General features: G+C 41.1%; 54 protein-coding genes, 1 tRNA gene and 2 pseudogenes (1 of these 57 running past the window's edge). 23 read left to right on the top strand and 34 right to left on the bottom strand.

Annotation, left to right across the window (positions count from 1 at the left end; genetic code table 11):
• The 3 genes from LC608_RS17655 to LC608_RS17645 all read right to left on the bottom strand — a co-directional run.
• Window positions 1-56, bottom strand: the 5' portion of a protein-coding gene (locus LC608_RS17655) for a polyphosphate kinase 2 family protein (RefSeq protein ID WP_229554765.1). 814 nt of this gene lie to the left of the window's left edge; 56 of the gene's 870 nt are visible here — the first part of the coding sequence; it begins with the start codon at window positions 54-56; its stop codon lies off the left edge, out of view.
• A 182-nt stretch (window positions 57-238) separates the two neighbouring features.
• Window positions 239-721 carry a hypothetical protein gene (locus tag LC608_RS17650; protein ID WP_229554764.1) on the bottom strand — a complete coding sequence of 161 codons (483 nt, stop codon included), beginning with the start codon at window positions 719-721 and terminating at the stop codon, window positions 239-241.
• 140 nt (window positions 722-861) lie between these two features.
• Window positions 862-2148, bottom strand: coding sequence for a proton extrusion protein PcxA (locus LC608_RS17645; protein ID WP_229554763.1), 1287 nt, complete (start codon window positions 2146-2148; stop codon window positions 862-864).
• Window positions 2149-2867: 719 nt separating this feature from the next.
• On the opposite strand from LC608_RS17645, the gene LC608_RS17640 reads away from it, so the two are divergent.
• From LC608_RS17640 to LC608_RS17625, 4 genes are all read left to right on the top strand, one after another.
• Window positions 2868-4055, top strand: a complete 1188-nt coding sequence (locus LC608_RS17640) for a glycosyltransferase family 2 protein (RefSeq protein ID WP_229554902.1) — start codon at window positions 2868-2870, stop codon at window positions 4053-4055.
• Between the two features lie 83 nt (window positions 4056-4138).
• Window positions 4139-4705, top strand: coding sequence for a Uma2 family endonuclease (locus LC608_RS17635; RefSeq protein WP_229554762.1), 567 nt, complete (start codon window positions 4139-4141; stop codon window positions 4703-4705).
• Window positions 4706-5144: 439 nt separating this feature from the next.
• Entirely contained in the window at window positions 5145-5819 is a 675-nt protein-coding gene (locus tag LC608_RS17630) for a tetratricopeptide repeat protein (protein ID WP_229554761.1), read from the top strand.
• Window positions 5820-5877: 58 nt separating this feature from the next.
• Window positions 5878-6231, top strand: a complete 354-nt coding sequence (locus tag LC608_RS17625; protein WP_229554760.1) for a type II toxin-antitoxin system HigB family toxin — start codon at window positions 5878-5880, stop codon at window positions 6229-6231.
• 56 nt (window positions 6232-6287) lie between these two features.
• Here LC608_RS17625 and LC608_RS17620 read toward each other — a convergent pair whose 3' ends face one another.
• The 5 genes from LC608_RS17620 to LC608_RS17600 all read right to left on the bottom strand — a co-directional run bounded on the left by LC608_RS17620 (window position 6288) and on the right by LC608_RS17600 (window position 10529).
• Window positions 6288-7454 (bottom strand): pyridoxal phosphate-dependent aminotransferase, encoded by a 1167-nt coding sequence (locus LC608_RS17620; RefSeq protein WP_229554759.1) that lies wholly within the window; start codon window positions 7452-7454, stop codon window positions 6288-6290.
• A 69-nt stretch (window positions 7455-7523) separates the two neighbouring features.
• On the bottom strand, window positions 7524-8168 hold the full coding sequence (locus tag LC608_RS17615; protein WP_229554758.1) for a methyltransferase domain-containing protein: 645 nt from the start codon (window positions 8166-8168) through the stop codon (window positions 7524-7526).
• Between the two features lie 501 nt (window positions 8169-8669).
• Window positions 8670-9752 (bottom strand): class I fructose-bisphosphate aldolase, encoded by a 1083-nt coding sequence (locus LC608_RS17610; protein WP_229554757.1) that lies wholly within the window; start codon window positions 9750-9752, stop codon window positions 8670-8672.
• Between the two features lie 251 nt (window positions 9753-10003).
• Entirely contained in the window at window positions 10004-10177 is a 174-nt protein-coding gene (locus LC608_RS17605; RefSeq protein WP_229554756.1) for a hypothetical protein, read from the bottom strand.
• Window positions 10164-10529, bottom strand: a complete 366-nt coding sequence (locus tag LC608_RS17600) for a DUF1622 domain-containing protein (protein WP_229554755.1) — start codon at window positions 10527-10529, stop codon at window positions 10164-10166. The genes LC608_RS17605 and LC608_RS17600 overlap by 14 nt, the downstream gene beginning before the upstream one ends.
• 210 nt (window positions 10530-10739) lie before the next feature.
• Between LC608_RS17600 and LC608_RS17595 the strand changes: the two genes are divergently transcribed.
• Window positions 10740-11054, top strand: coding sequence for a hypothetical protein (locus LC608_RS17595; protein WP_229554754.1), 315 nt, complete (start codon window positions 10740-10742; stop codon window positions 11052-11054).
• A 469-nt stretch (window positions 11055-11523) separates the two neighbouring features.
• Here the strand turns inward: LC608_RS17595 and LC608_RS17590 are convergent, their stop codons facing one another.
• The 4 genes from LC608_RS17590 to LC608_RS17575 all read right to left on the bottom strand — a co-directional run bounded on the left by LC608_RS17590 (window position 11524) and on the right by LC608_RS17575 (window position 15451).
• A complete protein-coding gene (locus tag LC608_RS17590; protein WP_229554753.1) occupies window positions 11524-13617 on the bottom strand; it encodes an AAA family ATPase in 2094 nt (697 codons plus the stop codon).
• A 114-nt stretch (window positions 13618-13731) separates the two neighbouring features.
• The gene (locus LC608_RS17585) at window positions 13732-14124 is read right to left on the bottom strand and encodes a type II toxin-antitoxin system VapC family toxin (protein WP_229554752.1); all 393 of its coding nucleotides are present in this window, start codon (window positions 14122-14124) and stop codon (window positions 13732-13734) included.
• A complete protein-coding gene (locus LC608_RS17580) occupies window positions 14121-14339 on the bottom strand; it encodes a hypothetical protein (RefSeq protein ID WP_229554751.1) in 219 nt (72 codons plus the stop codon). The genes LC608_RS17585 and LC608_RS17580 overlap by 4 nt, the downstream gene beginning before the upstream one ends.
• A 2-nt stretch (window positions 14340-14341) precedes the next feature.
• Entirely contained in the window at window positions 14342-15451 is a 1110-nt protein-coding gene (locus LC608_RS17575; protein ID WP_229554750.1) for an ATP-binding protein, read from the bottom strand.
• 214 nt (window positions 15452-15665) lie between these two features.
• Here LC608_RS17575 and LC608_RS17570 point away from each other — a divergent pair, with 214 nt between their 5' ends.
• The gene (locus LC608_RS17570) at window positions 15666-15908 is read left to right on the top strand and encodes a hypothetical protein (protein WP_229554749.1); all 243 of its coding nucleotides are present in this window, start codon (window positions 15666-15668) and stop codon (window positions 15906-15908) included.
• Between the two features lie 40 nt (window positions 15909-15948).
• On the top strand, window positions 15949-16284 hold the full coding sequence (locus LC608_RS17565) for a hypothetical protein (protein ID WP_229554748.1): 336 nt from the start codon (window positions 15949-15951) through the stop codon (window positions 16282-16284).
• Between the two features lie 149 nt (window positions 16285-16433).
• Here LC608_RS17565 and LC608_RS17560 read toward each other — a convergent pair whose 3' ends face one another.
• Window positions 16434-18077 (bottom strand): acetolactate synthase large subunit, encoded by a 1644-nt coding sequence (locus LC608_RS17560; protein WP_229554747.1) that lies wholly within the window; start codon window positions 18075-18077, stop codon window positions 16434-16436.
• A 123-nt stretch (window positions 18078-18200) separates the two neighbouring features.
• Window positions 18201-19568, bottom strand: coding sequence for an NAD-dependent succinate-semialdehyde dehydrogenase (locus LC608_RS17555; protein ID WP_229554901.1), 1368 nt, complete (start codon window positions 19566-19568; stop codon window positions 18201-18203).
• Window positions 19569-19794: 226 nt separating this feature from the next.
• Here LC608_RS17555 and LC608_RS17550 point away from each other — a divergent pair, with 226 nt between their 5' ends.
• Entirely contained in the window at window positions 19795-20418 is a 624-nt protein-coding gene (locus tag LC608_RS17550; RefSeq protein ID WP_229554746.1) for a Uma2 family endonuclease, read from the top strand.
• A 20-nt stretch (window positions 20419-20438) separates the two neighbouring features.
• On the opposite strand, the gene LC608_RS17545 is transcribed toward LC608_RS17550, so the two are convergent.
• Window positions 20439-22091 (bottom strand): adenylate/guanylate cyclase domain-containing protein, encoded by a 1653-nt coding sequence (locus LC608_RS17545; RefSeq protein WP_229554745.1) that lies wholly within the window; start codon window positions 22089-22091, stop codon window positions 20439-20441.
• 695 nt (window positions 22092-22786) lie between these two features.
• Between LC608_RS17545 and LC608_RS17540 the strand changes: the two genes are divergently transcribed.
• A complete protein-coding gene (locus LC608_RS17540; RefSeq protein WP_229554744.1) occupies window positions 22787-24271 on the top strand; it encodes a VanZ family protein in 1485 nt (494 codons plus the stop codon).
• 27 nt (window positions 24272-24298) lie between these two features.
• Here the strand turns inward: LC608_RS17540 and ylqF are convergent, their stop codons facing one another.
• Both ylqF and LC608_RS17530 read right to left on the bottom strand, forming a co-directional pair.
• Window positions 24299-25180, bottom strand: a complete 882-nt coding sequence (gene ylqF / locus LC608_RS17535) for a ribosome biogenesis GTPase YlqF (protein WP_229473036.1) — start codon at window positions 25178-25180, stop codon at window positions 24299-24301.
• Window positions 25181-25211: 31 nt separating this feature from the next.
• On the bottom strand, window positions 25212-25595 hold the full coding sequence (locus LC608_RS17530; protein WP_229554743.1) for a VOC family protein: 384 nt from the start codon (window positions 25593-25595) through the stop codon (window positions 25212-25214).
• A gap of 178 nt (window positions 25596-25773) precedes the next feature.
• Between LC608_RS17530 and LC608_RS17525 the strand changes: the two genes are divergently transcribed.
• Window positions 25774-29643 carry an NACHT domain-containing NTPase gene (locus LC608_RS17525; RefSeq protein ID WP_229554742.1) on the top strand — a complete coding sequence of 1290 codons (3870 nt, stop codon included), beginning with the start codon at window positions 25774-25776 and terminating at the stop codon, window positions 29641-29643.
• A 479-nt stretch (window positions 29644-30122) separates the two neighbouring features.
• Here LC608_RS17525 and LC608_RS17520 read toward each other — a convergent pair.
• Together LC608_RS17520 and LC608_RS17515 are read right to left on the bottom strand one after the other, a co-directional pair.
• Window positions 30123-30195: transfer RNA gene (locus LC608_RS17520), tRNA-Arg, on the bottom strand.
• Window positions 30196-30262: 67 nt separating this feature from the next.
• A complete protein-coding gene (locus LC608_RS17515) occupies window positions 30263-31468 on the bottom strand; it encodes a murein hydrolase activator EnvC (RefSeq protein ID WP_229554900.1) in 1206 nt (401 codons plus the stop codon).
• Between the two features lie 239 nt (window positions 31469-31707).
• Here LC608_RS17515 and LC608_RS17510 point away from each other — a divergent pair, with 239 nt between their 5' ends.
• Together LC608_RS17510 and LC608_RS17505 are read left to right on the top strand one after the other, a co-directional pair.
• Window positions 31708-33297, top strand: a complete 1590-nt coding sequence (locus tag LC608_RS17510) for an NAD(P)H-hydrate dehydratase (protein ID WP_229554741.1) — start codon at window positions 31708-31710, stop codon at window positions 33295-33297.
• A gap of 13 nt (window positions 33298-33310) precedes the next feature.
• Window positions 33311-33475, top strand: coding sequence for a hypothetical protein (locus LC608_RS17505; RefSeq protein ID WP_229554740.1), 165 nt, complete (start codon window positions 33311-33313; stop codon window positions 33473-33475).
• Between the two features lie 287 nt (window positions 33476-33762).
• Here LC608_RS17505 and larC read toward each other — a convergent pair whose 3' ends face one another.
• Window positions 33763-35055, bottom strand: a complete 1293-nt coding sequence (gene larC, locus LC608_RS17500; RefSeq protein ID WP_229554739.1) for a nickel pincer cofactor biosynthesis protein LarC — start codon at window positions 35053-35055, stop codon at window positions 33763-33765.
• Between the two features lie 104 nt (window positions 35056-35159).
• On the opposite strand from larC, the gene LC608_RS17495 reads away from it, so the two are divergent.
• The 5 genes from LC608_RS17495 (at window position 35160) to LC608_RS17475 (ending at window position 40343) form a co-directional block, all read left to right on the top strand.
• Window positions 35160-35819: an L-threonylcarbamoyladenylate synthase gene (locus LC608_RS17495; protein WP_229554738.1), complete on the top strand. Its 660-nt coding sequence runs from the start codon at window positions 35160-35162 to the stop codon at window positions 35817-35819.
• Between the two features lie 504 nt (window positions 35820-36323).
• Window positions 36324-37544, top strand: coding sequence for a HetZ-related protein (locus tag LC608_RS17490; RefSeq protein WP_229554737.1), 1221 nt, complete (start codon window positions 36324-36326; stop codon window positions 37542-37544).
• Between the two features lie 194 nt (window positions 37545-37738).
• Complete coding sequence (locus LC608_RS17485) at window positions 37739-37882, top strand: addiction module protein (RefSeq protein ID WP_229554899.1); 144 nt, start codon at window positions 37739-37741, stop codon at window positions 37880-37882.
• 332 nt (window positions 37883-38214) lie between these two features.
• Window positions 38215-39120 (top strand): NmrA family NAD(P)-binding protein, encoded by a 906-nt coding sequence (locus tag LC608_RS17480; RefSeq protein ID WP_229554736.1) that lies wholly within the window; start codon window positions 38215-38217, stop codon window positions 39118-39120.
• A gap of 746 nt (window positions 39121-39866) precedes the next feature.
• The gene (locus LC608_RS17475; RefSeq protein ID WP_229554735.1) at window positions 39867-40343 is read left to right on the top strand and encodes a PD-(D/E)XK nuclease superfamily protein; all 477 of its coding nucleotides are present in this window, start codon (window positions 39867-39869) and stop codon (window positions 40341-40343) included.
• Here LC608_RS17475 and LC608_RS17470 read toward each other — a convergent pair.
• Window positions 40315-41172 (bottom strand): DNA adenine methylase, encoded by an 858-nt coding sequence (locus tag LC608_RS17470; RefSeq protein WP_229554734.1) that lies wholly within the window; start codon window positions 41170-41172, stop codon window positions 40315-40317. The two genes, LC608_RS17475 and LC608_RS17470, sit on opposite strands and share 29 nt — an antisense overlap.
• 164 nt (window positions 41173-41336) lie before the next feature.
• Here LC608_RS17470 and LC608_RS17465 point away from each other — a divergent pair, with 164 nt between their 5' ends.
• The 3 genes from LC608_RS17465 (at window position 41337) to LC608_RS17455 (ending at window position 43189) form a co-directional block, all read left to right on the top strand.
• The gene (locus LC608_RS17465) at window positions 41337-41543 is read left to right on the top strand and encodes a DUF751 family protein (RefSeq protein WP_100901538.1); all 207 of its coding nucleotides are present in this window, start codon (window positions 41337-41339) and stop codon (window positions 41541-41543) included.
• 123 nt (window positions 41544-41666) lie between these two features.
• Window positions 41667-42086 carry a 30S ribosome-binding factor RbfA gene (rbfA, locus tag LC608_RS17460; RefSeq protein WP_229554733.1) on the top strand — a complete coding sequence of 140 codons (420 nt, stop codon included), beginning with the start codon at window positions 41667-41669 and terminating at the stop codon, window positions 42084-42086.
• Window positions 42087-42952: 866 nt separating this feature from the next.
• On the top strand, window positions 42953-43189 hold the full coding sequence (locus tag LC608_RS17455; protein WP_229488075.1) for a DUF4327 family protein: 237 nt from the start codon (window positions 42953-42955) through the stop codon (window positions 43187-43189).
• A 663-nt stretch (window positions 43190-43852) separates the two neighbouring features.
• Here the strand turns inward: LC608_RS17455 and LC608_RS17450 are convergent.
• The gene (locus LC608_RS17450) at window positions 43853-44206 is read right to left on the bottom strand and encodes a hypothetical protein (protein ID WP_229554732.1); all 354 of its coding nucleotides are present in this window, start codon (window positions 44204-44206) and stop codon (window positions 43853-43855) included.
• Between the two features lie 711 nt (window positions 44207-44917).
• Here LC608_RS17450 and LC608_RS17445 point away from each other — a divergent pair.
• Entirely contained in the window at window positions 44918-45823 is a 906-nt protein-coding gene (locus LC608_RS17445; RefSeq protein ID WP_229554731.1) for a cation diffusion facilitator family transporter, read from the top strand.
• A gap of 62 nt (window positions 45824-45885) precedes the next feature.
• On the opposite strand, the gene LC608_RS17440 is transcribed toward LC608_RS17445, so the two are convergent.
• The 11 genes from LC608_RS17440 to LC608_RS17390 all read right to left on the bottom strand — a co-directional run bounded on the left by LC608_RS17440 (window position 45886) and on the right by LC608_RS17390 (window position 54417).
• On the bottom strand, window positions 45886-46290 hold the full coding sequence (locus LC608_RS17440; protein WP_229554730.1) for a response regulator: 405 nt from the start codon (window positions 46288-46290) through the stop codon (window positions 45886-45888).
• Window positions 46291-46931: 641 nt separating this feature from the next.
• Window positions 46932-48551, bottom strand: a complete 1620-nt coding sequence (gene guaA, locus LC608_RS17435; protein ID WP_229554729.1) for a glutamine-hydrolyzing GMP synthase — start codon at window positions 48549-48551, stop codon at window positions 46932-46934.
• Window positions 48552-48775: 224 nt separating this feature from the next.
• Window positions 48776-49891 (bottom strand): cobalt-precorrin-5B (C(1))-methyltransferase CbiD, encoded by a 1116-nt coding sequence (gene cbiD, locus LC608_RS17430; protein WP_229554728.1) that lies wholly within the window; start codon window positions 49889-49891, stop codon window positions 48776-48778.
• A 142-nt stretch (window positions 49892-50033) separates the two neighbouring features.
• Complete coding sequence (locus LC608_RS17425; RefSeq protein ID WP_229554727.1) at window positions 50034-50411, bottom strand: clan AA aspartic protease; 378 nt, start codon at window positions 50409-50411, stop codon at window positions 50034-50036.
• Complete coding sequence (locus LC608_RS17420) at window positions 50408-50680, bottom strand: hypothetical protein (protein ID WP_229554726.1); 273 nt, start codon at window positions 50678-50680, stop codon at window positions 50408-50410. Before LC608_RS17420 ends, LC608_RS17425 begins: the two co-directional genes overlap by 4 nt.
• 126 nt (window positions 50681-50806) lie before the next feature.
• Window positions 50807-51097 (bottom strand): hypothetical protein, encoded by a 291-nt coding sequence (locus tag LC608_RS17415; RefSeq protein WP_229554725.1) that lies wholly within the window; start codon window positions 51095-51097, stop codon window positions 50807-50809.
• A gap of 75 nt (window positions 51098-51172) precedes the next feature.
• A complete protein-coding gene (locus LC608_RS17410; protein ID WP_229554724.1) occupies window positions 51173-51370 on the bottom strand; it encodes a DUF433 domain-containing protein in 198 nt (65 codons plus the stop codon).
• A 117-nt stretch (window positions 51371-51487) separates the two neighbouring features.
• Entirely contained in the window at window positions 51488-52141 is a 654-nt protein-coding gene (locus LC608_RS17405; RefSeq protein WP_229554723.1) for a hypothetical protein, read from the bottom strand.
• A 422-nt stretch (window positions 52142-52563) separates the two neighbouring features.
• Entirely contained in the window at window positions 52564-52860 is a 297-nt protein-coding gene (locus LC608_RS17400; protein WP_229554722.1) for a hypothetical protein, read from the bottom strand.
• Window positions 52861-52896: 36 nt separating this feature from the next.
• A complete protein-coding gene (locus LC608_RS17395) occupies window positions 52897-53493 on the bottom strand; it encodes a DUF3177 family protein (RefSeq protein ID WP_229554721.1) in 597 nt (198 codons plus the stop codon).
• 678 nt (window positions 53494-54171) lie between these two features.
• A complete protein-coding gene (locus LC608_RS17390; protein WP_190894217.1) occupies window positions 54172-54417 on the bottom strand; it encodes a Calvin cycle protein CP12 in 246 nt (81 codons plus the stop codon).
• Between the two features lie 370 nt (window positions 54418-54787).
• On the opposite strand from LC608_RS17390, the gene LC608_RS17385 reads away from it, so the two are divergent.
• Window positions 54788-56023 (top strand): FIST N-terminal domain-containing protein, encoded by a 1236-nt coding sequence (locus LC608_RS17385; RefSeq protein ID WP_229554898.1) that lies wholly within the window; start codon window positions 54788-54790, stop codon window positions 56021-56023.
• A gap of 458 nt (window positions 56024-56481) precedes the next feature.
• Window positions 56482-57537: pseudogene (gene kdpA / locus LC608_RS17380) on the top strand (potassium-transporting ATPase subunit KdpA); the annotation flags it as partial.
• Window positions 57538-57543: 6 nt separating this feature from the next.
• On the opposite strand, the pseudogene LC608_RS17375 reads toward kdpA, so the two are convergent.
• Window positions 57544-57671, bottom strand: a pseudogene (locus LC608_RS17375) (transposase); the annotation flags it as partial.

Here is a 57671-nt window from a genome sequence, read left to right as displayed (position 1 = left end):
TTTTTTTTCAGAGAAATCTTGGAACCTGGTGGAACAATGAAAGCATCGTGATTCATAACTTTTAACCAATTCTGAGAGTTTAAGTCCCTTTTCAATCATCGGCAAGCTTTGTGGTTCTTTCTAAATTTCTGTTATAAAACTTAATGACGTAGGCGTACCTCTACTCTTAAGCAAAGTAGGTGCAGTGTCTGTCTGCAACCCGCTACGCGAAACCGTAAGGTGTTACGAATTACACTTGCTATTTTGATTTCCGTCGCCTTGGCATAGGACGCATCGCTTCACGTCCCAACATAAACATCCCTGCAACACCCAAGCTTACAAACCAAATATATTGATACCAGTATTGCCGAATTTGCTCACCTGCACTGAGTTCTGGACGCAACGTGTTTAAGTACAGCAGCAGTACTAATATCATCAGCGCCCCAAAACCAACAAAGCTTAAGCCAACACCAATTCGTGCATGTCGCAGTTCAAAATCACTAATAGTGTCTAGGTCAATTTCTGCCAATTCCTTAAAAGAATCATCTGCCAAAGATGACGTTGCTTGGAATTTATTGCTCAGTTTTGGTGGCAAAATCGACGACAGTGTTGCTACGGTTGGGCGGCGTAGCAAAGCCTCAGTATCTCGCAGCAATTCTAATGGCTTACGGCTAGTAGTTGGTTGAGCAAACTCTATGTTGTCTGTAGGAGTTGGGGCATTAGCTTTGCTTTCAAAATCCATAGTACACTTCAGAAGAACCAGGATATACATAGCCTAGCGAATCAGGAGACAAATACGCCAAAATAATTATGAATTACGTTAGCGCAACGTTCGGGTTCCCGCAGCATCTCGTAGAGAGGAACGAGCGTCATTGCGAATTATCAATTATCCTCGTCCATCTCTTTTAATGTAGCTAATGCCGACGGAGATAAGCGACTCAGATAACGGAATATCCAGTATTTAAAGATAGTGTTTAAAATCACCGGAAATGTAGCAATAAAGAAAAATACTATGGTTTTATTGCCTGGTAGCCCTAAATGTTCTGCCAACCCTTCAAGAATAACCTCCCATCCTTCTGGGGAGTGAAATCCTACAAATATATCTGTAAAGAGAATAATTAAAAAAGCCTTAGCACTATCGCTTAGTCCATAAGCAATATTATCTATAAAAGATTTTATAATCACAATTTCTTTTTTGCTTATAATGACAACTATACCAAAAGAAATTAGTGAGATTAAATCAGCGAATACATTACTAATAGCACTATTATGTTTTATGTGAAATTCCTCAGCTATCTCAATAGCTTTGTCTTTTATCTTTTCTTTTATTACTTCTGAGGAAATTTGTGGTGCTTGATTTAGGAAATATTCAAACCTCAGGCTTTGTTGATAGTTATGCAATTCATGGAGAGCTTCTTTTTCCATATCAGAATTGATAAAAATTTGGTTTATATTGTTTTCTCTATTTCTTTCTAATATGGGATATACTAAAAAGTTTTTAGATAATTGCTGGGTTAAAAAGGGTACAATAATTAACGTTAGTATAAATCTAATAGAAATTTTTGTCCTATTTTTAGAAATTCGGTGATTTCTGACAAACTCTTCTTCCGTCTGCGGTACAAGATCTACTTTGATTCTATTCAGTCTTTGACCCATAGACATCGATAGTAATCTAGCTTGTTGAGATGGAGGTTGAGGTCGGACCTGATTAAGATTAGATGATAACTGTTTGTTGATTTTGCTCTGGTTAACTTGTAGTGTTTGAGAAGTTGAGATTGACGCATTGTTACTAATTAATTCATCTTTTAGAGCGTACCTCTCTACAACTTCCTCAATAACTTTCAGATTTTCTAACAATACAGAGTTAGAGATATTTAAAATTTTTCGACTAAGGCGAAACTCTATAAGTCTTATTTTGATAGTAGTTAAATTCTTCTCGAGGTATCCTTGCCAATAAGACATCACATTTTCAGTATAATTTACTGATTGTGAAGATATTTTCTTGCCGTCAAAATGTTCTATCTCAATGTTTTTAATTCTCTGAGCTGCTTGTTGAGCTTCCAAGAGTGCCCTTTCTGGTGTATCTAAAAACCAAACGTTAAGCGATCGCAAATAATCTTTAAGATTTTGGCGAAATAAATTTGCTGTTCTGGCGAAGGCGTTTTTCATTATATATGATTCTCTATATAATGCGTATAATAGTTATATAAACATTAAAAATGGGTAATATCTATAGGACTCATATTTGATTTTTGAACAAAACTCAGTACACCTTTATTCCTTCTTCCCAGTCCCCAGTCCCTTACCTCTACGAGTGATTCAGAAATCAAATCGGATTGCTATAGTTTAAAATATTATTAATCATTACCCATATATATATTAGATAATTTTATTATTTTGAGTGTAGACGTATTAGAGGATTAGGTAAGGAGAAGGGGCGATTTTCTATAATTTTAAATCGACTCGAATCGCCATTGTCGGTAAAGACTAGTGTGACATGAATATAAAATTACACTTTACAGCTTAATATAGCAAGCTTTGTAGACACTTAGCCTGTTAAGATTTTTTAGCCTTATTTAGAAATTTTGTCAAAAAACCAAAATAGATATATCTTGAGTTAGTTTCAGTCAGCTTGTCTAACAAGTAAAACTTGAGGATTCTTGATTAAGTAGTCATTGGTCATTGGTGCATACCCTATCTCTTGCGATGCTATGAGCAAGTTTTTGGGATAAGGCAGTTCTAGTCGATAGGGGCAGAGTAACTCTTGACAAATGACAAATGACTGTCCTTTGTTAAAAACTCGCCTTATGATGGTCTGATGCTATATCGGCACAAAATAAAAGTTGGTTACTACAAGCAAAAAATTTGAACCAGAATTTATTGGCAATATGAAACTCAGTCTGTGCATGATTGTGAAAAATGAAGCAGCAACACTGCCTAAATGTCTGAGCAGTGTCCGAAAAGTGGTGGATGAAATGGTAGTCTTGGATACAGGCTCAATTGATCGCACTCCTAATATTGCCCAACAACTCGGTGCAAAAGTCTATCATTTTAAATGGTGTAATGACTTCAGTGCTGCCCGCAATGCAGCTCTAAAATATGTCACTGGTGATTGGATTCTGGTATTAGATGCTGATGAAACTCTCACACCAGCAATTGTACCGCAGTTGCGAGAGGCGATCGCAAGAGATGAATACCTGCTCATCAACCTCGTCCGCCACGAAATTGGTGCAGAACAATCTCCCTATTCTCTGGTTTCCAGGCTGTTCCGCAATCATCCAGATATTCGCTTTGACCGTCCTTATCATGCCTTAGTCGATGATAGTGTGTCAGCAATTATAGCCAAAGAACCTCATTGGCAAGTAGGTTATTTACCAGGAGTGGCACTTTTACACGTAGGATATCAAAAAAGTGCGATCGCTCAAAATAACAAATATGCCAAAGCAGCTACAGCAATGGAAGGATTTCTCGCTACTCATCCTGATGATCCCTATGTTTGCAGTAAATTAGGGGCATTGTATGTGGAAACTGGAAAAATTACCAAAGGTATGGAGTTGCTTAGACGAGGAATTACTACTGCTGAAGAAAACTACGATATTTTATATGAACTCCACTATCATTTAGGCATTGCTTACAGTCGGTTGCAAAAATCCCCACAGGCTATTTCTCATTATCAAGCTGCTATCAAATTGCCAATTTACCCCATGCTCAAATTAGGAGCATACATTAACTTGGGTAACTTACTCAAAGCAGCAGGAGATTTAAACGGTGCAAAAACTGCTTACGCCACAACTTTGAAGATTGACCCTAATTTTGTTTTTGGACATTATAATTTGGCGATGATATTTAAAGCTTTGGGTTTATTTACAGATGCGATCGTATATTATCAACATGCAATCACCTTAAATCCCAACTATGCCGAAGCCTATCAAAATTTAGGAGTAGTGTTGCTGAAAGTTGGCAATCATCAAGATAGTTTAACAGCTTTTAAAAAAGCGATCGCCCTTCATGAAAGGTATAATCCCGAAGAAGCGAAGAGACTACGCCAGGGGTTGCGAGAGATGGAGTTGATGTAGATGTGCTGTGGCATTGGGCATGGAGGAGAATGAGAAATGACAAATAACATTAGGATATTAGTATCAATATTTTAGAGGTTCCTATGAGCCAAACCATTGATGAACGGATACGTTGGACAATCACAGACTTAGAGTTATTGCCAGATAATGGTAATCGCTACGAAATTATCGATGGGGAATTATTTGTGACTAGGGCACCGCATTGGGGGCATCAAAAAGCTACTGGTAATATTTATGCAGAATTAAGAACTTGGTCACTCTCAACAGGTCTTGGTGAGGCTGTCCCAACACCAGGAATTATTTTTACTGATGCAGATAATGTTATTCCCGATGTGGTTTGGGTAAGTAAAGAACGCCTCGCCCTTTTACTTGACAATGAAGGACATTTAACAGGAGCGCCAGAACTGGTTGTAGAAGTACTTTCCCCTGGAGTACAAAACGAACGACGCGATAGGGAAGTTAAGTTAAAATTATATGCTTCTAGAGGAGTTCAAGAATATTGGATTTTGAACTGGCAATTACAACAAGTTGAAGTGTATCGCCGAGAAAAAGCAGTTCTGAAATTAGTGGCAACATTATTTGCAACAGATGACTTATTTTCACCTTTGTTACCAAATTTTGTTTGTATTGTAGCGCAGTTGTTTGTGTGAATGTGCGGAACTTCAAGAAAACATAAGGCTGAGAACCCTGAACATCAGGTTAAAAGACTTGCAATTAAAAAAATGTTTAGTAGTGTAATGAACTATTTTACATATTTTGATGCTTAGAGGTTGTTTGAAAAGTCTAATTTATTACTCACCGGGCAACTGGAAATCGCGGCTACACAGTCAAAACCCACCTCCGTGCGTTAAAATTATTGATTTTCTCTTAGTCCACGGAGGTGGACTAAGTTTGTGTAGTAGCGAATTCTATTCGCCTAAAACTTTTCAAACAACCGCTTAGAGATAAATTGCCGTAAAGTTCCTTAGTAAGCCTGTAGTATTTTCTATAATCACTCAACAATAACATTTATTGTTTATGTTATTTATAAGACAATTATTGTTTTCTCAATTGTCGATAGGGGTTGCAAAAACCTTAGCCATAGCAACCTTGACTACATTTACCACTACTGCCAGCATTAATCAGCCCAGTTATCCTAGCGACATAAATTTCTTGGTAATTCGTCTAACTGATGCTGCCAAAGTTGCAACACTCACAGCTGAAGATTTCTTTAATCAGGGTTTGGATAAGCAAAAGAAAGGAGATTTGCAAGGAGCGATCGCAACTTATACTGAAGCAATTCGCCTCAATCCTAACTTTGCCAAAGCTTACAGCCACCGGGGTATTGTCCGCGATGATTTGGGAGATAACAAGGGGGCAATCGAAGATTACAACCAAGCTTTGCGGATTAATCCCAACTTACCTGAAGTCTACTACAACCGGGGTATTACCCGCGCCCAATTGGGAGATCAAAAGGGGGCAATCGAAGATTACAACCAAGCTTTGCGGATTAATCCCAACGATGCCGAAGCTTACGGTAGCCGGGGTATTGCCCGCGCCGAATTGGGAGATAAAAAGGGGGCAATCGAAGATTTCAACCAAGTTTTGCGGATTAATCCCAACTATGCACAAGCTTACGGTAATCGGGGTATTGTCCGCATCCAATTGGGAGATAACAAGGGGGCAATTACTGACTTCCAGCAAGCCGCAGATATCTTTAAACAACAAGGAAAAATAGAGGATTACCAAAAAACACTGGAAATCATCAACCAACTTCACAAGTAGATACTTGAGACGTTGCATCTGTGTGGGATGATTTTGATGGTTTTCTTGCACCAAGCGAGTGGAAGTCGCACGCCAGTTGCTTCTCGCCTTGGGAGACGCTGCGCGAACAAATCTCTTAACCCGACGCCAGTCGCTCATGGGGGAAACCCCCAGACGCTCAACGGTGACGTTCAGTCATGGTAAAATCCGCAGTTATGATATTGAAATTATTTTTATTCGTTTTATTGGAACGCATCAAGAATACGATAACGTAACTTCAAGCTTGGAACTCGAAACTTCAAGCTTGGAACTCGAAACTTTAGCCTTGGAACTCGAAACTTTAGCCTTGGAACTCGAAACTTCAGCCTTGGTACTCGAAACTTCCGGTTTAAAAATGAACTCCACCCGTTCTAAGTCGAAAAGGTGGAGTTAAAAGTTGGAGAGTCGCTAAATTCTCCTCACAAATGACAAATGACAAATGACAAACAACTAAATACGCGACTTGACAAATTTCTCTAATCTATCCATTCCCTTTTCAATCGTCGCCATATCTGTGGCGTAGGAAAGGCGAATGTTGTCATCAGCGCCAAAAGCAATTCCGGGAATGACTGCAACTTGATGTTTTTCCAGCAAGGCGTCACAAAATTCTAAGGATTTTAGACCGGTTTTGCTGATATCAGGAAACAGATAAAAAGCGCCATCTGGTTTTGCGGTACTCAATCCGGGAATGGCGTTGAGTCTGTCTAGCATCACCTGTCGGCGTTTAGCGAAGGCTTGGCGCATCTCTTCGACACAATCTTGAGAACTTTGTAGCGCTGCGATCGCACCATATTGGGCAAAGGTACACACGTTAGATGTACTATGCCCTTGGATGGTACTCGCGGCTTTAATGATTTCCACAGGCCCCGCTAAATAGCCGAGACGCCACCCAGTCATGGAATAAGCCTTCGCAAACCCATTACTAATCAAAGTGCGGTTAAAAATTTCCTTCCCAAGAGAACCGATGGTGATATGTTCTGCACCGTCGTAGAGAATCTTTTCGTAAATCTCATCGGAGACGACAAAGATATCTGCATCAACTACTACTTTTGCCAGTGCTTTGATTTCATCTGGCGTGTAAACCATCCCTGTGGGATTAGATGGAGAGTTGAGGATAAATAACTTTGTCTTCGGCGTGATTGCTTTACGGAGTTGTTCGGGAGTAATTTTATAACCCGTCGTTGCATCTGTAGGGACAATTACCGGGACTCCACCAACCAAAGTCACCATTTCGGGATAACTTAACCAGTAGGGTGCAGGAATAATTACCTCATCACCTGGATCGATCAGCGCCACGATTAAGTTGTACAGAGAATGCTTACCGCCATTGGTGACGATGACATTCTCAGACTTGTAATCAAGACCGTTATCAATTTTAAGCTTATGGGCGATCGCTTCCCTTAACTTTGGTTCTCCGGCTACTGCACCATATTTGGTTTTGCCTTCTTCCAAAGCTTTTACTGCTGCGGCTTTAATATGCGCTGGGGTATCAAAATCTGGTTCTCCAGCGCTAAAACTACAAACATCTATTCCTTCTGCCTTCAGTGCCTTAGCCTTGGCTGCGATCGCTAAGGTTAATGAAGGTGTTACCTGACTTACTCTTGCTGCCAGCTTCATTCTTACTATTTTTGGCAAATCTTTCACTTATATAAGGATATCCCAGAATCCCTACCGATCTTTGCCTTTTTATAATTCCTTAGTCGGTTCGGCTTTGAGGCTAGCTGTAGCTATCATCAGCCCCCAAAATACACCAAAACGAACTTTAGTTGCCTGAGAAACTGTAAAGTTGGCAGAGGTAAGTAAGTGGTGAAATTCTTTTTGGGTGTAACACTGCTGATGCGCTGAGTCAAAAATCTTCAGTGTTATGTCGAGAATCTTGCAAAATAAATAATCTTTACACCAATCCAGAATCACAACTTTGCCATCAGGCTTCAGAACACGCCTCATCTCTATTAACGCTGCTAATGGATCGTCAAAGAAATGAAATGAACTGGCAGATACAATGACATCAAAACTGTTGCTAGGGAAAGGTAACGCTGACGCGCTAGCGATATGAAATGAGACTTGAGGAAAAGCGCTACATTTCTGTTGAGCAATTGCCAGCATTTTATCTGAAATATCTACACCTACAATGCTTTGCGTTGAATTTTCAGTCAGCAGCAGCTTTTCAAATTCACCTGTTCCGCAAGCAACATCGAGTACAGTGTCTATTGGTGAGATTTGTGCCCAAGTTTTCAGAAAAGAGAGCGTATCGGCAATGTACCTTTTCCAGCGTCGATCATACACAGATGCTAGATGGCCGTACTGTTTGCGAACTGCGCTTTCGATCATGGTGGTTCTGGTAATTATCAAAATTGGGCATAGGGAATAGGGGATGAATGAGTCTTTGAACTCCATTAAAGAGTCTTTGAACTCCATTAATGAGTCTTTGAACTCCATTAATGAGTCTTTGAACTCCATTAATGAGTCTTTGAACTCCATTAATGAGTCTTTGAACTCCATTAAAGAGTCTTTGAACTCCATTAATGAGTCTTTGAACTCCATTAATGAGTCTTTGAACTCCATTAAAGAGTCTTTAATACTCGCCGACGAGTATTTGAACTCCACTCCTCTGCTACCCTAAGCTATGGTGTACACACAAGTTGGAAATAGTAGTCTGTCAAGGAATAATTGACGAGTACATTCTCTGTAGAAACGGCGATTTATCGCGTCTCTTTAACGTACCAGTTATTTAAACGCGATAAATCGCGTCTCTACGTGAGGGCTTTCTGGCTGATCCCAAGCGGATTTGGGTAAAACTGGATCTGACTTGTGTGTACACCGTAGGCTCCCCTAAGCTATAGTCACATCTGGCGACAAATAAACATCTTGAATGGCGTGAAACAGTTTTACACCTTCCTCAAAGGGGCGTTGGAAGGTCTTTCGCCCAGAAATTAATCCTGAACCACCAGCCCGTTTATTAATTACAGCCGTGCGTACTGCTTCTGCGAAGTCATTTTTACCAGTTGCGCCACCAGAATTAATCAGTCCCACGCGCCCAGAATAGCAATTCAGCACCTGGTAACGAGTTAAATCAATTGGGTGATCAGTTGTTAATTCTGTGTAAACCCGCTCATCGGTTTTGCCGTAACTCTTACCAGTGGCTTTGGCAATTGCACCGTAACCATTGTTATTTTCGGGTAACTTTTGTTTGATAATGTCGGCTTCAATCGTCACACCCAAATGATTTGCCTGTCCGGTGAGGTCAGCCGCAACGTGGTAATCTTTATCTTGTTTAAAAGCATTGTTCCGCAGATAACACCAGAGAATTGTCACCATCCCCAGTTCATGGGCGCGTTTAAAAGCTTTGCTGATTTCCTGAATTTGTCTGGTAGAATGCTCTGAACCAAAGTAAATTGTCGCACCTACGGCGGCCGCCCCTAAATTCCAAGCTTGTTCTACATCAGCAAACAATACCTGGTCAAATTGATTGGGGAAAGTCAGCAATTCGTTGTGATTGATTTTGGCAATGAAGGGGATTTTGTGGGCATACTTGCGCGAAACAATACCTAATGTCCCCAAAGTGGTAGCAACCGCATTGCAACCTGCGGCGATCGCTAGCCTGACAATATTTTCTGGGTCAAAGTAAATCGGATTGGGCGCAAAAGACGCACCTGCTGAGTGTTCAATCCCTTGGTCTACCGGGAGAATAGACAGATACCCAGTATATGCAAGACGACCAGTAGAATAAAGTAACTGAAGATTACGTATTACTTGTGGGTTGCGATCGCTGTTGAGCCAGATGCGATCTACAAAGTCTGGCCCCGGCAAATGTAGTAAATCAGTAGGAACTTTTGCTTTGTAGGTAAGCAGGTCTTCAGCCTCTTTACCTAGTAATGACTCGATAGAATTAGCCTCTATAAGCGTTGTAGTCATAGCGTTTTCCCCAAAAATTGAGCAAATGACCTTTGCCTTTAAGATAGCATTTTTAATATTGCCAACCTGGTTATGGAGGTATTAACTATATGTAAAATCCTTCTGATTAGCAATCTGAAATTATTTGTAAAAACTTGTTTTAATGATTCAACGTGAGATTTAATTGTTAGAATTTGCGTTTTCTCCCAAATAAATACCTTCTTAAGAAAGATGCAAAGTGATAGGATAACGCTAAAGACCAGAATTTGTCTTCAAGTTTGCAAGTTAATGGTCTTTAACAGACTTGCTGCAACCATAAGTTTTGCCTGGTAAATATTACACCTGAGAATTAGAGAAAAGATTGCAGCAATGACATAACCAGCGATCGCTAAAGAACCTAACGATTGGATGATTGCTGTCCCTAATGAGTAATTAAAAAGATTCATCCTTGATATTGTTCTTTTTATTCTTTGCTTGCTCAATTTCTTTTGCCAAAAAGAAATTCAGAATTGTTCGTAGGCCAATGATGGCAGCTAGTTTACCAATTTCATCCCAAGTTGGAGCGATCGTGCTACGTAAAATGTCAGCGGCCAATGCAAACTCAAGGCAAAGAGCCAGCCACATACCCAACTCTAGCCGAATTTCCTCTTTAGCCTGGTTCAGCTTTTTACGGCGACTGAAGAAAAAAACCAGGATCTTGACTACGGCTTCCAAAACAGCGATCGCAATGATAATGCCAGTGAAAATATCAACTACTGTAGCAAGTACAGTCGTCAAATTCGTGACGAAAGCTTCCATATAGTTTATTTCATAGGTTCAAGCAGGCAAACGCCCAGGCGCAAAGCATTGGTGATATTTGTCAGTGTTGGGTTAACAGATCCAATAGAACCTGCCATCTACTAGCTGCTCGATCATGCTATCTTTGTATGCTATCTAGAATTGACAGGAAAGTAAAATCTATCTTCCCCCTATAGTAGTAATAATCGTTAAAAGAACAAACACAATTCTATGAGTAAGTTTCAAATCGATATCGACTTTAGCAATATAGATTTAGCTTCCCTTGAGACAGAAGAAGATTTTCAAAGAGAGGCAAGAACATTACTACCAAAGGTACTGGCCAAACTAGGCGAAAGTGTGGGTGAAAAGACTTGGGAAGAATTACAGCAAAAGCTGCAAGGCACTGGAGGTATCAAATCTTCTCCAAGCGAGAAACGCAAGTTTATGCAAGAAACAGCAAGAACTTATCAACGAAATGCCAGTAAGAGAGAAAGGCAAGAACTGGAAGACTATATAGTAGAGCAATTACGCCAGCACAAGCGGTAAAGATCCACCTAAGCCTGATGTACGTGTATTTTAACTTCTATTTTTAGGAGGATGCGTTAGCCTTTGCCGTAACGCACCACTGTACTAACTTCTAATATTTAGAACCATTGTAGGGGCACAATATTATATTGTACTTAACGAGTCATTGAACTCCGTAAACGAGCCTTTGATACTCGTGAATGAGCCTTTGATACTCGTGAATGAGCCTTTGATACTCGTGAATGAGCCTTTGATACTCGTGAACGAGTCTTTGAACTCCGTGAATGAGTCTTTGATATTATGTCTGGCTCAATACTTGTCATTACGAGCGCAGCCTCTCGTAGAGAAGAGAAGCAATCTCAACCCTTGCGATTGCTACCCTTCTTTTGACAGAGACGCTACGCGAGCAGGGAAGGCTTCGCCTACATTCCGCTTCTCTACGAGACGCTACCGCGAACGCTCCATTCACAATGACACTGTGTAACTAATTCTATTTAGAAACAAACCATCGGCGAATCAACTCTACTTGGAAGCCATAGCCGTCGTTAACTTCCTCAATTAACTCACGTTGTAACAGCAAGTTGAAAGTAATATCAGCATCAGGGAACTGTTGCAACAGAGTTTGGCGGCTAACTATAACCCCTTCCCCTTGAGCAGCGATAAAACATAAAATATCTTTTCCAGTCGCGTCTACTTGGTTGTTTTGAATGTCAGCAAAGAAAAAGCCCCCACTTTGCAAAGCTTCTGGTATCGCGGCTTCCACATCTGCTAAAGTTGCCAATCGCCGGATAGAGGGGTCTTGTTCGTTCTTAAGGACAATCATTTCTGCACAGAGTAGTTGTACTAAGAATGGGTGACAACGGGTGAGTTGCAGCACTCGCTCAACGGCATTAGGTTCATAGCGGAGAGTAAAATCTTTGACGGGACGTTCAATTAATTGTCGTGCTTCCGCTTCTTTAAGGTACGAAATATGCACTACTTGGACATTAATTAGATAACTAGCCCAGCGCTGATATTCTTCGATAGTATGAGAGCCAGCCAGTAAAACCTTGAACCGGGGACGATGTTGGATGAGGTGACGCAGCATCCCCAAAACATCCTGTTCATTAAAGCGACCTTTGGCTATGGCGTTGTCTAGCACCTCGAATTCATCTAGCGCTAGTAAGGCGGTATTTTGTTCTAGAGCCTGTTCTACTTTATCTAGCCACTCATCGAAATAGGTGAAGGGGTCAGATTCTAACACTTCGCGGGCTAGGGACGGTAGAGTTACACCTTGCTTTTTCGCTGACTTCTCCATCTCTCTAGCCAGATTGTAGAGAAAACCTGCATGGTCACTCGCTGATGAAGGTGCGCCTTGTAAGTCTACAAATATGGGAATGATGTTATTAGGTAGTAACTTTCCGATGTTGTTGAGGAGAGAAGTTTTACCCATACGTCGCTGACCGTATAGTAGCAGAGGTGGGCGACGGTGGTCTAAGAGTAACTGCTCAATGCGTAAGCCGATATCATCGCGCCCCGTGAAAATTTCTTGCTCTAGTGTAATGGGATTCCCAGTAATATAAGGCGAGTCAATTTGTTGGCGGAGTTCAGTAATCTTAGCCAGTTCATCTATATAATTAGTTACTATCTCACGCCAACTTTTGATAATGGGATAGAAACGGGCTGTATATTTGTCGCTGCTACGAGCGAAGTTCTGCAACTGTAGATTTAATTTATCTGCAACATCTCTGAGGAGTAAGCGCTGGTTATAAGTGCTAGCTTGATTGAGTGCAGCATCAACATCCTCACTGATACGGCTAAAAATTTGTAGTAGATGGCTAACTTCACTCTCTAGTTCGCCAGTTACCAAACTACGATGAGCTTTACCGATAGCTTTTACATCAGTACAGCCTTGTAAACTGCGTGCATCCAATTCAATTTGTGCAGCTTGTGCTGCCCAGCGCTGGGGGCTGGTATTGAGATATTCTAAAGCAGCTTCGCCTTCAACTGGGTTATTTTCGATTATAAAAAGGAGATGTTTATCCAAACCAGGCAGATGTAAATGCTGCCACTCATCCCAAAAGGCGGAGTGAAAGCGCAATAAACAAGAGCTTCTACCATTACGCCCTTTGTCTAATCTATAGAGCAGAGAATTCCAAAGAATGAGAAATGGAAAGGATAAAACAGGCCGCCATGAATTGATAGTAACTCCCACGCCTACCGCCACGCCTACCGCCACGCCTACCGCCACGCCTACCGCCACGCCTACCGCCACGCCTACCGCCACGCGAAAAGCTATATTTGCGATTGGTTCACCCAATGTCCACAGCACCAAGCCCAATAATAAGTTAACCAGGATAGGTAAGATAAAGTATCCCTGGATGAACAGCCGCCACAGAGCAAGGTTCCGCCATCGCCCTTGTCTCAATAAGATAATTGGAGAAGAGTCAGAGTCTAAAGCAGGGTCAATACGCTCAAGGTGGTTACGCCATGCTGAAGGGCGAAAGACAAGCCAGAAAAGTAGTTGCAAGCTACCGAGGATTAAGTTGGGGTGCTGTTGGGGTGCATCGGTGTAGGCGTTGGGGGGTAGTTGTGGTGAAGTCAACGTTTTTGCACTCCTATTTAATACTCGGCTTTGCTGAATCAGGATATTAAAGAGCTTCGCGCAAAGACGCAAAGAAAAATTCATAGCTTAATTCAGCAACGCAAACTTTATCTTTCACTTTTTGAGAGTTTGCACCCCAGGATATGCCAGAATTTTGGCGTCAACAGTTAGTAAAGGAGAGTTGTAAATTCTGGCAGTGGCTACAATAATTTGGTCAGATGGATCTCGGTGAAAATCTGTGAGTTTGGTTGATTCAACAATAATTGGAATTGTTAGTTCGAGTAGCTGCACTCCTGGATAAGCTAAAGCTGCTGCTAACCAATCCTCAACTGAAATTGAAAAAGCAAGTTTGCGATTCTCAACCAGTTTGGCGACTTCCCAACAAGAAATAATGCTGACTCCTAGTCCTTGAGATTGATATTCTTCAATGCAATCTCTATATTTCTGGTTTAGTCGTTCATTATTATCTACCCACCAAATCCAAATATGGGTATCTAAAATTATCATTGCAAGACTTCCCAATCCCCAATAGGTACAGCAGGCTCAAAAGGATCATCATAGTGAATAACTGTTCCCCGTAAAGGATAAGGATTAGATTCTGAAGGTTGGGGAAAACGTTCTAAAACAATGATTTCTACTGCTTCGCCTGCTTGAAACGGTAAATCCTCAAGAATCAAGGTTCCGTTTTTAGTTAACTTTGTTTCAATTCGGTGTGCTTTCATAGTTACTCCGCTAGTTCTGAATCTAATAAATGAGTAAATGATTTAATTTGTCGTAAACCTTCCTCACGCCAATTATCATTATTCTCTCCTTCTTCTAAGTTAAATAATCTTTCTCTACACAGAATTTGTAACAACAGTGGCCAGCAGCAACTTTGTGTCAAAATCCACTCTACATCTTCGTCAGTGAAGGGAATGGGCGAACTCGCAATCAATCCTCGCGCTTCTATCTCAGTCAATACTCCCGGATATGCGGTGTAGCCGAAAATATTGAAAAAGGGTGAACTGTGTCCTGTGTTTCGCGCCATTTCAATCGGTGATTCGGGGGTAGCCAAGACAAATGCTAGATTCCCCCCTGTATGGTTAGTCGCCAAAGACCGCAAACTTTCCCAAAAGCCATCATCTAATTCTGGACAGCGTTGCAATCCAACGCCAATCTCATCCAATAAGATAACTGTGGGAGAATGCAAATTATCGCTGACTACATTCATGAAACGATCTAAATCGCAAGGTGTCGGCACTTGCATCTTCAGTGATTCTAGGATGTACTTTAGCAGTCCTTCTCGGCTTTGCATTCGTGCGTCTTGCAAGTCTACAAAAATCCAACAGTAATTTTCTGCATGCGCTAGCCAGTCAGTTTTTTGAGCAGGACGCAACTGTTCTACTGGGGTGGTGGTGATATTTTTTAAGTAGTGCAGCAGGGATGTTTTACCGCTACGCTTTTTGCCGATAATGGCGGAGTTTTGCAGGGGATGGCGTTTGAGTAAGTTGAAGAGGCGTTTTAATTCTTTCTCGCGTCCAAAAAAATAACGAGGTTGGGTGATGGGTGCGCCAGTGATGAAGGGTGATGCTTCCCCGTTAGTTGGCTGAGGTTTCGGTGGTTGAGTTTCTGGTTCTTTGTATGCAATGTCTTGCCACTCTAACCCCAGTTTTTTGCTAAGTTCTAGAAAATTTAGATAATCAACAGGTTTACCAGTGAGAAAGCTTTTGACTGTCGAGAGAGAAAATCCTATATCAGTAGCCAAGGACTGCTGGCTGCGATAGCCGTTAAGCTGAGGTGCTGACTTTACTTTTTCAATATACTCTGGGGCTACTCGGAGCGATCGCGCCATCATTCCTCATCGAGAAACTGCTGTGAGTATACCAGGTTTTTCTACTAGCTAAACAGCTTTGCTATTTAGCGATAACGTCTTGCACCCTAGAATTTATAGTCATCCTGAACTTAACCAATAATCAACTAAAACTTGTCTAATCGGTAACTATTTCTCAACTCCGTTCTCAACCAGCACCAAGTTGTAATGGGAATGTAAGAAATTAAAGGCTTTAAAAATGAAACGAGAACTGGGAATTCTGGAAATTATCTTATCACTTTGCGGAGTAATGATGTTTGGTACAGTAACCTACGCTGCTATTAATATGGTGAATGGTCAATACCAAGTTGAAATATCGCTTAATACTAAGGGACTTATTATTAAGTCAGATATTGACAAAAGGCAATGCAAAGCAGTAGAGGACATTGCCCAAAAGCAAGAAAGCACAAATTTAGTCCAGAAGACAATTAATTATGAGTAAAAATCAGTAATGAGCTAGAAGTTATTAATTCTAACTCATTGTGAATGAACCTCTGAGCTTCGGCGATGAACCTCTGAGCTTCGGCGATGAACCTCTGAGCTTTGTCGATGAACCTCTGAGCTTTGTCGATGAACCTCTGAGCTTTGTCGATGAACCTTTGAGCTTTGTCGATGAACCTCTGAGCTTTGTCGATGAACCTCTGAGCTTTGTCGATGAACCTCTGAGCTTTGTCGATGAACCTCTGAGCTTGGTGAATGAGTCTTTGATACTCGTGAATGAACCTTTGAGCTTCGTGGTTTTTTTTTACGAACCGCATTCGCGCAGCGTCTCGTTAGAGAAGGACGCAAAGAAAGAGGAGAAACATATCTATAAATGAAGTGAAGTAAAGCGGTGCGTTAGTCCTTGGTGTAACGCACCCTACCAAAACACTAAAGGAGTAGAAATTAATAAGGAGTTAGGAATAAATAACTCCTAACTCCTAACTCCTAACTCTTGTACAGACGCAATTAATCGCGTCTCTGCTTTTTACAACGCACAACTCAACCCGTCGGCTTTTTGGCTAAAGCGGTGATTTTCCCGATAATCTACGGGACAATCTATCACGGCGGGTACATCTTGAGCGAGGGCTTCTTTGAGTACTGGAATCAAATCTAAAGCCGATTCAACTCGGTAGCCTTTCAAACCCATACTTTCGGCATATTTGACAAAATCAGGATTACTGAAATGTACAAAAGATGAGTTTCCTTTGCCAAAGTGATTTTCTTGCTTCCACTCAATTAAGCCATAGCCACCATCATTGAAAATTATGGTGACAAAGGGTGTACCAACACGCAAGGCTGTTTCTAATTCTTGAGAATTCATCATAAAGCCGCCATCGCCTGTTACAGCCACGACTTTGCGGTTGGGATAAACGAGTTTTGCTGCTAAAGCGCCAGGAATGGCAATACCCATAGCCGCGAAGCCATTAGAAATAATGCAAGTATTGGGGCTATGGCAATGATAATGACGCGCCATCCACATCTTATGTGCGCCAACATCTGAGATAACGATATCATCTGGGCCCATCACTTGCCGTAAGTCATAAATTAACTTTTGTGGCTTAATCGGAAATCCATCATCATGGGCGTACTGTTCGTAATCAGCCCGAATCTCTGATCTTAAGCTAATGGCAAAAGGATCGGGTTTACCTTGTCGGTCTGCTAATTTTAAAATTTCATAAAGGGAATCTGAAATATCTCCCACGACTTCGGCGTTAGGAATATAACTACTATCAATTTCCGCCGGACTTACCCCAATATGCACAATGGGAATTTCACCGTTACGATTCCATTTCTTGGGGGAAAACTCAATCAAATCATAGCCGATCGCAATTACTAAATCTGTGTTATCAAAGCCACAAGTAATATAATCTCTTTGCTGTAATCCCACTGACCACAAAGCTAATTGATGTGTATAAGGAATAACGCCCTTACCCATAAAGGTATTGGCAACAGGTATATTCAGCAAGGTTGCAAATTGCGTTACTGAATCACTTGCCTGAGCGCGAATTGCCCCATTTCCTACTAAAATTAATGGGTTAACTGCTTGGGAAATTGCGGCGGCGGCTGCCCGAATGCTAGCAAAAGATGCGTATGTCTTTTCGCTATTATCCTTACGCAAAGGTTTGCCTTCGACGGGCATAGCAGCAATATTTTCTGGCAAATCTATGTGAACTGCACCGGGTTTTTCAGATTGCGATCGCTTAAAGGCTTTCCGCACTACTTCTGGTGTAATACTCGGTCGCACAATCTGCTTATTCCACTTGGTAACAGGCGCAAACATTGCCACCAAATCTAAATATTGATGGGATTCAATATGCATTCTATCTGTTCCCACTTGACCGGTAATCGCCACTAAGGGCGCACCATCGAGGTTAGCATCTGCTACCCCAGTCATCAAATTGGTTGCCCCAGGCCCAAGAGTAGAAAGACACACTCCGGCTTTTCCTGTCAGGCGCCCGTAGACATCGGCCATGAATGCTGCACCCTGTTCATGACGAGTCGTAATAAATTTAATCGAAGAATGTTTTAACGCTTCTAAAACGTGCAGGTTTTCTTCGCCGGGGAGTCCAAAAATATATTGCACTCCTTCATTTTCTAGGCACTGCACCAATAATTCTGCTGTATTCATTTTATTTCCTAACTATTTATTTTGTCATTTGTCCTACCCTGCGGGAAGCCGCAGAAGCGTCTACGTCATTAGTCATTTGTCATTTTTTTGGCTAATGACCAATGACCAATGACTAATGACTAATCATTTAACCCACACGGTTTTAAGATTGACAAACTCATGTATACCCTGAATACTCAATTCTCTGCCATATCCAGAACGCTTGATGCCACCAAAGGGCAACCTGGGATCAGATTTGACCATACTGTTGATAAATACGGCACCTGCTTCGATTTCCTCAACCAGGCGATCGCTCTCTTGGTTGTTGGTTGTCCAAGCACTTGCACCTAAGCCAAAGGGGCTATCATTAGCGAGTTTAATGGCAGCATCGATATCTGGAACCCTGAATAACAAAGCTACCGGGCCAAAGAATTCTTCTTTGGCAATTGATGCTTCAGGCGGGATACCTATGATAATCGTTGGTGGATAAAAGTTTCCAGGACGATCTGATAAAGGATGTCCACCGGTGAGGACTTTACCACCACTGCTAATGGCATTTTGCACTTGTTGATCTAAATCCTGGAGAATACCAGGAGTAGCCAGTGGGCCTAAATCGGTATCTGGTTGCATGGGATCGCCAACTTTGAGCGCCTCAAATTTTTCTAAAAGTAATTTTTCAAATTTGTCTGCGATCGCTTCTGCAACAATAAAACGTTTCGCTGCAATACATGATTGCCCGTTATTCAACATCCGCGCTGTAGTAGCTGTGACAACTGCTGTCTCTAAGTCAGCACTTTCTAACACAATAAACGGGTCACTTCCTCCTAATTCCAAAACTGTTTTTTTGATTTGTTTCCCGGCGGCGACGGCGAGGGATGCACCTGCTGGTTCGCTTCCTGTCAATGTGGCAGCTTTTACGCGGTCATCAGCCATTAAATCGGCAACTTTCGCAGCGCCTATTAATAGAGTTTGAAACGCACCTTCAGGAAAACCTGCTCGTTGGATAATATCTTCAATTGCCAAGGCGCACTGCGGCACATTGGAAGCATGTTTGAGTAAGCCGACATTTCCCGCCATTAGCGCTGGTGCAGCAAAGCGGAACACTTGCCAGAAGGGGAAGTTCCACGGCATCACCGCGAGAATTGCACCCATTGGATGATAGCGAACAAAACTATGGCTGGCATCCGTTTTTACCGAAACATCAGCCAAAAAACCAGGGGCATGTTCGGCATAGTAGCGACAAACGACGGCACATTTTTCTACTTCTGCGATCGCAGCTTTAAATGGCTTACCCATTTCTAGAGTCATCAACTTCGCAAATTCTGCTTTGTCTTGCTCTAAAATATCAGCAGCCTTTTGCAGCCAATGCGATCGCTCAGAAAAACTAGTCTGACGATACTTTTCAAAAGTCTGATTAGCCAAATCGAGTTTAGCGGCAATTTCTGCATCATTGAGTGGCTCAAAGGTTTTGAGCGTCTCCCCAGTGGCGGGATTAATGGTGGCGATCGCCATTACCTGACCTCCCGTTAAAAAATAGCTTGAAGTTGGCTTCCTAATGTTATACATATAAATTGAGGAAGCTACTATCCAAATTCTAGTCTTTTAGCTAAGAATTAGCTGGACAATATTACAATTTTGCAATTTTTTTGAATTAAAGTATACCAATCAACAAGTATTAATGTTGATGAATTAAAGACAATTAAAGTTGTTATAATTTGCAAAATTGAGGAATCAAGCTATGACTCAAGTCTTACGCAAAGTAGTTACATTCGATGAATTCGTTGCTAAATATCCAGATAACACTCTTAAACGTTACGAACTATATGATGGAGTAGTAGTAGAAATGCCCCAACCCATAGGCGACCATGAAGAAGTGATTGGATTTTTAGCTACACAAATTACTTTAGAATATAGTCGCTTAAATCTTCGTTATTTCATCCCCAAAACAGTATTCGTCAAACCAGTTGAAAACGAATCTGCTTATTCCCCAGATGTCCTGATACTAAATCAGCCTAATTTAGTTAATGAACCTCGGTGGAAAAAAGAATCAACTGTTACTCAAGCAGCATCAATTCCTTTAGTAATTGAGGTGGTAAGTACAAACTGGCGTGATGATTATCTGAAAAAATACGCTGATTATGAAGAAATGGGAATTCCTGAATATTGGATTGTAGATTATGGTGCATTGGGTGGTAGAGAATTTATTGGCAAACCCAAACAACCTACTATTTTGGTTTGTTCTTTAGAAGAAGAAGAGTATCGCGTTAGTAAATTTCGAGGAGATGACCGGATCGAGTCATCAATTTTTCCAGAGTTGAATTTGACAGCAGAGCAAATTTTTAGTGCTGGCACAGTCAGGTAATTCGTAATTCGTTCCTCAAACTAAAGATTAATAAATGGAGTAATAATTGTTGGCATTGGCTGCAATTTTGTCTGATAAACCTTAACTAATCGCTCAATACCTTTGAAACGATAATCTCCCATTTCCTCAAAGTCTGAAGGCAGTGCAAGCATTTTATGAGTGGCTTCACTAATCACGCATTCACTAGGGGGACAAACTGCTTCCATACGAGCAGCAAGATTGATCGTCGCGCCTAATGCGGTATAATCCACCCTTTGAGAACTACCAACATCTCCCACAACAGCCTTACCGCTATTAATCGCAATACGTAATTGAAGCGGTTCGTGCCAAAAACCGTTGGCATTAAGATGTTCGAGACGAGTGAGCATTCCCTTGGCAGCATTAACAGCGCGATTGGCGTGATCTGATTGCGGTTCTGGAGCGCCAAAAAATGCCATAATACAATCGCCAATATACTTATCTAAAGTGCCACCCCAAGTAAACACTTCTTTTAGCATTTCTTCAAATAAATTATTTAATAATTGAGCGATCGCAGTTGGTGTTAACTGTTCAGAAATTGCCGTAAAGCCAACCAAATCTGCAAACAAAATACTGATTTCGCTCTCGGTGGGAGCTAAACGACCACCCGGTAATGCACCTAAAGATATCAACTGCTGTACGACTGCGGGAGAATGATAGCGTTCTAGTCGGTGACGAATCATTTCTTCAGTTTTGAGTTTCTCTACGAGTAGCCAACGCTGGACGCTAGAAGCCACAAGGTTTGCTAAAGCTGAAAAAAAGCTGAGTTCTTCTTCGCCTTCATTTGCCCAATGGTAAGAAGAAAGATTGGCATCGGCATACAATACGCCTACAACTTTATTCTCATCCCATAAAGGCACTGCCATCGCGCTGCGAATGCCTTTGACCAAAATACTCTGTTCACTAGCAAACCGTTCATCCTGCTGGGTATCGGCTGTTTGAATAACAACTTTTTCGTCAAATACCTTTTGACAGATACTACGACTAATCCAACTTCCATCAGAGGGGAGATGTTTTTGTTGGGAAATATTTCTAGTAGCAGCATTGACTAATTCTAATTGACCGCAACCATTAACATCAATTAATAATGCCAAACGCTCGATACTATCAAGGTAACGAAAAACCACTTGCTGCACCTGAGAAAAAATCTCTTCTATCGACGCTGCTGCACAGAGATTTTTGGCTATGTCCACTAAGTCTTTGAGACGGGCAATAGTTTTGTCTTTATTATTGATGTTGCCATCTTTGCTATCAGCTGCGATCCATTGCTGTTGTAATTGTTCAACACTGTGAAGAATTGTTCTTTGCTCATTAATGTCCGAAATTCCAGGATACCCAGGTGTCGGTTGGGAAACAGGGCTTGTGAGCAGCACTACCAGGCTAACATTGCCCAGCCAAATGATATCGCCGTGATGTAGCTCTTGGGGAAAGTTAACAAGATATTTATTTACTTGCGTCCCGTTTTTGCTGCCCAGATCCTCAATAGTCCACACACCGTCAGCTGTTTTCGCCAAGCGGGCATGGTTGCGAGATACTCCAGCAAAAGGTAAGTACAGGCTACATTCCGGCAAACGGCCAATTGTGAATATATCTTGATCAACTGCGATCGTTGTCTCGGTATCTCCCTCTTGTAGGCGTAGCGTGAGTTCAGTCATGAGTGTGATCCATCAAAGCTAGAGGTGCAAGCAACTCTAAGGTAAGTTATACACTACAGGTTAACCTTCACCTTTTCTTTATGACACTGTTAACTGATTCCGACAAATGCATGTGACAGATGTTACATTGAAGGAGGTAACTTTGCTGGAGATTCAGTTTAGAGTGGGTTTGAATCTCGTTGTGAAGGGAAACCAGCAAATTTTCAATTTTTTGGGCTAGTACGGTAAGTTCAAACTGCGGCTGTTTACCCTGCGAAGATCCCCCCCCAACCCCCGATAAATTACGAGGCTAATTTCCTCCTTTACTCCCTTTTTAAAGAAGTCGCCACAGGCGGGGGGATCTTCTTATCCAAACCGCACCGCCTCACCTGCTGCCTTTCTTAATAAAACCCTCAATCGGAGCGTATATCTGCCATTAGTGTCAACTTAAGCCCAAACCCAACTATATGTAGTTTTCATAATATCTTGATGATTTTTTCATAATTTTTTGATCATAATTATCTACTAGTAAATAATATTAAAGCAGCGTTGAGATCGCCTGTAATTCAAAAGTAGCTTTAAGCATGTATTATTGGTAATTAATAATTCATCCTTAGCACGGAAAAGTAAGAAAGTACCTGAGTTACTTACTCTCAAAAATCATTGATGTATTGAAACTAACTTTATTGTTAGTCGTAATAATAACATAAATTTTTATGAATCAACGCCCGAGTTTTTCTCAAGTATTTAATTTAGTGATTGTGATTGGCAGCATTTTATTAGTACTATTAGCTACACTTTATCCATTTAATTTTTTCATCCCAGACAGTTTTTCCCTGCCAGAGTTTTTTGCCAATTTTAACAATGCTAGTAATTTTCAAGACCAGGTAAATAATTTTTTGCTATTTATGCCTTTAGGGTTTGGCTTCACTAGACTCTTGCAGAAAAGAAGAATAAAAACAGGAGTGCAAGTTTTCATAGTTACTTTGGTGAGTGCTGGCTTATCGTTTACAGTTGAAGTATTGCAAATATTTCTACCTTCAAGAATGCCTACTCCATCGGATATTATTAACAATAGTATTGGTGGATTTATTGGTTTAATTTGCTTTTATCTATGGAATAGTCAAAGCTTTAAAAATACTGTTGCACAAATAGAAAACAGTAGAGCTAGCCGCTCAATTAAACAGATAGTAGTATTTTTTATTGGATATATACTTTTGACATTCTTGATTTCGCTGTTGTGGCAAAATACGATAAATTTGAGTAATTGGGATGCAAATTATCCCCTACTGATTGGTAACGAACAGACGAGGGATAGACCTTGGCAAGGATATATGTCTGAAATTTATATTGCTGATCGAGCCATCTCAAGAAATGAGGTAGCACAAGGATTAGCTGATTCCAGTTACTTTAATAATCTTGGTAATTCACTAATAGCTAATTATCAATTTAAAGGAAAATGTTGCTATAAAGAACAGACTGGACAATTGCCAGAACTATTGTGGCAAGGACAGCCTTTAGATGCACAGGAAGGTAAAGGTGTTTTTTTGAGTTCTAGTCATTGGCTACAAACAGCTACTCCTGTCACAACTCTCAGCAAAAGAATTAGTAAAACATCTGAATTTACACTCAGCACTACCCTGGCTACTACTAACTTAGAGCAGTTTGGCCCTGCCCGCGTTATTTCGATTTCCGGCACTTCCCTACGTCGCAATTTGACACTAGGACAGCAGGGAAATGGCTTAGATTTTCGATTACGAACGCCGATAACTGGAGAAAATGGAGCAGATTTAAGACTGAATATACCTAATATTTTTACAGACACTAAACCTCACCATATAATCATCACTTATTCCAGAGCAACTATTCAAGTATATGTAGATAACTTACAGAATTTTTACTCTTTGAATTTATTGGAATTAATACCTAAAAATCAGAGAATTTTTTACTATGCACTAAGTTTTATTCCTCTAGGGTTTGGCTTAACGATATTAACTCTACTAGCAAAAAGAAGATTGATCCTTTCTAATTTATTGATTTATGGGGGAATATTAATACCTTCTCTAATATTGGAAGGTATTTTAGTAAGTGAGAGCGGGAAAAGCCTTAGCCTAAAAACCCTGTTACTCGGTATGTTATTTACAGGAGGAACTATGTTAATTTTGAGAGTGCGGGCTGCTCAATTAAAAATCAGAAGTTAGAAGTTTTTCCTTTTCTGTCACTCTTATTTAATTAGGCGGTAATTCTAAACTCATTTCACCTAACGAACCTTTGCGAAAATCTGTTAAAAGTTGCCTTGCAGCTCGCTCTATATCACCTTTGTAACGATGCTCCGCCAAGGCGTGCAAATAGGTGTCTCCGGTGTCTGATGTCGAATCGAGTTGGTAACGGGACTGTAATGGTTTCTTTGGTAATAAATCTGCGGCTACAGCTTCTAAATAGTTGAGTAAATCCACTAGAGCCGCTGCTACTAGCTGGTTATCATAAGATGCTTCACCGATATCATCACAAATGGCTAATTTCAATGCTGCATCTTGGTCTTCTAATCTTAAAGGGATGACACCAGGAGCATCTAGCAATTCCAAATGTTCGGAAATTCGCACCCAGCGCAGTTGGCGCGTCACCCCAGGACGGGCTGCACTTTCTACAACTCGCCGTCCTAACAGGCGGTTAATCAAAGCTGATTTACCGACATTGGGAAAACCAATCACCACAGCCCGCACTGGACGGGGTAACATTCCGCGATCGCTTCTTCTTTTATTAAGTTCTACTCCAGCAGCTTGTGCTGCCCGCGCCACTTCTGCTATACCTTTACCATGTTGAGCATTGGTAAAATAAGGGACTTCTCCTTGACGTTTAAACCAATCTATCCACAGCGATCGCATTTGCGGCGTAATCATATCTACTCGGTTAAGTATCAACACCCGTGTCTTACCCTCCACCCACTCACCTATTTGCGGATGATGAGTTGCTAAGGGAATCCGCGCGTCTCGTACCTCAAACACCACATCTACGCGCTTCAGCTGTTCTTTGAGCTTCCTTTCAGCTTTCGCAATGTGACCTGGATACCATTGAATCAGGTTTAATCTATAGTTTTGAGTTATAGCCATAATCAATTACCAAATAAATTATTATCACTTATTAATTATCATTCACTGGGGCTTGATGTAAAATTATCCGATTACCATCAGGATCATAGGCATAAATTTCTCTGCCGTGAGAAGCAATGGAAATGTCTCCTGGTGGGGGATAGCCCAAAGTTGTTAGGTGAGCGATCGCATCTTCTAAGTTACTCACCTCTAAGCACAGACTTATCTTACTTTTGGCAATCGCTTCAAATTCTGATTCGTTTGTGTTCTTTGGTTTAAAAATACCTAAACGCATACCAACCAAATTAAACTCAGCATAGACATTCGTAATCAAAATAACTGGCTTTTGCTCCAAAATTTTAGTATAAAAAATAACTAGAGTCTCGCAATTAACCGATGCTATGGTGACAAATGCGTTAGTATATCGTAAAACCATATTTGCATATCGCCCCTTGAACTTTTGTCCAACTTACAGAAATTTTATTTTACAGATATTTTCAGGTAGATAAAACACAGGTTTAATAAAGCAATATTAGTGTATATATTGTTATTTTAACAGTTATTAAAAATATCTTTTAGCTCTTGCTATAACAAGATCAACTCAGGAAAACAGTATGGATTACCCCTTTGAGAATCTAGAACCAGAAAGCTTTCAACAATTTTGCCAAGCCCTACTTACGAAAGAGTTTCCTAATGTCCAATGTTTTCCAGTTGCACAACCTGATGGTGGCAGAGATGCACTAAGTCCTCTTAATGAGGATGATGAGCACGGTTTCATAATGTACCAAGTTAAGTTCGTAAGGCAACCTTTAGCAGAAGCCGACCCTCACAAATGGTTGGTAGATACTCTCAAGGGCGAAGCGGCAAAACTTAAAAAGCAAATCCCAAAGGGAGCAAAACAATATATTTTACTTACGAATATTAAAGGAACTGCACATCCTGATTCTGGCTCAATTGATAAAGCTAATCAATTACTAAATAGCCAACTTGGTGTTTCATCAAAATGTTGGTGGCGTGATGATTTAAGCCGACGTTTAGATAATGCCTGGGATCTCAAGTGGGTATATCCTGCACTGATGACAGGTCAAGATTTAATTAGGTCTGTAATTGAGTCTGGACTATCAGAAAATAAGGAAAGAAGAGCTTCTGCAATTCGAGCTTATGTTACACATCAATTTGATATAGATCAAAAAGTCAAATTTAAGCAGGTTGAGCTTGATAACAGGCTTCTTGATTTATTTATAGATATACCAATTGTACCACCGAATAGCGCACTTACGAGAAAACGACTCTACCTTTATAATTTTACGCATCGGTCTATTGCTCGTGATATTTTTCATCGTCGTCGAGCTAGTCAAAAAGGTTTTTCTTCCGAAGATTTATCCTCCACATTTGACACACTTCTTGAGGTTAATGGGGGTAGAGATGAGCAATTGGGAGCAGCAGCGATGCTGCTTCACCCACTGATGCAAAAACATATTTCTTGTGTAGTACTGGAAGGTGCCCCGGGACAGGGAAAATCAACTATAACCCAGTACGTTTGTCAAGTGCATAGGATGCAAATTCTTGGTAAAGAGAAGATAGAACAACTGATTCCAGATCAGTACAGAGAATATGAAGCTTTTGAAAAATTACCAGGGGAGCATAAGTTTTCATCTGTCCGTTTACCATTTAGAGTTGATCTTCGAGATTTAGCTTCTTGGCTAGCAAAACAAAATCCCTTCTCTGCCGATAAATATAATGAACCACACCCCAAATGGAATAAATCTTTAGAGTCTTTTCTTGCTGCTCAGATAGAAAATGATTCTGGTGGTTTTGAGTTTGATGTGGCGGATTTACACGCTGTAGCAAAGCTAAGTTCCATTCTTCTTGTTTTTGATGGACTCGATGAAGTTGCTGATATAGAGACAAGAAGGGAAGTTGTCAAAGAGATTATTACCGGGGTTAAGCGTATTGGAGGAAATGCAGCATCTCTACAAGTTATAGTAACCAGTCGTCCAGCTGCATTTGCGGATTCACCGGGTTTCCCAGAGGATATGTTTCCTTACTACCATTTAGGCTCAGTTACTCGTCCACTAATTGATGACTATGCAAAAAAGTGGATGAAGGCTAGAAAGCTAGATCAACAACAAATCAAGGATGTCAAAAAAGTTATTCAGGAAAAGTTAGACCTGCCTCACCTGCGGGATCTTGCTAGAAATGCAATGCAGTTAACTATATTATTTAGCCTAATACTTAGAAAAACTGCATCTTTGCCTGATAAACGTACTGCTCTTTACGACAGTTACATAGAGCTTTATTTCGATAGGGAGGCAGAAAAAAACTCGGTAGTCAGAAATAATCGAGAATTATTAATTGATATCAATAGGTACTTAGCATGGATACTTCACGTAGAAGCTGAAGAAAAAAATGGTAGTGGTCGTATCACGCAGGAACGGCTTCATAATTTATTAGCTGATTATCTTACCAATGAAGGATATCCAGAGTCCTTGGTGGAAGATTTATTGGTTTGCATGGTTGAGCGTGTAGGTGCTTTAGTATCTCGTGTTGAAGGTACTTATGAGTTTGAGGTTCAACCTCTTCGGGAATATTTTGCAGCAAAACATCTGTACGTTACAGCTCCACCATCACCACCAGGAAACGAAAAACCTGGGACAAAACCTGATCGATTTGATGCAATCGCACGTGATTTTTACTGGCTAAATGTTACAAGGTTCTATGCTGGATGCTATAGCAAAGGAGAACTTGCAGATTTAATTGATCGTATCGAAGAACTTATTACAGAGGATGGATATTCGCTTATTAGCTATCCAAGGCTATTGGCTGCTATGTTACTGTCTGACTGGGTTTTTAATCAACACCCTAAGTCTGTCCGTAAAGTTATAGAACTTATTTTAGACGGTATTGGGTTACGGTACTTATTAACCTCTAACAGTCGCAGGCTTGGTTCAGGTAATCCACTGGTACTTCCAAAAGATTGTGGTCAAGATGAACTTATTACCCGTTGCCTTGCAATTTTAGGGAATGCTCCTCCTAAAGACTATGCCTTGGATGTAATTGATTTAATTAAAGCAAATGCATCTTCTGAGGATGTTGATAAATTATGGCTTGGAGCTGTTCTTGCTCAAAAAAATGGTGATCGCACGCGCTGGCTTGAATATGGATTGTACTTTGGTAGTATATCACGGCTATCCGTAAGCGAACTAAGTACAATACTCTCGGATGAGATTAGCAACCCACTACGCATTGAAATTCTTTTTAAGGCGCGGCGATATGATTATTTTGGAATCACAGAAGAGCATTTCAACGTTGCCTTTAAATCGATTCTCAGCGGAGATTTTAACACTGATGTTCAACCGCGTCCAAAATATATTTTAGAACTTCTGAGTTATGCTCTGGATGCAAAGCGATATGCCATAGCTTTCACTGTTTACTATTATCCATTATCATTGTCGCATATATGGCAAGAGGAGAGGATGATTTATTCTAATACTAGAATAGTACGTATTCCTTCTCTCGATAGACAAACAATTAAAGATCCAACAAATTTTCCTGTATTGGATAAGTTCTATGATTTTTTAAATACTGTAGAAAATGAATCACAAAATACTGTAGCTGAATGGGCAACTGAAATAACGCATTGGGATAATTTAGTTGAAAAGGCTCGTTCATTATTTGGTGAACAGTGGGTATTTTTGCATATTGCTAATATTGCTAGTGGGATTAAGTCTAAAAGTGAAACTTGTAAAGGCTTTACTGACCTTTTTGACCACTCTGTCTCGTTGTGTAGAAGGGCACGTTATGCAAGATTGAGAGCTGGTACAATATCCTATTGGCAAAAGCTATTTGAACAAACAGATAATGTAATTGACAAAATGTTTGCTGTTTTACTTTTAATAACTTGGGGTAGTCAGAAAACATTAGAACAACTTGCTATAACAATTGACGTTTTGGTTGAAAACTTATCTATCGATAATTGGCAACGTTTATATAAATCCGTAGAAGAATCTGTATCAGTAACACAGCAATCGAGTGCCCGTTTAATTATATTTAATGTTAAGTCGTTGCCAGATAATTTAAAGGCAAGAACCTTAACTATTCTAAGTATTCGCTCAAATAATCCCAAAGATTTATATTCAAAATATCTAAATGAATACAATGGAACTGACCTTCAAGTGCTGCAATATTGGCAAAGTGTAGCGATTCAATTACTTGGAAACGAACAAATTAGCTGGCAATCCGCTCTGAACATCATATCAAAAAGTTATTTGAAAGGCGTTGTGTCTGAACGTTATGCTTATCAAAAATTTATTCGCATAGTATCAACCGATTCTCTACCTGATGATATTGCACAGAAAATCGCCAGAGAACCAGAGCATTATCCAGGATTTTTAGTTGCTGCTGCTGAGGCTAAGTGTAGAAATATTGTTGCATCAAAAGTAGTTAAAGTAGGAGAAATTGCACGCAAGGATAATTGGTTTTAGTAGAATTAGCTCGTTGAATAGCTTTAGCTGCTATATAGCAGAGTGACTATAACCACACCCTGATTTTTATTATATTAAAGGGAGCTTGATTTTAGCTCTAATATTAAACACTGATTAGCCCTCTTCTGTCACTCTCGGAAAACAATAATTTAAGCCAGGCTATGGAACTTTGATTTAACAAAGGTTCGAGGCTTTATTTTCTAATATAAATTAAAACCTACAGCCAAAAAGTAAAGCTGCTAAAGGCTTTCACTGATTGGATTTTCCCACTTTCACAAAAGCGCCCTAGGAAAGCGATCACATTCCCAATGGATATAAAGAAACATTTCTGTTTATTAGAAGAGGGTTAGTTATCCTCTAAAAAAAGAGTTCTGCGATAATGTTAGATATGGCAGGCAGGATGTCGTAGTGACACACAATTTATCAACACGGACATCAATACTTCAATGCAGACAAATAATTTGGCAATCGACAGGTAACGAGCGCGGAGGGATTTGAACCCCCGACCCACAGAACCGGAATCTGTTGCTCTATCCACTGAGCTACGCGCCCTTAGTCTTACACATTATAGCACGTCTGTGATAAAATTTGCAGCCTAAAGAAACTTGGTTTTTTGGGTTCAAAGATAATTAGCTGGGTCTACCGGTGTACCATTGCGGCGGACTTCAAAGTGGAGGTGGGGGCCAGTTGAGAAACCTGTGGAACCGACAGCAGCGATCGCTTGTCCGCGTTCGACTGCTTGTCCTTCGGAAACATACAACTCGCTGGTATGTCCGTAGAGTGTAGTCATACCATTGCCGTGGTTGATAATTGCTGCTCTGCCATAACCACCATACCACCCAGCAAAAATTACTCTGCCCGAATCGGCTGCCCGAATTTTACTACCATAGCTAGCGGCAAAATCCAACCCGGCATGAAAGCGACGATAGCCAAGGATTGGGTGCATTCGCCAGCCGAAGGGACTGCTAGTAGAAGCATCGCTAGGATATGCCATTACACCAGTTCCCCGAATAATCACACTGGTGCGACTGTTGGTTTTTGCTTGCGCTTCCTCTGTTGCTCTAGCTTCTGCTACCTTTTGTTGAATTAAGACTTCCAGATTTTTGGATTCCCTCTCTAGCTGGTTTTGCGCCGCTTCCAATGCTAGGCGATCGCTATTAAGACGTTGAATCAATTCCGATTGTGACTCCGCCTGGTTTTGATAATCGGATTTTTGTGCTAACAATTGCTCACGAATCAAGGCAATTTCGTTTTTTTGCTGTTCTACGTCCGTTTTTTGTTTATTTATCAGGAGTGCTTGTTGGTTGAGTTTTACCAAAATTTGTTCGTCTGCCTGATAGACTAACTTCAACTGATGACGACGGCTGAAAAAGTCGCTGATATTTTCACTTTCGAGCAAAACTGCCCATCCAACAGATGCAGGCGATCGCTGGAGATAACGCAATCGTGCTACTGTTGCTATTTGCCGCTCCTCATAAGAACGTTGCGCTACTGCTAAATCAGTTTCCAACTGCTGGAGGCGTTGGGTAGCGAGTTGTAATCGTGATTCGCTCTCTTGAATGTAGTTATCTGTAGTTTGTAGATTTTGTTTTAAACCAGTGAGGTGTTTTTGGGCCTCTTGTTGGAGATTTGTTAAGCGATCGCGATCGTTAACCACACTCTGACGCTGCTGGTTCATTTGTTGCTGCTGTTGTCGCAAATTATCAATAGAACCTGTGGAGGTTGCGTGGACTGGAATTAATGCCAAACAAATCCACATAATGCAGCAAAATGCAATAGATAAATAGCCAAAAATCTGCTTTTTTCTTATAAATCGCGCTCTCATAGCGTGAAGCCCAACCAAAACGATGCTTTCAAACACTATGAGGATTATTCCCAAAATCTGATTCACCCACTCCAACGCATGATTAAATTGTCTGCCAAGTTGTAACACAAAGATTCCCGCGATGTCAGCATTAAGCAGGTAGTTCATTTGTATGAAATCTGCTAAAGTTTCAGTTACCCCAAAACTGATAACTCAGCACTGGCTTCAGGCCCAGCTACCGCTAACAGGACTTAAAACTGATGCAGAATAGGCAAGAAGAAATTTCGCAAGTGGTAGTGACTGCTGTGCAGATGCGCGATATTGAAGATCGGATCTTTGCAGCAGGAATGCCTGTAGTAGCTTTAATGGAAAAGGTGGCGGGATTAATTGCCCGTCGCATTCAAGAGATCCCCCCAACCCCCCTTAAAAAGCAGGGCTACATCCTTTCAAACTCGCCGCAGGCGGGGGGATCTCGTGTTGGAATTCTTGTCGGCCCGGGTCATAATGGCGGGGATGCTTTAGTAGTAGCCCGTGAATTACACTTTCGCGGGTATGAGGTTTGGATTTATTCTCCTTTCTCTAAGCTCAAAGAATTAACTTCGCAGCACTTACAGTATGCTCAGAGTTTGGGCATTCCAATTTATCAAACAATTGAGCAACTGCCAAATTCTGATTTGTTAATTGATGGCTTGTTTGGATTTGGTTTAGAAAGAAACCTTACTGATCCCATCGCCTCTGCAATTAATCAGTTAAATCAATTGCCTGCGCCGATTTATAGTATTGATATACCTTCAGGCTTACACACTGATACAGGCGAAGTATTAGGAACTGCCATTCGCGCCACTCACACTTTTTGCTTGGGTTTATGGAAACTAGCTTTCTTCCAAGATCAGGCATTAGAATATCTCGGCAAAGCTGAGTTAATCGATTTCGATATTCCTTTAGCTGATGTGGAAGCTGTTCTAAAAGATGCACCCAGAATTAAACGTATTACACCAGCAACGGTACTTGCTAATTTACCCCTACCTCGTCCACCAGTCACCCACAAATATAAGGAAGGACATTTATTGTTGATTTGTGGTTCGCGGCGCTATGCAGGTGGAGCAATTTTAACTGGTTTGGGTGCTAGGGCTAGTGGTGTGGGGATGCTTTCGATCGCTGTACCCGAATCGCTGAAATCTCTTTTGGTGTCACATTTGCCAGAAGCGCTAATTGTCGGTTGTCCAGAGACGGAAACTGGAGCGATTGCTCAATTACAATTACCAGAAAAAACCGATCTGAGTTCTTTTAATGCCATCGCTTGTGGCCCCGGTTTAACACGAGATGCTACTCCCATTGTGCAAGAAGTCATAGAAAGCGAACGCCCTCTAATTCTCGATGCCGATGGTTTAAATATCTTGGCACAAATGGGAGCGATCGCCACATTAAAAAAACGTCTTGCTGTAACCGTACTCACACCCCACACTGGCGAATTCCAACGATTGTTTCCTGATGTCCCCGATGCCAAACATGACAGGGTACAAGCAGTACGGGAAGCAGCAGCCCAAAGTGAGGCGATAGTATTGTTGAAAGGGGCGAGAACTGCGATCGCAAACCCTCAAGGTGCTGTTTGGATCATTCCTGAAAGCACACCCGCCTTAGCGCGTGGCGGTAGCGGTGACGTGTTAACTGGGCTACTGGGTGGATTGTTGGCGCAAGCAGCAACGAAGCAGATTGCCGTAGAAGATATTGTGGCAACTGCTGCATGGTGGCATTCGCAAGCGGGTATAATAGCCGCCCAAGAGCGTACTGAATTGGGTGTAGATGCGTTTACATTGACACAATATTTGATAAAAGTTCTAAGTAATTAAACAGCTTTTAACTATGACTCTAGAAATCGACACCGAAAAAGAAAAATTACAGCCAAGTACTAATTTAAAGACAAATCAAGAAACAGAAAACGAAAAAGTTTTATGTCCTCATTGTCAGCGCACCGCTACGAACGGTATTAAATGTAAAGGCATTTGTGTGGCTGACAATGACTATTAAAGTGTGAATTTTCTCGCTCCTGAATATTCCAATTTCCATTGAAGATAAAGTTTTTCATTGCCCAAAGTATGAAAATTGAAGGCACGGAAATTTCTTGGTTGAGGCAGGCTGGCGTTGCAGGGGGAGAGAAGAACTACTGAACAATAACTCTTTTTCCTCCTCTGCCTCCCCTGCTTATCCGAACCGTATTGGGTGAGCGCGACACTTTGACTGTTACAAAAATGTGGTTAACGACAAAGCCTTTAAAATGCCATTCCCAGTCTCCGACGAGGAACGAAGAATTTGTATCAGCCATTGGCTAAATACCAACGCTGTAGCGCCAACCGTTGAATTTCGCGCCAGGGAATATTATGTTTTCGGGCTAAGTCTGCACAATCTTCATATTCTGGCTGCACATTTGCAATAACTTTTTCTGGTGATTGCCCTTTCCATGCTACCTTGACGCGCACTTGACCATATTCAATTTCCACTTGTTGAATTTCCCGTTGTAAAATGGCGCGTTGCTGAGTTGTTCGTCGAATACCCAAAGTAGTGGTTTCGCGGAATATAACCGTTTCACAACTGAGTAAATTTTCTGGATGACAAATCACAGTCAGCAAAATCCCTGGACGGGACTTTTTCATACCGATCGCTTGGGTAAAAACATCCACTGCACCAGCCGCAAACAACGCCTCAAACACATAGCTGATCGCTTGTGGATTTAAATCATCAATTTGAGTTTCTAGTACTGATATCGTTTCTAAATTTGAGCTAGTATCTTCAAAATCGCTGAAATTTGACTGTAAACTTGCACTTTCACCCACCCAAAGACGTAAAATATTAGGAATGGGTAAATTTATGGTTCCTGCTCCCAATCCTATCTGCTTGATAGCGATCGCAGGTGGTGAACCAAAATCTCTTGCCAAAGTAGTAGCGATCGCAGCTCCTGTTGGTGTCACCAGTTCTCTATCAATCCCATTACTATAAACTGGACAACCCCGCATTTCCCACAGCTTTAATACTGCTGGTACTGGTACTGTCATCTGACCATGTGCAGCCCGAACAGTGCCGCCACCAGTCGGGAACGCCGAGCAGTAAAGTAGGGGCCATCCTTCCTCATTGCTCTCAATCCCCAACCAATCTAACCCCAGACAAGTACCCACAATATCTACGATCGCATCTACAGCACCCACCTCATGAAAATGAACTTTTTCAGGAGAAATGCCATGCACCGCCCCTTCTGCGACTGCTAGCTGTCGGAATACCGCCAAACTCCAAGCTTCTGGCCGTAATGGCAACCCCGCTTTGATAATCATCTGCTCTATTTCTGGCAAGTGCCGTGTGTGATCATGACTGTGTTCGCGATCGTGGTCGTGGTCGTGGTGGTGGTGGCGATCGTGTACTAAATCCACATGGACTTTAGTCGCCTGCTGACCATTCCGTTGGACAAATTCCGCCCTTAAGTGATATTCCTGTTCAATACCCAACCCATTGAGTTTTTCAATTAAATACTCCACAGGAACACCCAAACTTACCAAAGTACCCAGGCACATATCACCAGAAATTCCTGTCGGACATTGAAGATAAGCAATTTTATTCATAATAAATTAGTCATTAGTCATTAGTAATTAGTCATTGGGCATTGGTTATTAATTTTTCTCCTCTGCTCCCCCTGCCCCTGCCCCCACTCCCCACTCCCCCTGTTATGGCAAAAATTTTCCCAGTTCATCCGGATAATCCTCAAGTTCGCCGAATAGAGGAAATAAAGTCGGCGCTTTCTAGTGGCGCAGTCATGCTTTACCCTACTGATACAGTCTATGCGATCGGTTGTGATTTGAATGCCAAGTCGGCGGTAGAACGAGTGCGGCAAATTAAACAGCTAGCAAATGATAAACCACTGACATTTTTATGTCCCTCGCTTTCAAATGTGGCTACTTATGCCTTCGTAAGTGACACAGCCTATCGAATTATGAAACGCCTGATTCCAGGGCCATACACGTTTTTGCTCCCAGCAACTAAATTAGTACCGCGATTGGTGCAAAGCCCCAAGCGGAAAACTACTGGAATTAGAGTACCAAACCATACTGTGTGTTTGGAGTTGCTGGCAGCCTTGGGCAATCCGATTATTTCAACTTCAGCACATCTGCCACCAGATGAAGCAGATAATGGCATGATTCGGATAGATCCAGAAACTGTTCAGTCGCGGGTAGAGCTATTTGACCGTTTGGATAAATTGGTAGACATAATTGTAGACACTGGTGAAGAACCTACTTATGAAGTATCTACTATTTTGGATATGACTGGAGACGAAGCAGCAATTATACGGAGGGGTTTAGGTTGGGAAGCAGCAGCAGCATGGGTATAAGAATTCCGGGACTGGGGATTGGGTATTGGCTACTGGGGAAAAAATTCTTTTAAGATTTGGTTGGGGTATGAATCCACATACTCATCTTCCCAATCCCCAGTCCCTAGTCCCCAGCCCCTACTTCACAGGCGCACCTCTCCGTTTCGGAAATTGTGATAAAAGCGACTCCAGTTTTTAAATTGTCATATTTTAAGGCTATGTCTACAACGGGCACAGATGCAATAACAGGATGGTAGCAACAGTTGGTACAGCAAGGGATTTGACAACTTTGAGAAAATGGCGGGTACTTGTGTCCCAGCGTCAATGTGGTAGCTTGTGAAAAAACCGACACATTTCCATAACTGTAACTCTCTCGTATTTCCTACAGTTTTATATATGAGCTTTAGATGTGAGCATTACATGCGGCAAGCCTTGATGGATAAATGCCTAAAGATTCGTAAGCCAAGACCGGCCTTGATTGCTGTCTCTGCGTTGTAATTACGGTGCAATACTACTGGAAAAGTCATGAAATCTAACGTCGTTAATCTACCAAACTCTACACCCATTTTTGATAATCACCTTTCGACTGAAGAATTTTCAGACAGCAGCAGCGAAACCTTGATTGAATTGCTGTGTCAGGAAATGCAAGCGCAAGTGAAAGCAGCACCGAGGTGCGTAGAAGCTTTAGCAAACCGCATAGCCGTAGAAGTAGAACGCATTTGCGATAAAAGCTCCCGTATCCAAACATCTGGGGAAATCAAATCCTGGCAGATTACCTTGGGAAGGCATCGGATGCACAAATGCTTACGTTACTACCAACTAGGTTCAAAACAAGGGCGCGTGGAATTACATAGCAATTTGGGTGCTATGGTTTACCGTCATGTAACTATATCCGGCTCTGAGTTGGGTTTTGAGGCTCGTTACAGCCTGATTGAAGATTTTTTACAAGCATTTTATATCGAAGCTATCAAAGCTTTCCGTAGAGAAAACGAACTACCTAACGATCACACGCCGCGTACTCAGCTGCAATTAGCTGAATATATGGCCTTTACAGAGCAGTATGCCAAACGTCGGATCAATTTACCTGGTGGTGCAAATCAGCAATTGATTATCTTGCGGGCCCAAGGCTTTGCTCGTCGTCAGCCGCAAGAAACTACCGTGGATATTGAAATGGCGGTAGAGTCTGCTAAGGGTGAAGAAGCGGAATCTTACCAGCGTAACTCGGCGGTGCAGCAGTTGCGATCGCAAATGATTGCCCAAACTAATTTTGATCCATCCGAAGAATCAGAACGCGATCGCGTCATCACTGAATTGATGAAATACCTGGATTCTCAAGGTCAATCTGACTGTATGAACTACCTCAGTTTGAAACTTCAAGACCTCTCAGCCCCAGAAATTGACCAAATTCTCGGTTTAACTAGCCGTCAGCGCGATTATCTCCAACAACGGTTTAAATATCACGTAGAAAAGTTTGCCAAACAACACCATTGGCAATTGGTACATCAATGGTTAGGTGCGGGTTTAGAGCAAAAATTGGGTTTATCTTCCCAGCAGTGGGAAATCTTTGTGAATCAACTAACAGAACAGCAACAGCAAATATTAAAGTTAAAAACTGCACGGGAAAATGACGTTGCGATCGCTAAAACCATCAAATGCACCCCCAAACAGTTACAAAAGCGCTGGACTCAACTTTTAGAACTAGCATGGTCTATTCGCAACGGTCATACTGAAGCACAGACAGGTTGAAGTCAAAACGAAATAACTAAAATTCATCCAAGCTAAATTCCAGTTATTAGAAATGTTGTTATAGATATAGCGGTTTCAGGGTGTAATAATGAAGGTGAATAAAATCACAGAAAACCATGAACCCAGTATTTCCCGAACTCTCTAGTCTTTCGAGAGCGGAAAAAGTTCAACTGGTAGAAGATTTATAAGATGAGATTGCCGCTACACCAGCAGCACTCCCAGTTTTAGATTGGCAGAAACAAGAGCTAGCCCGTCGCAAAGCCCAATATCAACAAAACCCAGCCATTGGTAGCAGTTGGGAAGATGTAAAAGCCAGAATCTCTCAACGGCATGGCTAGAAACTTAACTATCCTTATAGCCGCAGAACTAGACATTATTGAAGCTTATGACTGGTACGAGGGGCGCTAATTTTGGTTAGGCGCTGAGTTCCTACGCTGTATTGATGCCTGCCTGAATTTAATTCAGCGTCACCCCAGCACATACCAGATTGTTCATGAAACTTATCGCCGCGCTACAATTAGGCGTTTCCCCTACTAGGACTTACGTACCGTACAAATTAACCATAATATGCAATACGATATTTGGTCGTTTTAGGATTCTTCGCTATCTAATTTTTGCTATATTATACTGTATTTGATTGACAAAACATCGGCAAACAAGAACCATATATATGAAAGTTGTAGTAACAGGTTCGTTAGGGAACATTAGCAAACCACTAACAGAAGAGTTAGTGCAAAAAGGTCATTCGGTTATGGTTATCAGCAGCAAAGCCGAAAGACAAAAAGACATTGAGTCCATTGGTGCAAAAGCCGCTATCGGCACAATTGAAGACGCTGATTTTCTATCAGAGACTTTCAAAGGTGCAGATGTAGTTTATGTTATGGAAACGCTTGCGTCTGACAGTTTCTTTGACCAAAATGTTGATGTCGTAGCTGGTATTACCAAGATTGGCAATAATTACAAACAAGCCATTCAACAGTCTGGCGTAAAGCGTGTAGTTCATCTCAGCAGTATTGGCGCTCATAGTGATAAAGGCACTGGTCTTATTGCTATGCATTACAATGTAGAAAACATTTTGAAACAATTGCCAAACGATGTTTCCATTAAATTTATGCGCCCTGTTGGTTTTTACACCACCATGTTTCCCTTTATACAAACCATAAAAACAAAAAACGTAATCGTTTCCAACTATGGTGGTGATGAAAAAGAACCTTGGGTTTCACCTTTAGACATTGCGGCTACTATTGCTGAAGAAATTGAAAAACCTTTTGACGGCAGAGAAATTCATTACATAGCAAGCGATGAAGTTTCGCCAAATGAAGTGGCAAAAATTCTGGGTGAAGCAATCGGAAAACCTGATTTGAAATGGTTGGTAATTCCTGACGAACAATTCCTAGATGGTTTATTAGCAGCAGGAATGAACCCGCAAACTGCCAAAGGTTTTGTGGAAATAAATGTAAGCAAATTTAGCGGTGTAATGTACGAAGATTATTACCGCAATAGACCAAAGCTTATGGGAAAAGTAAAGCTGACAGATTTCGCAAAAGAATTTGCTACTGCTTTTTCAAAAGGTTGATTGTCTTTGTATAAAAAAACGTAACTGCTCACCGCAAGAAAGTAAGCTTGTTGACAATGAGGCAAGTGGTGGCATCATAGTATAAGCTGCTAATTATGAAAAAAGTGCCACCGCTTGAATTATCTAAAGAAATAGCTAGGACTTACGCATTGACAAAGACAGTCAGATATGCACGAAGACTTCTGGGCGAAATTTAAGATGCGATCGCCTACGGCGGGCGCAAGCGCCATAGCGAATCAGTAGGGGCAATAAAATGGTAGATAATACCTAATGTTGGGTAGATTTAGGGTTTGGACTATATTTATCTCTTCAAGTGGCTCGTGATTTCATTTTGAAACATCTACAACAGAAGCTGGGCTTGAATACACATAGTGACTTTTATGTCAATGCTAAGTCCTACCTACGTCGTTTTTTACGAGTTTAATGAACAGGAGATTATTATCTACGCTGTTTTGCACTGTTCCCAAGACCCAGAAAAATGGCGTAGTCGCTTGCAATAGTTGGTCTTTAAGGCTAAAGAAAAATCCATTATTTTAACTATTATCTGAATTACTAACTCCTTCCTCATCCAAATTATTAATACATTTGTATTTATTTAGTACAAAAGTACCAAACTTTCGGATTTTTTTACCTATTAATCCAACCTTGTTTAGTCAAAATAAAAAATTCATATTAAGCAACTAACCCTTTTTTACTGCTTCTGTGAAATCCTATAATAAGCAGGACTTTTGGCAGAGGGATTAAAGATGGCTCTGACTCAAGGTGGACGGGCAAATAAGTCTGGGAATATTTTAGAAGGAAATGTAGAAGCAATTTTGACTGGACATAATTATTTCCAAGTCGGGAACTATGTCCCAAAAGAATTTGTATTAAATGCTGCTTTATTGCCAAAACGTTATGGAAAAGAAGTTTATATTGGAACTGGAATTTATCATACCCTTCTGAAAGTAGATTTTTATGTTGTTGGCTCACCTGCAATGCCATCTGGCTTAATTTTTGAGTGCAAATGGCAAGAAAGCCCCGGTTCCGTTGATGAAAAGTTTCCTTACTTGAACATGAACATCCAGAACTATTACCCTGCACCAACTATCGTCATACTAGGCGGTGAAGGTATGCGAGAAGGCGCAAGCAAATGGCTAAAAGCTAGAGTTAATGATAACCATAATTTATTAGCAGTTTATAGTTTAGACAGATTCATTGCTTGGGCAAATAAAAATCTTTAAAAGATGTAATTAGTAATTCGTAAATCATCCCTCTATTTTTAATGTTTGAATTAATTGATCGGGCTGCTTTAATTTTGTAGGTTTCAAAATTAACATCAGTATAAATTTTGTTAATAAATTCGCTATCAGAATTACACACCATAACTTTGACACCACGACTTGCTAACTCTGCACAAGTATCTCTCAAAAGCTCTTGGTCTTTTTTACTAAAACAATTCTGGCTATAAGCAGTAAAATAGCTAGTGTTGCTGATAGGATGGTAGGGCGGGTCAAAAAATACAAAGTCATCACTGCTAGTTGCATGATTTAAGACTTCTGTAAAATTTGCTTGTTTAATTTCTGCATGAGAAAGCGCTTCTGAGGCTGCTTTTAATAAAACCTCAGAACAAATATTGGGATTTTCATATCTGCCTAAAGGCACATTGAATTTACCCTGAGAGTTGACACGATAAAGACCATTAAAACAAGTCTTATTAAGATAAATTATCCGAGCAGCTTTTTCTATATCAGTACCACCACAGTGATTTCGGATACTATAGTAATAATCTTTATCATGCCGGATTTTATGCTCTTTCAATAGAGAAATTAATTCCTCAACATGATCTCTTACACAACAATAAGTGTTAATTAATTCGGCATTAATATCAGTCAAAATTGCTGTACTTGGTTGGAGATAGAAAAAAACAGCACCACCACCCAAGAATGGCTCATAGTAATTTTTATAACTTTTGGGAAAATAAGGAATATATTGCTGTATCAACCTACTTTTACCCCCTGCCCACTTCAAAAATGGACGCGGGCTAGTTTCCTTGGGGATTTGAATTACCATTTACTTGTGATTTAACTGAAAATAATCGTGACTAAATAAAGCCAATATAACCGACGAAGTATATTTTATATTAACTGCTAATTTTCCAGCCGCATAGATTACAATTGAGTAGATAAACCATATCAAAACAAACGTAAGTATATAACAAGGCAGTTGACATTCAAATGTTTGACGGATTTTGGGATAACGTCTTTCGCTACCCCCGGTACTTAATTACTATCGTCTTAGGACTGTTTATTAACACCTTTGCGCCGTTAGTGCCATTGTTGAAGCGCCCAGTCACCTTAATCGCTATCTTGGGTTTGTTTGTGAGCAGCCTAGTCTTCCTTACTCTCACCCTACGGGCAATGCTGGGCTTGAGTACAATCTAGACTAGCGCTATATCAGGGCTGTGCCCCACAGACGGTTGCTCTTGGCGTTGCTTGCGCTAAGTACTGTCTACTTAACTTAGATGTATTTTTGTTGTACAACCTCTGTGATGAGGCGAAATTTTTATGGCTACAAATCGTCGGGTTTCCCGCGTTGCTGAATTGATCAAACGGGAAGTTAGCCAAATGCTGCTCAACGGCATCAAGGATGACCGTGTGGGTACAGGAATGGTAAGTGTTACTGATGTTGATGTTTCCGGCGATCTCCAACACGCCAAAATCTACGTCAGTATCTATGGTACAGATGAAGCTAAAGCAGAAACAATGGCAGGCTTAAAGTCGGCCACAGGTTACGTCCGCAGTGAACTTGGGGCGCGGGTACGGCTACGTCGTACACCAGAGGTGCTGTTTCTCGAAGATCGTTCCATAGAACGCGGTAATAAAGTACTGGCACTACTAAACCAACTTAACCATCAGCGTCCCCCAGAAAATCTGGTAGCAGTAGAAGATAGCACCGATCAAGATGATGAATCATTTGATGAATGAGTAACTGAAATAACAATGTAACTTCAGAACAATTAATCTCAGCAAATCCGCCAAACAATTTACAGACGTGACCAAATCGCGTCTGTTTTAATATGACCATAATCTATTTCAGGGATCAGTAGTTGCATATATACGTTTTTTACTTGCCTCGTTCGGTTCAGGAATTTCTTAGTTGAGGCAGGTTCTTGAAGCAAGGGGAGCAGGGAGAGCTGAGGAGAAAGTCCCCCCTCATCTCCCTCATCCCCCCTGCCTTCCCTGCCTCCTGCAATTGGAAATCCTTTACTCGACCCTTCTACAGATGTTTATCCAAAGAAAACTGTGTGGCGTTAGTGCTGAAATTAACCAAGTAATTACGCCTCTATTTAAGAAATTGTTAACAGATGCTGGGGTGAAAGCCTTCGTAGGTTACTTTAGCCGTTATGTTTTGCAACACTTTATACCCTAGTATCTGACAAATATTCTTGTGTTGTTTACCCTTAGATAAATACCAGCAGTTCTAGATCAGGCTTTAAAGTGATTATTTGATATGTAAGCGATTGCGCCCTGAACTCTTCCCAACCACCAAATCTTGCCTAAATACAGTAATAGCAAGACTTTCAGACTTGTTGCATAAAAACTATACAGCCGCTATAGCAGGTTAAGTTAACTACTCGGAATTTTTTTTGTAAAGCGGATTTTCGACAAATGTCAGAATTCGTTGACTTTCTTAACATATCTTGAGATAATTTCAGGAGATGTAGCGTCAAAATAAAAATAGTTCCGTATAGCAAACTACAAAATCCTAGCCACAAGTCTAATTTCTGTAATGTTTGTTCCTAATTATTAAGGGGAACACTATCGTAAGTGTTAATTTGTGAGTAAAAAACATGAGTGTGAATACGGTGCCTTCTATCAATTACTACTCTCTCGATCTGATTCAAGACGAAGCACGCCGACTGGTGCAAAAGGGAATCATTAGCCGACAACAGCCAATATATACCCTCTGCCAATACATTCCAGCGAGAGAGTGGGTTTGCGTTGAATGTGAATTAGAGAAATGTGACTTTTTGTTACGCGATCGCATTGGCGACCTAATTGGTCGTGAACAGTGGGACAACGACTAATTAATGTTTGATTTAAAATTTGGGATTGGGGGTTCATTTTCGATGTGTGGATGTCACCATCAACGATCCGACGCCCAATCTAGGGGATAATCTCTGGTTTTTGATGAGCATTGTCCCATATAGAATCTTGCTAGAATCTTGCGTTTTTCATTAATCTAGTACCGCCAGGCGGAAGTCAGCCCCTTCTCTACGAGACGCTACGCGAATGGGGAAGTCAAAAGTCAAAAGGCTTTAATTTCGGGCTTTCTGGCTGTAATGAAATAGTAGGTTTATTTCCGCCGACCTGTACTAGAACCATTGGAGTCTGAATTTATACAAATATTCAAGTTAAAGAAGGCATCAAAACCATTTGTTGTCTACATTTGGTGCTATAGCTTGAGTCTACTAAGTAGATTCTGTGACGTTACTATATTTATCTAATAGGTAAATGTAGGAACTTCACTTTGGACTCGTAATTCATTGCATCGCTTCCCTAAATTAAGGGATAGTCTGCTTGCTGTTCAAAGCCATCCGTCTTGAAAAGTTGGCTAAGTCCGGCTAACCCTCACCATTTGCGACAATAGAGAGAAACTCCGCAAGCAACTGGCTCAATTTTCGCAAAATCCAAAATTTGTATAGTATTTTTTTATAATCTCGAAAAGCACAGAAAAATCACATGAACTATTATCCTACTTGCTCTAAGTAATTATTAATGTCTTCAATGATGCGAGTAAGTTCAGCTTCAGTAGTCAAGCGGATGTTGACGTTGCGGACAGTCAGCAAAACTTTTGCTGCGAAGGGTGTTGGCCAGATATTAGGATTACAGAAAATTTCTAAAAATACATCACCCGTATAACGATATTCCAGGGGGGGCTGGGGAGTTACTTTACCACCGCCGGGAGTGGGTTTAGTGGCGACAGCTTTCAGACGCTCCATCAATTGATCTGTTGCTGCTTTTAACTCTCGTGCTGCTTGGGGTGAAAAACTGAAGGAGACAGAACCTTCAATTAGGTTCAAGGTTAGAGGAATTGAAGACATTTTTTATTAAAACTTCTTTATAAGTACTAATATTACCGGAAAAAGAGACGAAGCCGCCGTTCCTCTTGGTGGCTTCGTCTTTTTTTCGAGGATGCGCCCGAATCTTGGCGCTGGCATCGTCGTCAGACAAATTTACATAATCGGACTTTTCTTGGTTTTGCTTTGGTTGCCGAATCAGGCTGCGAAGCCGCCATGAATTTTCAGGTTCGTACCGGTGAAATATCCCCCATCCCTGCGGGACGCTACGCGTAGCAAGATCCCCAAAAGGTACGCTTTTAGGGCAGGGGAGCAGGGAGCAGGGGATATAGAAAAGAATTAGGATTCGATACTTTTTCGCTGTTGGTTAAAGGTAGTAAATTAAACTCATTAGACTCATCAATTTCCCTGAGTAAGTACAGCTTACTGATGGTCATGATCATCTCTTTGAATGCAATTCGGTCTGACCTAACTGGATGTATGAATAACAAATTTAATTAAAATATTTTTATAATTAATGCTAAAAATCTGCTGTTATCTGTAGAGGTATTATTAATACATATAAAGCTTGTAGCTGTTGTTAGTTATAAAGAATCTCAACAAAATAGTATAAAACATAGAGCCTATAGAGAGACTTAATTTTTACTGCGTAAGACTTTGATACATTTTATTAGTGTCTATTTATGTTTTAAGTTTTACATTAGAAGTCATAGAACTTGATGTGATAAATTATCTATGATTTACGATAACCGCGCCGAAGTGCGAAAGGTTTTAATTATTACCCTACTACTCAACCTGTTTGTAATGGGATTGAAAGCACTTGTGGGCTACTGGACTGGTTCTTTGAGTTTGCTAGCTGATGCCTTGCATAGTGTGACAGATAGCGCGAATAACGTTTTGGGATTAATTGCAAGTAAATTTTCTTCTCCACAACCCGATCGCGAGCATCCGTATGGACACAGCAAGTTTGAAGCTGTGGGCGCTTTAGGAATTGCCTCATTTTTAGGAATAGCCTGTTTTGAAATTCTGCAAGGAGTAATCGAGCGAATTCTCAAAGGTGGTGGTGAACCTGTGAAAATATCGCCGCCTGAGTTGTGGTTATTACTAATTGTGTTGGGCGTGAATATTTTTGTGGCGTTTTACGAACGTGCTGTGGGTAGGCGTGTAGGTAGCTCAATTCTCATAGCTGACGCGACACATACGATGAGCGATATTTGGGTAACAATCTCTGTAATTACCGGTTTGATCGGAGTTTGGCTAGGTTATCAATGGATGGATTTGGTGTTATCTTTTCCTGTCGCTTTGTTGGTATTTTGGAGTGGTTGGTCAGTTTTAAAAGAGAATTTGCCTTGGCTAGTGGATCAAATGGCGATCGCACCAGAAGCAATTCATGCGATCGCTACTTCTGTTCCAGGTGTAATTAACTGTCATGATATTGCTTCTCGCGGTGTTCTTGGTCGTCAAGTCTTTATCGAAATGCATTTAATAGTAGATGCACCAGACGTAGAAACCGCTCACCACATCACCGAAGAAGTAGAAAGCCGATTAGAAGAACGGTTCCGTCCAGTCAGGATTTTAATTCACGTTGAGCCACCAGCCTATAAGTCTGAGCAAATTAGCTTTGAAACTGGAGCGAAGTAATTTAAGCAATTCCAAATCACGCCCTATTCATTTAATGACCTACAAATGACTGCATCTTTGCGTTAACTCTTATAAGAAGCAAGCAAATCAGCGACGATCGCAACTAGTTCTCCTGGATCAACCGGTTTCGCCACATGAGCCTGAAAGCCCGCTTCCAGGGCACGGCTACGATACTCGCTATCGCCATAGGCAGTTAAAGCTATAGCCGGGAGTTTTTCCCAAATATCAGACTTCAGCGCCCGGATCTTGCGGATAAGAGTGTAGCCATCTTCACCAGGCATAGCAATATCACAAATTAAAACTTCTGGTTGCAACTCAGGTAATACTTTCAATGCTACCTCTGCCGATGCAACTGCTATGACGGTGGCTCCATCAGCTTCCAACACGGTAGTAATGTAAAATCGGCTATCGTCATCATCATCAACTACGAGGATGTTTAAGCCAGCAAGGGGCAGAGCAGGTTCCATAACATCTCCATTAATGTTGATCACATGAAAGTTATTTCTAATGAGCTGCTTGTTTTTCTCAGTGGCCATACCATTGGTAATTTTACTGCGATCGCGTCTATTTTCCTAGAAAATAACTCAATTCGTCTAGCTACCATCAAGTAGATGGTTAATTATTGGCTGGAATTTATAATTATTGACGGGATAAAACTATGTTGGTGTTTAATTCCTTAATTAACTTTTACCATTGAATAAAATTACGTCCTGTAGGGTGCATTAAAATGAAATCCGTAACGCACCATTTATAATAATTTGGTGTCGTACTCTCGCAGCTACACACCCTATTAGCATGTCAAGGCTAAATTTGTGCAATAAATTTTACAGGTTGGGTTGAGCAATGCTCAACCCAACCCAACCTACACTTAATGCATCATTTTAGCGTTGACACCCTACTACGTATCTTTTGAAATATCAAATAGTAGTCCCATAACAGGTTGGGATTTTAGTAGAAGTAAACCACGAATAAATTCGCTTGCTCTTGGTGCAGACGCCGCGTGAACAGACTTTTTTAAATTTGGAATTTTGAATCTTTCAATTCCATTATTCAAAATTTAAATCAAATTCGGTGATGAGCTTCTGCGCTAAGTCAACTCAAAACTTGGTTACTCCCATTCAATGGTTCCAGGCGGCTTAGAGGTGATGTCATAAACCACCCGATTCACCCCCTTTACCTCATTCACAATCCGAGTGGAAATCACTTCCAGTACATCGTAAGGGACTCTTGCCCAATCAGCAGTCATGCCATCTTCACTGGTAACAATCCGCAAAACAATCGGGTAAGCATAAGTGCGTTGATCCCCCATAACACCAACACTACGAATTGGCAGCAATACAGCAAACGCTTGCCAGAAATCATGATACATACCGCGTTGGTTAATTTCTTGCCGGACAATCAAATCTGCATCGCGCAAAATATTTAACCGCTCAGATGTGACTTCCCCCAAAATGCGAATTGCCAAACCAGGCCCAGGAAAAGGTTGCCGTTGGACAATTTCTTCTGGTAAACCAATGGAACGCCCAACTTTGCGGACTTCATCTTTAAATAGTTTCCGCAGTGGTTCCACCAATTTAAATCTTAAGTCTTTGGGTAAACCGCCAACATTGTGATGACTTTTAATTTTCACCGCTACCCGCTCACCAGTTTGGGGATCAACGTTGGTGTCAGCAGATTCGATCACATCTGGATAAAGAGTCCCTTGAGCCAGATAATCAAAGTGGCCAAGGCGTTTGGATGTTTCCTCAAATACAGCAATAAATTCGTGTCCGATGCGGCGGCGTTTTTCTTCAGGATCAGTGATATCAGCAACTTTAGCTAAAAAGCGATCGCGAGCATTTACATACTCTACAGGAATGTGAAACTGCTCTTGGAAGAGTTTTACCAATCGTTCTGGCTCATACTTTCGCATAAAACCTTGATCGATAAATACGCAAGTCAGTTGCTCACCAATGGCTTTATACAGCAAGAAGGCTAGGGTAGAAGAATCCACTCCCCCAGACAGCGCCAACAGCACTCGCTTTTCACCAACTCTGGCGCGAATTTCCCGAATTGCCTCTTCGACAAAAGCGGCTGTTGTCCAAGTAGGTTCGCAATCGCAGATGTGATAGACAAAATTACGGATTAATGCTAAACCGCCAATAGAATGCACTACCTCTGGATGGAACTGAACGCCGTAAAGTTTCTTTTCGTGATCGGCGATCGCAGCACAGGGAGTGTTTTCTGTATGTGCCAGCAATTCAAACCCTGATGGCATTTTGGTAACTGAGTCTCCATGACTCATCCACATCGTAGTGCCATCTTCGACGTTAGTGAGCAAATCTGTGGGGTCATCAATATATAATGAGGCTTTGCCGTACTCACCTCGGTCAGCCTTTGCCACTTCGCCGCCGAGTTGGTTTACCATTAGCTGCATCCCATAGCAAACACCCAAGACGGGTATTCCCAAATTCCAGATTTCTGGGTCACAATGGGGAGCGTTATCACCATAAACCGAACTTGGCCCACCTGAGAGGATGATTCCCTTAGGATTAAGTTGGCGCAAATGTTCAGAAGTAGTGCGATAGGATAAAACTTCCGAGTATACTTGAGTCTCGCGGATGCGACGGGCAATCAACTCAGAATATTGAGAGCCGAAGTCCAGAATTACAATCAATTGGCGATCAAGTCTCCCCAAATTTTCCAATGTTTGGGGCGCTTGTTCTGTTGGTATCACCGCTGTGTTCATGACGGGAGTCTTATGTCTGTTAAGGGTAGATGCTTTGTGGTCTATGATGATGCTATTATTCAGCCTGGGTAGGCTGATAATGGTATAGAGAGCCGTTACAAACGCAAGATTATGTGCGTTTGTCGATATACTGACTGAGAGAGGGTATTAAAACGATTAACTTACCCTAGAGTGGTTACTTAGAAGATTATTTATTTGAATTGTTTACGATTATTCATAATAAATTAACATAATTTTCCCATCAACAGACCAGCAGTTTTACTCTTCACGATAATTTTGCGATCGCGATCAAAGAGGATAGAGCCACAGATTGTACTTCCTGTGCTGCTTTCCCTATGGTTTTGGATGTATTCTTGAGAACGAACATCGATAGTTTCGGCGATCGCACTGTAAACTTGATTTACCCAATCACTACCAGTTGATGCATCTAGGGATTTTAGGTATGTTAGGGCGGCTTCGGCGGTTGCACTGTTAAACACAGCTTGGATATCTGGTGATTTTAAACCTGCGATCGCACAGTGCGCTGCTAAAATTTCTCGCCGTCCATCAGCCAAGTAGTGATGGGTATGAAAAATCCCTCCAGCCAGCTTCATCAGCTTACCGTGATAGCCAAATAATAAGATTTCTTTCACGCCTAGCACATCAGCTTCTACTAACATTGGGCCAAGCCAGTTAGCAGTTTTGACCAATTGTTCAGGATTAATCCCTAGTTTACGCGCCAAATCTAGGCCATTTTCCCCGATACAGAATACTAAACTTTCAAAACGACTGGCTTTATTTTGTAACTCAGCCCGAAAAACTCCAAGCTGATCTGGTGTACTCAAGGGTTGAGAAATGCCAGTTGTGCCTAAAAGGGAAAGTCCTTCAACCACACCAAAAGCAGAATTTGAAGTGCGAACAGCAAGCGATCGCCCTTCGGGTAAAATAATCGTCACCGTGATTTTTTCCCCCGGTGCTAGCATTCGTTGCAAGTTTTCTTGCAACAGCCTTTGAGCATAAGCATAAATAGCAGGCTTGTCATCAGCATTTACCTGTCTGCCAATTCCTTCCCCACCTTTAATAATTACAGTATCATCACCCTGTTCTCGCCACTCTATCAATGCCCAAATTGGTGTATCTTTAGTCAAATCGAGATTATCACCAGGATCGCTGCGGGCGATCGCTAAAGCTGTATTCTCAGATAATCCTGCTACTTGTTCAATGGGGATTTCTGCGATTTTAGCGGGTTCAATCAAATCTATAGATGCTAAAGTTAGAGGTTGGCGATCGCGTAACCAATGTAAAGCTGCAACAGCAGCAGCACAGGCAAAGACAGGAAGTGTGTATCCAGAACGGGACATTTTGTAAATTTAAAAGTCAAAATAATTATTTAAAAATAAAGACAGTTTTAGGCTGCAATTTAGACATCAACTGTAGCTTACTTCCTTTAGGGTAACGTTCTCTCTCTACCTCCCTCAATAGGGTCGGCGTGCAACGGGCAATTTAGATCGTGTTTACTTTGCTGAGTTCGACGCGACCGCCTTCAAATACTTGCACCATTAGCTGATAACCCTCCATTAGGGACATCCCGACGAGTGGTTCTGAATCAGCCTCATCAATTGGGATTGTCAGAATATCTCCATCCCAAACTAAAACTGCTTCATAGACATTGAAAACGCATTCACTCCCATCTCCAAGAATGGCTCGTCCTCGCCTCTTCCATCTCAGATTCAACTGAGTGATCAAATCTGGAGTGAGTGAAAGCCAACCGTTAAAGCCTGTGTCCACAATCGCATCTTGTGTGTAAATTTTGCCATCGGAACCACAAACTGAAAGTGAAATAATCGGTTCAAAATCCGCGTTAACGATTCCGGTGATCATACGGCTTTTTTCATGCGTCCGCCGAATCGACGAACATGGCGAGAACCAATGCGGACAATCCAGATTTGAGCGTCTGGATGACTGGCTTCGAGGCGATCGCAGGCAGCGATTTCACTAGCATCGACTTCAAAAGCTCCGGTTTCGATGTCGATCGCCACAATCTTGCCATGATTATCTGCTTCAACCTGTGAGCGCACGTGAGATTCATAAATCTCATCGCCACGTCGAGCGAATTCTTCTTTGCCGTAGCGGGGTTGGCGAACTGTCATAGAAATAGCCTCGTGCTCACGCCTCTAATTTTTCTATTTTAGGCTAGCTTTTCCCTTCGCTCAGAGCCTACGGTTAGATAGAGCCAAGCTACCCAATAAACGGATCAGGACTGGAATTTTCCTACTTCATTCCACATCGCTAAAATCATAACCATATTCAGAGAGATAGACTTCCATTCCTAAATCATCCAGAATGCGAATCATCTCTGCCGAAATTACAGCACCGCCACCTCTAGCATTCTTACGTACCTTAAATCCAATATCTGCTACATACTTTCCTTTAGGGATCACTTTATGATTTGTTTTGAGCCATTCTTCTAGTTCGCCAATCTGTGTAGGTAGCTCCCACTCGGCGGGACTACACTCACCTATTGTCCCTATGTCATCACCTTCATCGTTATAAATATGAACAGGCATAATTTTAAGATGCTTATTATAAGTAGGCTTCTACTTCCGGTTGATGATTGAAGTAGAAGGCAATCGTAGCGATCACTACCCGAAAGCAGCAAAAGCTAGACACGCTTTGATATCTTCAGAAGTTAATTCAGAAAAATCCTCTAGGATTTCCGCTTCAGTCATTCCACTAGCAAGATACTCCAAAATATCATAAACAGTGATTCGCATTCCCCGGATACAGGGTTTACCACTGCGTTTTCCAGGTTCAATTGTAATAATGTCGTGGTAATTCATAATTAGTCAAGATATTGGTTGAATCAATGCGAACAGGAAGTAATAGTAGAATTGCAAAATCGCATCTTACATAATTCATTCCTACAAAATATGAAGTATTCAAAAATTGCTAAATGCTTACATGAACAGCTTTATTGCTTGCAAAATATCTTTCCCAATTTCAAGCAGTTGATAATAAGTGGCCGGATAGCCATCAGCCAGAATCAATTGATGAAGCTCAATCACATAAGGATCAAATCTATTTTCAGTTGCATCTGAGTTATCAGCTCCATGAGGGTGGCTTGCACCTAAAATATTAGCCACTCGCTTGATCAAAATTTCTCTCGAAATAGTAAGTTTCGGATGTTTTTCATTTTCTGATGGAACATCATATATACCTGAAGCAAGCCATTGGCTAAAAGTTAATTTTGCTTTTTGAACTTCTGGTAGTCCCGCCTCATAAAGCTTCTTGATTTCGTCAGGATTCAGAGCTCGGTTGACGATTCTAACCCCTCTCACTTCTACACCTGGACTTGATACTCCGCTCCCTAAGGGAAGATAAATATACTTACTACCCTTAAGAATCTTTTGAGCTTCCTTTTTACGAACTACGTTATTCAACTCAAGTTCTATACCTTGGCTTTGAGCAAGGGTATCGATTAGAGACTTCATATCAACCCACACTCGAAGCGTATGAGAAAAATCCAGAAAGCTTATAGAATCCTTAGTTAATGCTCCCTGGTAATGGCGATCTAATCTCTGATACTGTAATCTTACTTGTTCAATATCCATCTCAATTCCATTCACCAACAATAGTAATATATATGGACAATTTACTGAGCTAACATTGGGCTTGAAATGCTGTTAAAATTGTATTATAAATTGTAGTATAGCTTAGAAAATATCAACAATTGAAATATAGCAGTTCTCGATTATATGAGAACACCAAAGTCCTTACTGTGAAATCATTTCAGAATTTTTTTGTATCTTACTCAACGGCACATGAATAATATACTTTCCTCAAAAACTCCAGGTTTCAGAATGGACAGGGTTTAACTGCCCAATCCGGCATAATATCCCGAATAATAATGCTCCCATTGCGTCACCGATAGCGCAGCGTTAGCGAGTCGTCGAGCGTCATACCCCGTCGTAGAAATCGCTCCATCAACAATCTCAAAGTTAGCCTTGCTGTAAAATTACGAATTAGTAATTAGTCAAACACCTACTTCTAATAATAGAGTTTCCATAGCTTCCCAAGAAATTCCTTGTTCAATATAACGGGGTGCTTCAGGATTATAAGGACTGGCTACTCGGTCAATGTTGAGGATATTTGCCCCATCTGGTAGAACTGGTACATCTGCATCAAATGCCGTTGGACGCATCAAAGAACTAGAAAAGCCTTTGAAAATAGCAATTGTATCTTGCTCATCAGCAATTTCTACTGTTACAAGTAGAACTTCTTGGGGACGTTTAGCGGTGTATTGTTCCAGTCGCTTGCCAATGGAATCCATTTTTTTAAGAGTAGGAGTATGGTGTTGCAACAACGCTTACTGTGGTGTGGCCGAGCGTCCCTGCTTGCCCAGCTTAATCAGAACAAAATAGCTTAAGTAAAGCACATAAATTACTAAACTAGTTATGCCGAGAAAACCTAAAAATTCAGCCTTGCTATTAGCATGAAAATATTCTTTGAATAGCAACGGAGCCTCAAACCAAACGCGACAATAGGGAGTCTTCAGCGCACTACCAGAAAAAGCACAACCTAAAAAAGGGATAAAGGCTAGTGTACCCAAAATACAATAAACAGTTGTCGCCCAGCGCCAAGAAGTAAAAATCAATTTCAAAGCGCCACTGGTTTGATACTCAATTTCATCGTTGATATCCACCCAGAACCACAGCGAAATCGGGATCAATATCTGAGCTATCAACCCAGAAATAAAGCTAACTGGATACTGGGCAATCATTAAGTAAATTGTGATTGCTACCAGGCTAGATACTCGCCAGTATATACCCAATAAGCGTTGTATGGCTTCCGTTTTTTGCACAAATGCCCAAATCAGAAGAATTAGCGGAATAATTACCAGGAATAATACTGCCAGTCGGTAATCCATCCAGACGAAAGGGCGAAACCAAACGTTATAGTCCATAGTTTTTCTGAAACGATAAATAAAACATTTTTAACCAAGAACAAAATCCATAACTGACAAACTGTAAGCTATTACCTAGCTATTAGTCTATCTATAATTACATAACAGTTTAATCAAAGCACAAAGTCTAGCCTCAAGACTGCGCTCTAACTTCTTTGTGCAAGTAAGTGGCTACCCAACTTATACTATTTCAGGGAATTTATACTGTAAATACGTTTGTAGGGGCATACAGATGTACGCCCCTACAGTCAATTCATTTGTTGCAAAGATTTTTGGAAAAGGTATTAAATAGTAAATTGTTTAATTCACTTTCCTCAATCTCTCTATTTAGTAAAAAACAAGCAACTCAAAGACCCTAGACTCAGATTTTGCACCTATTTGCAAGTAGCGTCAGGAAGAGTTCTAAAACCCACCCACCGACTATATACTCGACACTCTCGGACAAAACCCCAATTTTTTGGGTGTAAAAGTTTCCTTTTAAGATAAAAAAAACCTCAAACTTTAACCCTTATACATCCGTAACTCCAAATATTTCACCCATTATTTACCTGTTGGGGCAAATGATGAAAGAGGGGAAGTAAGATTTTAGGCGGGAGTGAGGTGAGAGTGCAAGATTTGAGTAAGTAAATTTTGGTTGCTTGTTTACCAAACGAACAAAAAATTTACTTGTCTAAATTTTTAGTCGTCGTAAACTCGGCATTCAATTGCATCTGGGTTGTCATCACAATACTGTTCAAGAGAGTTTTTTGGCTTGCTTTGGCGCTTGTGGGAAGCTTCAGCTTGCAATTCTTCAACTGCATCCCAAGCAGCAGCACACTCTGGTGAACCACTACCGCTGATATCACAGACAGTACGCGCTTGCTCTACTTCTTCTTGGATTTTCTCTTGAATATCGCTCTTTGCTGTTTCTTGGATGTTGGTCATTGCTTTAGTCTCGTTGTGTGTTGTTAATACTAGTATAGAAAAACTTCAGAAATGGCAGATTTTAGCTTGATTACTAACCATTCTAACCATTCAGGTCATAAGTTAGGACTTTAGCCTATTGATTTATAACCAATACAGTAAACTGCCGCATCTATAATGCATTCATCTTTATTTTTTAAGATTTTCTGGAATTAGTACCATAGATAAACAATCATACAATATATTTAGATGCATCTATTAAGGAATGACAACCCCAGCTTCTTGGGATGGAGGAGACAAAAGGCTGGCACTAATTTTTGTCGGATGCAATTCTTCCCAAAATCAAAAATCAAAACCTACTAGCCCCAAAAGAAAAAGAAGCTCAAAACTCATGGCAGACCAAATGCAGTGGGCAAACGCCCTATCAACCCGTCATTCTTTGGAAGCAGCTGTTACAGATGTGGTGGAACGAGCTGTCTCATCGTTAACAGCACCTGCGGATCTAGGACTGGTATTCATTTCGTCTGCTTTTACGAGTGAGTATTCCCGACTGTTACCCTTGTTAGCTGAGAAACTTTCTGTGCCAGTGCTAATTGGCTGTAGTGGTGGAGGTGTGATTGGGACGACAGTTAACGGAGAAATCCAAGAATTGGAAGCTGAACCAGCTATTAGCTTGACTTTAGCGCACCTTCCAGGGGTGAAGGTTCAAGTCTTTCATGTTGTTGCTGAAGAATTACCTGACTTAGACAGTTCACCAGATACTTGGGTTGATTTGATCGGTGTGCCAACATCACCGACACCCCAGTTCATCTTGCTGTCTAGTTCTTTCGCTTCTGGAATCAACGATTTATTGCAGGGGTTGGATTTTGCTTATCCAGGATCGGTGATAGTGGGGGGACAGGCTAGCGGTGGGGGTATGGGTGGTCGTGTTGCCCTTTTTTGTAATGATACTGAGGGTGAGGAACACCAAAGCCTGTATCGTGAGGGTACTATCGGCATAGCTTTGACTGGCAATATTGTTTTGGAAACGATTGTAGCCCAAGGATGCCGACCGATTGGCAAACCATTGCAAGTTACAAAAGCCGATCGCAACATCATCTTAGAGTTAGATGAGAAAGTGCCGCTAGTGGTGTTGCGAGATTTGATTGCCAGCCTCAGCGAACACGAACGGACTTTAGCACAACACTCTCTGTTTGTTGGTGTAGCGATGGATGAATTTAAGCTGGCTTTGCAACAGGGAGACTTTTTAATTCGTGGTATTCTTGGGGTCGATCCAACAGCTGGGGCGATCGCAATTGGCGATCGTGTTCGTCCAGGACAAAGGCTGCAATTCCATATACGCGATGCCCAAGCCTCTGCTGAAGACCTAGAATTACTCCTCCAAAGTTATCAAACCCAACGAGAATCTGAACCCTCTGCCGTAGCTGCCTTAATGTTTGCCTGTCTGGGGCGAGGTGAAGGACTTTATGGTAAACCCAATTTCGATTCTGAACTATTTCGGCGCTACGTCAGCGATATTCCTGTAGGCGGCTTTTTCTGTGGTGGTGAAATCGGCCCTGTAGGCGGCAGAACTTTTTTACACGCCTACACCTCCGCATTTGGAATTTGTCGCCAAAATCAGTCATGAGTGATGAATTAGAGTCCTGACTCTGCCAATTTTGGATTTTGGATTTTGGATTTTAGATTAACCTCATACCTTCATGTAAAGGCTTGACCCGGATTTCTCCTAAGTGAGAAGTCCGGGTTTAGTTTATAGGCTATTGGCAAAAGTGGGATGCTCCCGTTTGGGCGCAAAATAGCTGTTTGTTGAGCATTTAGCTGTCCTTCTATATTTGCAGACATATATCGATATAAACGCTTTGAATACTTGTATATATAAACAAATATATTCTTTGTAGAGGCTAGTTTAAATATTAATTTATACCTTGTATTCTCTAACAAAAAGCTCGATGATTGATTGAGAAAGCAGATAGTTATAAATAAGTAAATAATGATATCGAAATATTTAATTATTTGCTTTAAATTATAGCAAAGAATATCTCCTGGCTATCTCAACTTTATTCATGTCAGAGTTCGATTAATCCAATGTTAGAAGGATGGATTCAAATTGTATTAACGTTACTAATTGTAGTAGCGATTACTCCATTTTTTTGGCGCTATATGGCGCGTATCTACCTTGAGCAAAGCACTTTTTTTGACCCAATTTTGAATCCGGTTGAGCGAGTGCTTTATGCCTTGGTTGGTGTTAAAAACAAAGAAAATATGACGGGTTGGCAATATGGGCGGGCAATCCTGTATAGCAACGTAGTAATGGGGTTACTGATTTTCTTTATCATCATGAATCAGGGATGGTTGCCCCTGAACCCTACGGGGATAAATGCCCCAACTTGGGATACAGCGCTACATACTACTATTTCTTTTATTACTAATACTAACCAGCAGCACTATTCTGGTGAAACCTACATGAGCTATGGCAGCCAAATGTGGGGGCTTGGTTATCACATGTTCACCTCTGCTGCGACTGGTTTTGCGGTAGGTATTGCTTTTATTCGGGGATTGACAGGTAGATCGTTAGGCAACTTTTATGTAGACCTAATTCGCTCGATTACCCGAATTTTGCTGCCTATTTGTATTGTGGACGGCATTGTCTTGATGGCAACTGGGGTTCCAGAAACTCTGGGGGGTGCAGTTGTATTCCCTACTTTGGAAAATCCGAATATTAGTCAGGCGATCGCTCGTGGCCCTGTTGCCCATTTTGAAATTATCAAGCAATTAGGGGAAAACGGCGGCGGCTTTTTCGCCATCAACTCGGCACATCCCTTTGAAAATCCCAACGGATTTTCTAATTTGATTCAAATCGTGGCGATGCTTTCGATTCCTACTTCCCTGATCTACACTTATGGATTGTTTGCGAATAACACTAAGCAAGCTTAGTTAGTCTATGGCATGGTTGGTGTTATCTATTTAGTATTTATCATCGTTACTGCCATTGGTGAATACAACGGCAATCCGGCTGTGAATTCACTGCTGGGTAGTCAGCAACCGAATTTAGAGGGTAAAGAAGTCCGGTTTGGTTGGGCACAATCTGCACTATTTGCGGTAAGTACAACCGGCACGATGTGCGGCGCAGTCAATAGTTTACGAGTCGTGATGCGGGTCATATTCAATTAATAAATGAATATGGTCTGGTGCGATTTCTAGTGCTTTAATGAACCATTTATTGTCATTAGCAACAGATTGAAATATTTGAATACATCGGAGTTTAAGAGGCTCAT

This window comes from Nostoc sp. XA010 (assembly GCF_020829625.1).
Taxonomy (GTDB): Bacteria; Cyanobacteriota; Cyanobacteriia; order Cyanobacteriales; family Nostocaceae; genus Nostoc.
This window is presented reverse-complemented; position numbering and strand designations above follow the sequence as displayed.

Coding starts and splice junctions, on each gene's coding strand:
- LC608_RS17495 (WP_229554738.1), top strand. CDS start 35,160: ATGGCAAAAATTTTCCCAGTTCATCCGGATAATCCTCAAGTTCGCCGA.
- LC608_RS17615 (WP_229554758.1), bottom strand. CDS start 8,168: ATGATCGAAAGCGCAGTTCGCAAACAGTACGGCCATCTAGCATCTGTG.
- LC608_RS17385 (WP_229554898.1), top strand. CDS start 54,788: ATGGCAGACCAAATGCAGTGGGCAAACGCCCTATCAACCCGTCATTCT.
- LC608_RS17465 (WP_100901538.1), top strand. CDS start 41,337: ATGTTTGACGGATTTTGGGATAACGTCTTTCGCTACCCCCGGTACTTA.
- LC608_RS17415 (WP_229554725.1), bottom strand. CDS start 51,097: ATGCCTGTTCATATTTATAACGATGAAGGTGATGACATAGGGACAATA.
- LC608_RS17560 (WP_229554747.1), bottom strand. CDS start 18,077: ATGAATACAGCAGAATTATTGGTGCAGTGCCTAGAAAATGAAGGAGTG.
- LC608_RS17515 (WP_229554900.1), bottom strand. CDS start 31,468: ATGAGAGCGCGATTTATAAGAAAAAAGCAGATTTTTGGCTATTTATCT.
- LC608_RS17450 (WP_229554732.1), bottom strand. CDS start 44,206: ATGTCTTCAATTCCTCTAACCTTGAACCTAATTGAAGGTTCTGTCTCC.
- LC608_RS17600 (WP_229554755.1), bottom strand. CDS start 10,529: ATGGAAGCTTTCGTCACGAATTTGACGACTGTACTTGCTACAGTAGTT.
- LC608_RS17470 (WP_229554734.1), bottom strand. CDS start 41,172: ATGGTAATTCAAATCCCCAAGGAAACTAGCCCGCGTCCATTTTTGAAG.
- LC608_RS17550 (WP_229554746.1), top strand. CDS start 19,795: ATGACTCAAGTCTTACGCAAAGTAGTTACATTCGATGAATTCGTTGCT.
- LC608_RS17650 (WP_229554764.1), bottom strand. CDS start 721: ATGGATTTTGAAAGCAAAGCTAATGCCCCAACTCCTACAGACAACATA.
- LC608_RS17530 (WP_229554743.1), bottom strand. CDS start 25,595: ATGGTTTTACGATATACTAACGCATTTGTCACCATAGCATCGGTTAAT.
- LC608_RS17545 (WP_229554745.1), bottom strand. CDS start 22,091: ATGACTGAACTCACGCTACGCCTACAAGAGGGAGATACCGAGACAACG.
- LC608_RS17445 (WP_229554731.1), top strand. CDS start 44,918: ATGATTTACGATAACCGCGCCGAAGTGCGAAAGGTTTTAATTATTACC.
- LC608_RS17595 (WP_229554754.1), top strand. CDS start 10,740: ATGAGTAAGTTTCAAATCGATATCGACTTTAGCAATATAGATTTAGCT.
- LC608_RS17525 (WP_229554742.1), top strand. CDS start 25,774: ATGGATTACCCCTTTGAGAATCTAGAACCAGAAAGCTTTCAACAATTT.
- LC608_RS17610 (WP_229554757.1), bottom strand. CDS start 9,752: ATGACTACAACGCTTATAGAGGCTAATTCTATCGAGTCATTACTAGGT.
- LC608_RS17620 (WP_229554759.1), bottom strand. CDS start 7,454: ATGAAGCTGGCAGCAAGAGTAAGTCAGGTAACACCTTCATTAACCTTA.
- LC608_RS17440 (WP_229554730.1), bottom strand. CDS start 46,290: ATGGAACCTGCTCTGCCCCTTGCTGGCTTAAACATCCTCGTAGTTGAT.
- LC608_RS17605 (WP_229554756.1), bottom strand. CDS start 10,177: ATGAATCTTTTTAATTACTCATTAGGGACAGCAATCATCCAATCGTTA.
- LC608_RS17645 (WP_229554763.1), bottom strand. CDS start 2,148: ATGAAAAACGCCTTCGCCAGAACAGCAAATTTATTTCGCCAAAATCTT.
- LC608_RS17640 (WP_229554902.1), top strand. CDS start 2,868: ATGAAACTCAGTCTGTGCATGATTGTGAAAAATGAAGCAGCAACACTG.
- LC608_RS17580 (WP_229554751.1), bottom strand. CDS start 14,339: ATGAAAGCACACCGAATTGAAACAAAGTTAACTAAAAACGGAACCTTG.
- LC608_RS17480 (WP_229554736.1), top strand. CDS start 38,215: ATGAAAGTTGTAGTAACAGGTTCGTTAGGGAACATTAGCAAACCACTA.
- larC (WP_229554739.1), bottom strand. CDS start 35,055: ATGAATAAAATTGCTTATCTTCAATGTCCGACAGGAATTTCTGGTGAT.
- ylqF (WP_229473036.1), bottom strand. CDS start 25,180: ATGGCTATAACTCAAAACTATAGATTAAACCTGATTCAATGGTATCCA.
- LC608_RS17570 (WP_229554749.1), top strand. CDS start 15,666: ATGAAACGAGAACTGGGAATTCTGGAAATTATCTTATCACTTTGCGGA.
- rbfA (WP_229554733.1), top strand. CDS start 41,667: ATGGCTACAAATCGTCGGGTTTCCCGCGTTGCTGAATTGATCAAACGG.
- cbiD (WP_229554728.1), bottom strand. CDS start 49,891: ATGTCCCGTTCTGGATACACACTTCCTGTCTTTGCCTGTGCTGCTGCT.
- LC608_RS17505 (WP_229554740.1), top strand. CDS start 33,311: ATGACTCTAGAAATCGACACCGAAAAAGAAAAATTACAGCCAAGTACT.
- LC608_RS17555 (WP_229554901.1), bottom strand. CDS start 19,568: ATGGCGATCGCCACCATTAATCCCGCCACTGGGGAGACGCTCAAAACC.
- LC608_RS17425 (WP_229554727.1), bottom strand. CDS start 50,411: ATGATCACCGGAATCGTTAACGCGGATTTTGAACCGATTATTTCACTT.
- LC608_RS17405 (WP_229554723.1), bottom strand. CDS start 52,141: ATGGATATTGAACAAGTAAGATTACAGTATCAGAGATTAGATCGCCAT.
- LC608_RS17475 (WP_229554735.1), top strand. CDS start 39,867: ATGGCTCTGACTCAAGGTGGACGGGCAAATAAGTCTGGGAATATTTTA.
- LC608_RS17540 (WP_229554744.1), top strand. CDS start 22,787: ATGAATCAACGCCCGAGTTTTTCTCAAGTATTTAATTTAGTGATTGTG.
- guaA (WP_229554729.1), bottom strand. CDS start 48,551: ATGAACACAGCGGTGATACCAACAGAACAAGCGCCCCAAACATTGGAA.
- LC608_RS17635 (WP_229554762.1), top strand. CDS start 4,139: ATGAGCCAAACCATTGATGAACGGATACGTTGGACAATCACAGACTTA.
- LC608_RS17490 (WP_229554737.1), top strand. CDS start 36,324: ATGAAATCTAACGTCGTTAATCTACCAAACTCTACACCCATTTTTGAT.
- LC608_RS17410 (WP_229554724.1), bottom strand. CDS start 51,370: ATGAATTACCACGACATTATTACAATTGAACCTGGAAAACGCAGTGGT.
- LC608_RS17390 (WP_190894217.1), bottom strand. CDS start 54,417: ATGACCAACATCCAAGAAACAGCAAAGAGCGATATTCAAGAGAAAATC.
- LC608_RS17455 (WP_229488075.1), top strand. CDS start 42,953: ATGAGTGTGAATACGGTGCCTTCTATCAATTACTACTCTCTCGATCTG.
- LC608_RS17575 (WP_229554750.1), bottom strand. CDS start 15,451: ATGATGGCGCGATCGCTCCGAGTAGCCCCAGAGTATATTGAAAAAGTA.
- LC608_RS17400 (WP_229554722.1), bottom strand. CDS start 52,860: ATGGATTCCATTGGCAAGCGACTGGAACAATACACCGCTAAACGTCCC.
- LC608_RS17510 (WP_229554741.1), top strand. CDS start 31,708: ATGCAGAATAGGCAAGAAGAAATTTCGCAAGTGGTAGTGACTGCTGTG.
- LC608_RS17585 (WP_229554752.1), bottom strand. CDS start 14,124: ATGATAATTTTAGATACCCATATTTGGATTTGGTGGGTAGATAATAAT.
- LC608_RS17420 (WP_229554726.1), bottom strand. CDS start 50,680: ATGACAGTTCGCCAACCCCGCTACGGCAAAGAAGAATTCGCTCGACGT.
- LC608_RS17395 (WP_229554721.1), bottom strand. CDS start 53,493: ATGGACTATAACGTTTGGTTTCGCCCTTTCGTCTGGATGGATTACCGA.